The organism is Paenibacillus wuxiensis, assembly GCF_040195695.1.
Taxonomy (GTDB): domain Bacteria; phylum Bacillota; class Bacilli; order Paenibacillales; family Paenibacillaceae; genus Paenibacillus_B; species Paenibacillus_B suaedae.
In genome coordinates this window covers 230686-288356 of sequence record NZ_JBEFZI010000001.1, presented here as the reverse complement: position 1 = coordinate 288356, position 57671 = coordinate 230686, and the positions used below count along the sequence as shown (strand labels likewise).

At 47.0% G+C, this 57671-nt stretch carries 56 protein-coding genes (2 of these 56 only partly in view); 7 read left to right on the top strand and 49 right to left on the bottom strand.

Annotated features, from left to right (window positions below; translation table 11 throughout):
* The 21 genes from dxs to ABN764_RS01165 all read right to left on the bottom strand — a co-directional run.
* On the bottom strand, positions 1 to 289 hold the 5' portion of the coding sequence (dxs, locus tag ABN764_RS01265; protein ID WP_446670709.1) for a 1-deoxy-D-xylulose-5-phosphate synthase. 1613 nt of this gene lie to the left of the window's left edge; 289 of the gene's 1902 nt are visible here — the first part of the coding sequence; the start codon lies at positions 287 to 289; its stop codon lies off the left edge, out of view.
* Complete coding sequence (locus ABN764_RS01260) at positions 270 to 896, bottom strand: hypothetical protein (RefSeq protein ID WP_021252974.1); 627 nt, start codon at positions 894 to 896, stop codon at positions 270 to 272. The genes dxs and ABN764_RS01260 overlap by 20 nt, the downstream gene beginning before the upstream one ends.
* A 750-nt stretch (positions 897 to 1646) precedes the next feature.
* Positions 1647 to 2588 carry a polyprenyl synthetase family protein gene (locus tag ABN764_RS01255; protein ID WP_051249861.1) on the bottom strand — a complete coding sequence of 314 codons (942 nt, stop codon included), beginning with the start codon at positions 2586 to 2588 and terminating at the stop codon, positions 1647 to 1649.
* Positions 2554 to 2814 (bottom strand): exodeoxyribonuclease VII small subunit, encoded by a 261-nt coding sequence (xseB, locus tag ABN764_RS01250; protein WP_021252976.1) that lies wholly within the window; start codon positions 2812 to 2814, stop codon positions 2554 to 2556. Before xseB ends, ABN764_RS01255 begins: the two co-directional genes overlap by 35 nt.
* 5 nt (positions 2815 to 2819) lie before the next feature.
* Positions 2820 to 4175 (bottom strand): exodeoxyribonuclease VII large subunit, encoded by a 1356-nt coding sequence (gene xseA / locus ABN764_RS01245; protein ID WP_174808822.1) that lies wholly within the window; start codon positions 4173 to 4175, stop codon positions 2820 to 2822.
* A gap of 42 nt (positions 4176 to 4217) precedes the next feature.
* Positions 4218 to 5087 (bottom strand): bifunctional methylenetetrahydrofolate dehydrogenase/methenyltetrahydrofolate cyclohydrolase FolD, encoded by an 870-nt coding sequence (folD, locus tag ABN764_RS01240; RefSeq protein WP_021261775.1) that lies wholly within the window; start codon positions 5085 to 5087, stop codon positions 4218 to 4220.
* 53 nt (positions 5088 to 5140) lie between these two features.
* A complete protein-coding gene (gene nusB / locus ABN764_RS01235) occupies positions 5141 to 5617 on the bottom strand; it encodes a transcription antitermination factor NusB (protein ID WP_446670708.1) in 477 nt (158 codons plus the stop codon).
* Between the two features lie 230 nt (positions 5618 to 5847).
* Positions 5848 to 6078: a DUF2273 domain-containing protein gene (locus ABN764_RS01230; RefSeq protein ID WP_446670707.1), complete on the bottom strand. Its 231-nt coding sequence runs from the start codon at positions 6076 to 6078 to the stop codon at positions 5848 to 5850.
* A gap of 15 nt (positions 6079 to 6093) precedes the next feature.
* Positions 6094 to 6633: an alkaline shock response membrane anchor protein AmaP gene (gene amaP, locus ABN764_RS01225; RefSeq protein ID WP_021252981.1), complete on the bottom strand. Its 540-nt coding sequence runs from the start codon at positions 6631 to 6633 to the stop codon at positions 6094 to 6096.
* A gap of 67 nt (positions 6634 to 6700) precedes the next feature.
* Positions 6701 to 7111 carry an Asp23/Gls24 family envelope stress response protein gene (locus ABN764_RS01220; RefSeq protein ID WP_021252982.1) on the bottom strand — a complete coding sequence of 137 codons (411 nt, stop codon included), beginning with the start codon at positions 7109 to 7111 and terminating at the stop codon, positions 6701 to 6703.
* 106 nt (positions 7112 to 7217) lie between these two features.
* Positions 7218 to 8561 (bottom strand): acetyl-CoA carboxylase biotin carboxylase subunit, encoded by a 1344-nt coding sequence (gene accC / locus ABN764_RS01215; protein ID WP_446670706.1) that lies wholly within the window; start codon positions 8559 to 8561, stop codon positions 7218 to 7220.
* A 48-nt stretch (positions 8562 to 8609) separates the two neighbouring features.
* Complete coding sequence (gene accB / locus ABN764_RS01210) at positions 8610 to 9110, bottom strand: acetyl-CoA carboxylase biotin carboxyl carrier protein (protein WP_028533131.1); 501 nt, start codon at positions 9108 to 9110, stop codon at positions 8610 to 8612.
* 419 nt (positions 9111 to 9529) lie between these two features.
* A complete protein-coding gene (locus ABN764_RS01205; protein WP_021252985.1) occupies positions 9530 to 10282 on the bottom strand; it encodes a SpoIIIAH-like family protein in 753 nt (250 codons plus the stop codon).
* Between the two features lie 46 nt (positions 10283 to 10328).
* Positions 10329 to 10997, bottom strand: coding sequence for a stage III sporulation protein AG (gene spoIIIAG / locus ABN764_RS01200; RefSeq protein ID WP_021252986.1), 669 nt, complete (start codon positions 10995 to 10997; stop codon positions 10329 to 10331).
* Positions 10998 to 11127: 130 nt separating this feature from the next.
* Positions 11128 to 11943: a stage III sporulation protein AF gene (spoIIIAF, locus tag ABN764_RS01195; protein WP_446670705.1), complete on the bottom strand. Its 816-nt coding sequence runs from the start codon at positions 11941 to 11943 to the stop codon at positions 11128 to 11130.
* Between the two features lie 28 nt (positions 11944 to 11971).
* Positions 11972 to 13249 (bottom strand): stage III sporulation protein AE, encoded by a 1278-nt coding sequence (gene spoIIIAE / locus ABN764_RS01190; RefSeq protein ID WP_065293207.1) that lies wholly within the window; start codon positions 13247 to 13249, stop codon positions 11972 to 11974.
* 22 nt (positions 13250 to 13271) lie between these two features.
* Positions 13272 to 13661 carry a stage III sporulation protein AD gene (gene spoIIIAD, locus ABN764_RS01185; RefSeq protein ID WP_021252989.1) on the bottom strand — a complete coding sequence of 130 codons (390 nt, stop codon included), beginning with the start codon at positions 13659 to 13661 and terminating at the stop codon, positions 13272 to 13274.
* 32 nt (positions 13662 to 13693) lie between these two features.
* A complete protein-coding gene (gene spoIIIAC, locus ABN764_RS01180) occupies positions 13694 to 13897 on the bottom strand; it encodes a stage III sporulation protein AC (protein ID WP_005546700.1) in 204 nt (67 codons plus the stop codon).
* A gap of 11 nt (positions 13898 to 13908) precedes the next feature.
* The gene (gene spoIIIAB / locus ABN764_RS01175; protein ID WP_446670704.1) at positions 13909 to 14442 is read right to left on the bottom strand and encodes a stage III sporulation protein SpoIIIAB; all 534 of its coding nucleotides are present in this window, start codon (positions 14440 to 14442) and stop codon (positions 13909 to 13911) included.
* Positions 14426 to 15433, bottom strand: a complete 1008-nt coding sequence (spoIIIAA, locus tag ABN764_RS01170; protein ID WP_446670703.1) for a stage III sporulation protein AA — start codon at positions 15431 to 15433, stop codon at positions 14426 to 14428. The genes spoIIIAB and spoIIIAA overlap by 17 nt, the downstream gene beginning before the upstream one ends.
* 140 nt (positions 15434 to 15573) lie before the next feature.
* Entirely contained in the window at positions 15574 to 15843 is a 270-nt protein-coding gene (locus ABN764_RS01165; RefSeq protein WP_021252992.1) for a YqhV family protein, read from the bottom strand.
* 241 nt (positions 15844 to 16084) lie between these two features.
* On the opposite strand from ABN764_RS01165, the gene comA reads away from it, so the two are divergent.
* The 3 genes from comA to ABN764_RS01150 all read left to right on the top strand — a co-directional run bounded on the left by comA (position 16085) and on the right by ABN764_RS01150 (position 18274).
* Positions 16085 to 16906, top strand: coding sequence for a phosphosulfolactate synthase (gene comA / locus ABN764_RS01160; RefSeq protein ID WP_065294048.1), 822 nt, complete (start codon positions 16085 to 16087; stop codon positions 16904 to 16906).
* A gap of 48 nt (positions 16907 to 16954) precedes the next feature.
* Complete coding sequence (locus tag ABN764_RS01155; RefSeq protein ID WP_072727885.1) at positions 16955 to 17683, top strand: 2-phosphosulfolactate phosphatase; 729 nt, start codon at positions 16955 to 16957, stop codon at positions 17681 to 17683.
* Positions 17684 to 17812: 129 nt separating this feature from the next.
* Positions 17813 to 18274, top strand: coding sequence for a DUF441 domain-containing protein (locus ABN764_RS01150; RefSeq protein ID WP_021252995.1), 462 nt, complete (start codon positions 17813 to 17815; stop codon positions 18272 to 18274).
* A gap of 17 nt (positions 18275 to 18291) precedes the next feature.
* On the opposite strand, the gene ABN764_RS01145 is transcribed toward ABN764_RS01150, so the two are convergent.
* From ABN764_RS01145 to ABN764_RS01125, 5 genes are all read right to left on the bottom strand, one after another.
* Complete coding sequence (locus ABN764_RS01145) at positions 18292 to 19545, bottom strand: aspartate kinase (protein WP_021252996.1); 1254 nt, start codon at positions 19543 to 19545, stop codon at positions 18292 to 18294.
* A gap of 149 nt (positions 19546 to 19694) precedes the next feature.
* A complete protein-coding gene (gene efp / locus ABN764_RS01140; RefSeq protein ID WP_021252997.1) occupies positions 19695 to 20252 on the bottom strand; it encodes an elongation factor P in 558 nt (185 codons plus the stop codon).
* A gap of 101 nt (positions 20253 to 20353) precedes the next feature.
* Positions 20354 to 21430, bottom strand: a complete 1077-nt coding sequence (locus tag ABN764_RS01135) for a M24 family metallopeptidase (protein WP_446670702.1) — start codon at positions 21428 to 21430, stop codon at positions 20354 to 20356.
* A 33-nt stretch (positions 21431 to 21463) separates the two neighbouring features.
* Complete coding sequence (gene aroQ / locus ABN764_RS01130; protein ID WP_021261793.1) at positions 21464 to 21928, bottom strand: type II 3-dehydroquinate dehydratase; 465 nt, start codon at positions 21926 to 21928, stop codon at positions 21464 to 21466.
* A 116-nt stretch (positions 21929 to 22044) separates the two neighbouring features.
* Entirely contained in the window at positions 22045 to 22725 is a 681-nt protein-coding gene (locus tag ABN764_RS01125) for a YqhR family membrane protein (protein ID WP_174809442.1), read from the bottom strand.
* A gap of 255 nt (positions 22726 to 22980) precedes the next feature.
* On the opposite strand from ABN764_RS01125, the gene ABN764_RS01120 reads away from it, so the two are divergent.
* Both ABN764_RS01120 and ABN764_RS01115 read left to right on the top strand, forming a co-directional pair.
* A complete protein-coding gene (locus ABN764_RS01120) occupies positions 22981 to 23871 on the top strand; it encodes a DUF1385 domain-containing protein (protein ID WP_446670894.1) in 891 nt (296 codons plus the stop codon).
* 38 nt (positions 23872 to 23909) lie between these two features.
* Positions 23910 to 24218, top strand: a complete 309-nt coding sequence (locus ABN764_RS01115) for a hypothetical protein (RefSeq protein ID WP_028533133.1) — start codon at positions 23910 to 23912, stop codon at positions 24216 to 24218.
* A gap of 49 nt (positions 24219 to 24267) precedes the next feature.
* Here the strand turns inward: ABN764_RS01115 and ABN764_RS01110 are convergent, their stop codons facing one another.
* The 7 genes from ABN764_RS01110 to ABN764_RS01080 all read right to left on the bottom strand — a co-directional run bounded on the left by ABN764_RS01110 (position 24268) and on the right by ABN764_RS01080 (position 31233).
* On the bottom strand, positions 24268 to 25245 hold the full coding sequence (locus ABN764_RS01110) for a patatin-like phospholipase family protein (protein ID WP_174809441.1): 978 nt from the start codon (positions 25243 to 25245) through the stop codon (positions 24268 to 24270).
* Positions 25246 to 25349: 104 nt separating this feature from the next.
* A complete protein-coding gene (locus ABN764_RS01105) occupies positions 25350 to 26948 on the bottom strand; it encodes a family 10 glycosylhydrolase (RefSeq protein ID WP_446670701.1) in 1599 nt (532 codons plus the stop codon).
* A gap of 111 nt (positions 26949 to 27059) precedes the next feature.
* Complete coding sequence (gene mntR / locus ABN764_RS01100; RefSeq protein WP_021253005.1) at positions 27060 to 27485, bottom strand: transcriptional regulator MntR; 426 nt, start codon at positions 27483 to 27485, stop codon at positions 27060 to 27062.
* 311 nt (positions 27486 to 27796) lie between these two features.
* Positions 27797 to 28513: a cytochrome c biogenesis CcdA family protein gene (locus tag ABN764_RS01095; RefSeq protein ID WP_446670700.1), complete on the bottom strand. Its 717-nt coding sequence runs from the start codon at positions 28511 to 28513 to the stop codon at positions 27797 to 27799.
* 57 nt (positions 28514 to 28570) lie between these two features.
* Positions 28571 to 29377, bottom strand: coding sequence for a metal ABC transporter permease (locus tag ABN764_RS01090; protein ID WP_021253007.1), 807 nt, complete (start codon positions 29375 to 29377; stop codon positions 28571 to 28573).
* Between the two features lie 51 nt (positions 29378 to 29428).
* On the bottom strand, positions 29429 to 30172 hold the full coding sequence (locus ABN764_RS01085; protein ID WP_446670893.1) for a metal ABC transporter ATP-binding protein: 744 nt from the start codon (positions 30170 to 30172) through the stop codon (positions 29429 to 29431).
* Positions 30173 to 30249: 77 nt separating this feature from the next.
* Positions 30250 to 31233 (bottom strand): metal ABC transporter substrate-binding protein, encoded by a 984-nt coding sequence (locus ABN764_RS01080; protein ID WP_174810819.1) that lies wholly within the window; start codon positions 31231 to 31233, stop codon positions 30250 to 30252.
* 291 nt (positions 31234 to 31524) lie between these two features.
* On the opposite strand from ABN764_RS01080, the gene ABN764_RS01075 reads away from it, so the two are divergent.
* Positions 31525 to 32337, top strand: a complete 813-nt coding sequence (locus tag ABN764_RS01075; protein ID WP_021261803.1) for an undecaprenyl-diphosphate phosphatase — start codon at positions 31525 to 31527, stop codon at positions 32335 to 32337.
* Positions 32338 to 32451: 114 nt separating this feature from the next.
* On the opposite strand, the gene metG is transcribed toward ABN764_RS01075, so the two are convergent.
* The 15 genes from metG to adhE all read right to left on the bottom strand — a co-directional run bounded on the left by metG (position 32452) and on the right by adhE (position 55465).
* A complete protein-coding gene (gene metG / locus ABN764_RS01070; RefSeq protein ID WP_446670699.1) occupies positions 32452 to 34464 on the bottom strand; it encodes a methionine--tRNA ligase in 2013 nt (670 codons plus the stop codon).
* A 149-nt stretch (positions 34465 to 34613) separates the two neighbouring features.
* The gene (locus ABN764_RS01065) at positions 34614 to 34757 is read right to left on the bottom strand and encodes a hypothetical protein (RefSeq protein ID WP_156159919.1); all 144 of its coding nucleotides are present in this window, start codon (positions 34755 to 34757) and stop codon (positions 34614 to 34616) included.
* A gap of 177 nt (positions 34758 to 34934) precedes the next feature.
* Positions 34935 to 35147, bottom strand: coding sequence for a membrane protein insertion efficiency factor YidD (yidD, locus tag ABN764_RS01060; RefSeq protein ID WP_446670892.1), 213 nt, complete (start codon positions 35145 to 35147; stop codon positions 34935 to 34937).
* 95 nt (positions 35148 to 35242) lie between these two features.
* Entirely contained in the window at positions 35243 to 35707 is a 465-nt protein-coding gene (locus tag ABN764_RS01055) for a Fur family transcriptional regulator (RefSeq protein ID WP_072727877.1), read from the bottom strand.
* Positions 35708 to 35876: 169 nt separating this feature from the next.
* Positions 35877 to 37979, bottom strand: coding sequence for a stalk domain-containing protein (locus ABN764_RS01050; RefSeq protein ID WP_446670698.1), 2103 nt, complete (start codon positions 37977 to 37979; stop codon positions 35877 to 35879).
* A gap of 245 nt (positions 37980 to 38224) precedes the next feature.
* Complete coding sequence (gene nagZ / locus ABN764_RS01045; protein WP_446670697.1) at positions 38225 to 39865, bottom strand: beta-N-acetylhexosaminidase; 1641 nt, start codon at positions 39863 to 39865, stop codon at positions 38225 to 38227.
* Between the two features lie 58 nt (positions 39866 to 39923).
* Positions 39924 to 41525 (bottom strand): response regulator, encoded by a 1602-nt coding sequence (locus ABN764_RS01040; RefSeq protein ID WP_446670696.1) that lies wholly within the window; start codon positions 41523 to 41525, stop codon positions 39924 to 39926.
* Entirely contained in the window at positions 41522 to 43450 is a 1929-nt protein-coding gene (locus ABN764_RS01035) for a cache domain-containing sensor histidine kinase (RefSeq protein WP_268623274.1), read from the bottom strand. The genes ABN764_RS01040 and ABN764_RS01035 overlap by 4 nt, the downstream gene beginning before the upstream one ends.
* Before the next feature lie 90 nt (positions 43451 to 43540).
* Positions 43541 to 44368, bottom strand: coding sequence for a carbohydrate ABC transporter permease (locus tag ABN764_RS01030; protein WP_036590578.1), 828 nt, complete (start codon positions 44366 to 44368; stop codon positions 43541 to 43543).
* Between the two features lie 2 nt (positions 44369 to 44370).
* Positions 44371 to 45255 (bottom strand): carbohydrate ABC transporter permease, encoded by an 885-nt coding sequence (locus ABN764_RS01025; RefSeq protein WP_021253020.1) that lies wholly within the window; start codon positions 45253 to 45255, stop codon positions 44371 to 44373.
* Positions 45256 to 45383: 128 nt separating this feature from the next.
* The gene (locus ABN764_RS01020) at positions 45384 to 46745 is read right to left on the bottom strand and encodes an ABC transporter substrate-binding protein (protein ID WP_446670695.1); all 1362 of its coding nucleotides are present in this window, start codon (positions 46743 to 46745) and stop codon (positions 45384 to 45386) included.
* Positions 46746 to 47047: 302 nt separating this feature from the next.
* Complete coding sequence (locus ABN764_RS01015) at positions 47048 to 48685, bottom strand: DUF4855 domain-containing protein (protein WP_446670694.1); 1638 nt, start codon at positions 48683 to 48685, stop codon at positions 47048 to 47050.
* Positions 48686 to 49154: 469 nt separating this feature from the next.
* On the bottom strand, positions 49155 to 49886 hold the full coding sequence (gene pflA / locus ABN764_RS01010; RefSeq protein WP_065291933.1) for a pyruvate formate-lyase-activating protein: 732 nt from the start codon (positions 49884 to 49886) through the stop codon (positions 49155 to 49157).
* Positions 49887 to 50068: 182 nt separating this feature from the next.
* Positions 50069 to 52336, bottom strand: a complete 2268-nt coding sequence (gene pflB, locus ABN764_RS01005; RefSeq protein WP_326848277.1) for a formate C-acetyltransferase — start codon at positions 52334 to 52336, stop codon at positions 50069 to 50071.
* Between the two features lie 501 nt (positions 52337 to 52837).
* Positions 52838 to 55465: a bifunctional acetaldehyde-CoA/alcohol dehydrogenase gene (gene adhE / locus ABN764_RS01000; protein WP_446670693.1), complete on the bottom strand. Its 2628-nt coding sequence runs from the start codon at positions 55463 to 55465 to the stop codon at positions 52838 to 52840.
* Between the two features lie 412 nt (positions 55466 to 55877).
* Between adhE and ABN764_RS00995 the strand changes: the two genes are divergently transcribed.
* Positions 55878 to 56597, top strand: a complete 720-nt coding sequence (locus ABN764_RS00995) for a Crp/Fnr family transcriptional regulator (protein ID WP_021253026.1) — start codon at positions 55878 to 55880, stop codon at positions 56595 to 56597.
* Positions 56598 to 56755: 158 nt separating this feature from the next.
* Here ABN764_RS00995 and ABN764_RS00990 read toward each other — a convergent pair whose 3' ends face one another.
* A protein-coding gene (locus ABN764_RS00990; RefSeq protein WP_446670692.1) for an alpha-L-fucosidase crosses the window boundary here: on the bottom strand, positions 56756 to 57671 show its 3' portion. The gene runs 494 nt beyond the window's last position; 916 of the gene's 1410 nt are visible here — the last part of the coding sequence; its start codon lies off the right edge, out of view; it ends in the stop codon at positions 56756 to 56758.

The following is a 57671-nucleotide window of genomic DNA, read 5'->3' as shown; positions in this document are numbered from 1 at the left end:
ATAAACCTTTATATTGGCGCAATGTATCGAACTGATCCTTGCGTCCTGTTAATATTTTGTGAACGTAGGCTTGATGGCCAACGTCGTATAACATTTTGTCCTTCGGGCTGTCATAGTAATAATGCAGGGCAAGCGTTAGCTCAACAATCCCCAAGTTAGATGCTAGATGACCTCCGGTCACTGCCAGCTTTTCAATTAAGAATTGACGAATTTCGGCCGCTAGCGGCTCCAGTTGCTCCTTAGGCAACTGCTTCAAGTCGCTAGGTTGATTAATCTGTTCGAGCAGCACGGGATTTCCCTCGCTTTCGTTGTTTCGATTTGCTGCGTTTCACGGTGAAGAACGAAATATTGAACTTCGTCTCCAACACGTAGAAACACTTCCCAATTAGCAGGACGATCGGAGTGGCGTAATAAATAGCAAAGGATTTTCCGAGTGCCTTCCCGCCAACCGTCAATGCTGATACGAGTCCTGTGAAGACAACGCTCGTTACCGTCTTCATTACTGCGGAGTCAGCATCCATCGAATATAACAAGTTCGTAACGACAATTGCTGTAGCCGACCCACTGATTACTCCAGTCATATCGCCAATCACGTCATTACAGAAGTTGGAGAATCGGTCTGCGTTACGAACGATTGCGATCGCCTGCTTCGCGCCAGCAACCTTCTCAGAAGCCATGGCGTGAAAAGGTGTCTCCTTCGCTGCCGCTGCAGATAACCCCATCATATCAAAAAACACTCCGATGAGCACGAGTAGGAGCACGATCACCATCCCGATGCCCCAGCCTACTCCCTCCAGCATCGAAGTCGATACGACGGAAAAAATAGCTGCTAGAGCAAATGTGACGATGAAAATAAATACGCTCCACCGAACGGAATGTTTGAAAGAGAATTTCATTGTATGTGATGTTCCATCCTTTATGTGTTAGAACTGTCAAATCAGTTACGTAAAGTTAAGAGTGGCAACTTCTCAAGTAAACGCTGTGGCTTAGGTCCAGTAGGTTTTCCCAGATGCTCGCCTCCTCGTCGCCGAGCAGGCCGTTTCCAATTAAGAGCGCCTTGACGTTGTCGCCAATCGCCAGACTGAATTACCACTTAGTCCACACTATAATCCTTAAGAAGCTTCACGCCAGTGAACAGTCTAGGAGTTTTCCTCGGGCAGCCCTGAACCAACCCCTAGCCTCTTTTGCAAGCTAGATTTCATACGGCATACGATTCATGCGTACTTTGGCCGAAGTCCACCGAATCTACACATCCGCAATCCCCGCAGGCTCACTCAAGGCAGGCTACGCTACAAACAAGCCGGGTACGTACATCACGCTTCATAATAGAATGAAGAATTGCAATGTGCGACTCGTAATGTAGGTTCATACCCCAAGCCGTAATGCGACGCTCGAGGGCGTCATACCACGCACTTGGGCCTCCGCGGAAGCGGGGTCAACGCCCACATGCCATTGTGGATCGCCCCACAACCTTAACTCCCAGCATCAGCCCCCGACTGGGCGTCGAAAGCCAACACCAGGAACTTCATCGATGTGCCCTTTAGCGAATTTTTAGGCCCGCCTTCAGCGTTGGTAGGCCGACTAGAATACTGCACCACTCTACGCAAGGCCTATTATAACATAAATAGTGCCTAAATACTCGCCAATTAATGGTCTCGCTTCATCAAATAATCTGCCATGCCAACCAATAGCTCAGGTTTTTGGAACCCTGCATTCGCAATTGCAGCCTTCGCTTCCTCAGTCAAGCGTTCCACTTCCTGTCTCGATTCTTCAAGGCCGATGAAGTACGGATAGGTAACCTTCCCGCTCTTCTCATCGCTTCCCTTCGGCTTACCCAGCATGGCTTCATCTCCGATGACATCCAATATATCATCTTGAATTTGAAAGGCGAGCCCAAGCTTATAACCATAGGTCGTCAGCGCTTGCAGCTGCTGTTCCGATGCGCCACCAATCCGCCCGCCTGCGCGGAGGGAGCATACAATAAGATCACTTGTCTTATGCAGATGGATGTATTCCAGCTGATCCAACGTCGTAATCCCTTGCTCACCGAGCATGTCAGCAGCCTGCCCGCCGACCATCCCGTTCATCCCTGCATACTCTGCCAATTCCTCTACAATAGACAAGGATACCTCAGCTGCAACACCATGCTGGCGTGTGCTCTGCACAATACAGTGGAAAGCCTGCGTCAACAGACCGTCTCCAGCGAGAATTGCCATGGCCTCACCATAGATTTTATGATTGGTCGGCTTGCCGCGGCGTAGATCATCATTGTCCATTGCAGGCAGATCATCATGTACCAATGAGTACGTATGAATCATCTCGATGGCACATGCAACCGGCTCCGCTGCTCGTGTGTTGCCCCCTAAGCTATCACAGGCCATTAACACACATACTGGCCGCAGCCGCTTGCCGCCTGCCATTAACGAATAATGCATCGATTGTGTTAGCGGCTCAGGAGTATTGCGCTTGCTATCCAGCATCTTCGGCAGTATCGATTCAATCCGAGTTGCCTGCTGCTTCACATAATCGGCAAATACTCCGGCCGATTGATAATTAATCAATCGAATCACCCGTCTCCTCTGTTGCATACGGCTGGCGCTTCCATTCGCCGTTCTGCTCGGTTACCATCTCTATCTTGCGTTCAACTTGTTCCAGCTTCTCTGAACAAAGCTTAGAGAGCATCATTCCTTCTTGGAACAACTCAATTGATTGTTCAAGAGGAGCGTCTCCGCTTTCTAGTTTGGCAACGATCTCTTCCAACTTATCCATCGCCGCCTCGAAGCTTAATTGTTCAATAGTCTCTTTATTTTCCATGAGAGTTATTCACGCTCTCCTTTCATCGACCATACATGACAATCCAATTGGCCATCCGATAATTTCACCCGCACTACGTCTCCAAGCTGCACTTCTTCGATCGAGCGGATCAGCTTCGCCTCCTGCTCATCATACACAAGACTATACCCTCTTGACATAATCTTAAGTGGGCTAAGCGCGTCCAGCTGTCTAATCATCCCAGCTGCCTCCATCCGCTTTTGCTTCGTGATAGCAGCCATCGACTGAACGAGTTGATGCTGATTGCCATCCAAGCGCTTGCGTGCAGCACGCACTTGATGTACTGGCGTCTGTTCACGCAATCGACCACGCAGTTCCTTCCATCGCTGTGAAGATTGGCCTTGGATCAACTGCAACCGGTACGTTAACTGCTCCTGCAGGCGCGCAACCTTATCCGCATGCTTCATCATCAACTGTTCGGGCTTGCGGAACACGGCAGATTGCTGTGCCCGAAGCAACCGTTCCTGGTTCTGATTCAAGAGACGATTCATTGCCGATTGCAGCCTGCGATTTACATGTGTAAGATGCTGCCTGAGCTCTTCACGATTTGCTACCGCTAATTCGGCCGCTGCCGTAGGTGTAGGAGCTCGAAGATCGGCTACGAAGTCCGAAATCGTAAAGTCAGTCTCATGTCCAACCGCTGAGATGATCGGGATCGTCGATGCAGCGATTGCTCGCGCAACCACTTCTTCATTGAATGCCCATAGTTCTTCTAGCGATCCTCCGCCGCGGCCCACAATCAGCACGTCCACCTCGCCGCTGCGGTTCATCGCCTCGATCGCCTGAGCAATCGATCCTGCCGCTTGTGTTCCTTGTACTAATACGGGGTAGAGCAATACCGCAACACCGGGCTGACGGCGGCGCAGCGTAATGAGGATATCCCGTACAGCAGCACCTGTCGGCGAAGTAATGACGCCGATTGCAGCAGGATAACGCGGGATACTTCGCTTGCGTTCCTGCCCGAACAATCCCTCCGCGTTCAATCTCTCCTTCAACTGTTCGAAGGCCATGAACAGACTTCCAATTCCATCAGGCTGCATATGCATCGCATAGAACTGGTATTGACCATCCCGTTCATACACCGTAATATTGCCGCGAGCAATGACCTTCGTTCCTTCCTTCGGACGAAAAGCCAGCTTTTGATTGTGCGAAGCAAACATAATCGTACGTATACGGCTATCAGAATCCTTCAATGTGAAATACATATGCCCGCTTGAATGATGTGTGAAGTTCGATATCTCTCCACGAAGCCATACATCCTGAAGCCTTGGATCGCCTTCCATCTTCATGCGGATGTAGCGGTTCACTTCTTTAATTGATAATATTCGTGCATCGTCGGACACATTGTCTGCCCCCTTTCGTTCCCAATGACAGACAGCGCACAACTATTCGTTGTGCGCAATGTGATGTATTCGTTTGGCGGCCTTGAGTGTATTGAACATGAGCATTGTAATTGTCATTGGTCCTACACCGCCTGGTACAGGTGTAATCGGGCCGCAAATTTCCTTCACGTCCTCAAAGTCAACATCTCCAGCCAGCTTACCGTTCTCAAGGCGGTTCATGCCCACATCGATAATGACTGCACCTGGCTTAATATAAGAACGATCCACGAAGTTAGCGCGACCAATCGCAACAACCAAAATGTCTGCCTGTTTGGTAATCTCCTTCATATTGACAGTCCGAGAATGGCACATCGTAACTGTTGCATTCTCACGTTGAAGAAGGAGAGATATCGGTTTGCCTACAATGTTGCTTCGCCCAATAACAACAGCGTGCTTGCCAGCAACGTCAATCTGGTTGCGTTTCAGCATTTCCATAATGCCTGCTGGCGTACAAGGCAATAAAGAGTCATCCCCGATGACCATATTACCGACACTGACAGGATGGAATCCATCCACATCCTTCTCAACGGCAATTGCATCGATGACAGCCTTCTCATCAATATGCTTCGGCAGCGGAAGCTGCACAAGAATTCCGTGAATGGAAGGTTCTTCATTCAAGCGATGAACAAGGGCCAGAAGCTCTTCCTGAGACGTATTTGCCGGAAGACGATGTACTTCCGAATTGAAGCCCAGCTCCAAGCATGTCTTATGCTTGCTGTTCACATATACTTGCGAAGCAGCGTCTTCACCAACGAGAACGACAGCCAGCCCTGGCTGTATCCCCTTGTCCTTCAGCCCAGCGGTCTCCGCCGTAATCTCCTCACGAATTGTACGAGATAATGCCTTACCATCCAATAAAGTTGCTGTTATCATTCTCTGCGCCTCCATCCGAATACTCGACATTGTCATCCAAGCTGAACTTACTTCTATTCTTCTGTTGTTTCTTCCTTTGCAGCTTCCGTAGTAGAAGCTCCGTCCATATCACGCATCATCTGCCCTAGAACTCCATTGACGAATTTTCCGGACTCGTCCGTACCAAAGTGCTTCGCCAAATTGATGGCCTCATTGATCGCTACTTTAGGAGGGACATCATCGCGATATTTCATTTCGTACGTAGCCAGACGAAGGATCTGTCTATCCACTCTGGACAAACGCTCGACGTGCCACCCTTTCAAATAACGTGCCAGAAGCTCGTCGATCTCAACGTGATGCTCCCATGTAGCTCGTACCCATTCCAATACATGAGCATGCATGGCTTCCGCATGCTCATGCTTAACACCTATTTCATTGTCTTGTGCAGATTCTTGCACAATCATAGCAACAGCCTGATGTGGCGTTACCTCTGTCATTTCAAGCTGATACAAACTTTGAATAGCCATTTCTCTGGCGATGCGTCTTTTCATGATTTTTCCTCCTGCATGTAAAGCATCCGACATGTCGAATTCGTATTCCTTCAATTCACTAGCGCATGCACTCTACTGTTCATCAAGGCAATTGCCACCGTTACTACGATTTTAAGCACTTCGATGCATCTACTTACGATTTATTTGTGAAAAAAATCCTATGAAGCTCCCCGATTCCCTTCCGTCGGCCAGAACCGGCGGTCAAGCAGTCGTTCGGAGCGTCCATAGGACTACTTCAACCTTCTCCAACGTTCAGACATCCACATTCCAATTCGCTGAAACGGGAACAAGGGGCCTAATTTCAGATCCCGCTGTCTGCCGATTGCAAATCCGATGAATACAAGAAGTGCAAAAAATAGCATATCCCAAAAACCAACAATTAGATACAAGATGCCAAAAAAAATGCCCGCCGTGACGCCGAATAGACGTCCGCCGTGACTCTCCCATATTTCCTTCCACATCGGACAGCTCACCACCTATTCAACGCGCGCTTTAAAGGTTTGCGTCTGCACAATATTTGCGACGTATACCGAAACGTAAGAAACCGGTATTCCGGTAATTTCCTGCACATAATCGCGAACCTGGCGTTGAACATCCTCCGTCATGCTTGGTATCGCCGTCTCCCCGTCCACAACGGTGCGAATCGTGATATCGAGCCCTGATTCATTGGTGCGGATTCGTGCCTTTAAGTCCTTAACACCACGGACGCGCGACGCTGCCTTCAACGCCACGTTCTCGATCGTTTCTATCGATATCTTAATATCACCAATATCGGTGCGTTGATCAATCGATGACATTGACTTCCGCTCACGACGCATTGAAACGTAAACGAAGCGGATGCTAAGCAATAAAATAACGGCCGCAACCGCTATTACTGTTGTTTGCAGCCATAGAGGCTGAGTTGGATCAAGCCGTTCGGGAATGAAGCCTAATGCAGCTAAAATGGCTGCTACCGATAACGAACCAATGACCAAACTATACACAAACAACAACAGTCTGTCTACAATTCTGCTCACGCTTGACGACCCTCCTCATGGAATGGCAGTAAACCCCCTGCCACCAGGAGGGGGTTTACTGCCGTCATTATTTCACTCGCGTAGATACTTCCGTTTCTTCCGGTTTCTCTTGCGATTTAAAATGCACGTCATGCACATGCACGTTCACTTCAACAACATGAAGACCTGTCATCATCTCAATGGAGCGCTTTACGTTCTGCTGAATCTCATCAGCAATCACAGGAATGCGACGACCATATTCTACGATGATGTTCACATCTACTGCAGCTTCACGTTGTCCAACTTCAACCTTAACGCCTTTGGACAAGTTCTTACGGCCAAGTAATTCAGCAATACCGCCTGCAAAGCCACCGCTCATACCCGCTACACCTTCTACTTCAATAGTAGCTAGACCAGCGATCACTGCAATCACGTCAGGAGCAATCTGAATATTGCCAAGATCAGTACGCTCAAATTCCGGAATAATCGTCTGATTCATCCGTTACACACTCCTCATTATTTTTTGAAAAGAGGCAGTTCTTGTCCGTCATAATCATAACTATAGCATTTGTCTATTTTTATGACAAATTACTCATGATGACGTTCTAGACTTCATGCTCTTCCAGGAACTTAATATCGAAATCCCCTTGCTCGAACTTCGGATGCCGCAGCAACCGTTGATGGAACGGAATTGTTGTATGAATACCTTCTATCGCGAACTCCGCAAGTGCACGCTTCATACGTTCAATCGCTTGTTCGCGAGTAGGAGCCCACACGATCAGCTTCGCAATCATGGAATCATAGTGCGGAGAAATCACACAACCTGGATATGCTGCGCTATCCACACGTACACCCGCTCCTCCCGGAGGCAAATAGAATTGAATTTGCCCTGCGGAAGGCATAAAGTTGCGATCTGGGTCTTCTGCGTTAACACGACACTCAATCGCCCATCCATTAAGCTGAACATCCTCTTGTCGGAACGATAATGGATTGCCTTCCGCTACATGGATCATCTCTTGAATAAGGTCAATTCCAGTTATCATCTCGGTAACAGGATGTTCAACCTGAATACGAGTATTCATCTCCATGAAGTAGAAATTGCCGTCTGGACCGAACAGAAACTCCAAAGTACCTGCACCCGAGTAGTCAACAGCGAGTGCTGCGCGTACAGCTGCCTCGCCCATTTTCATACGAATATCTGGCGTCAGCACTGGACATGGAGCTTCCTCAACCAGCTTCTGACGTCTGCGCTGCACGGAGCAGTCACGTTCGCCTAGATAAGCTGCATTACCATGCTTGTCTGCGATAATTTGGATTTCAACATGCTTCATGCCCGTCAAATACTTCTCCAAATAAACGCCGGCATTACCGAAGGCTCTCTCTGCTTCCTGTTGTGCTGTCGTAATTTGCTTGACCAGCATCTCTTCATCATCCGCAATTCGGATCCCTTTGCCACCGCCGCCGGCAGTTGCCTTAATGATGACAGGATAACCGATATCGCGTGCGATCATAAGAGCTTCTTCGATATTCTCAACGAGACCGTCAGAACCAGGAATGACAGGAACTCCTGCATCCTTCATCGTCTGCTTCGCTACAGCCTTGTCTCCCATACGCTCAATCGCATTGGAAGAAGGACCAATGAATGTAATGCCGCATGACTCGCAAATATCAGCAAAGTCAGCATTCTCCGCCAAAAAACCATAGCCAGGATGTACTGCATCACATTCTGTCAATGTAGCAACACTCATTATATTCGTAAAGTTCAAGTAACTGTCCTTGGAAGATGTAGGGCCAATACAGTACGCTTCATCTGCAAGACGTACATGAAGTGAATCACGATCGGCTTCCGAGTAGACTGCAACCGTTGCAATTCCAAGTTCTCGGCAAGCACGAATGATACGAACAGCGATTTCACCACGGTTAGCAATTAGAATCTTCTGAAATTTCAATGTTTTAAACCTCCTTGGCTTTACATCTGTTCGGGATGATAGCATCCACTAATCCAGCTTCACCAAGAATAAAGGCTGGCCGAACTCAACCAACTGGCCATTTTCTACAAGAATCTCAACAATTTCGCCTTTGACTTCAGCTAAGAGCTCATTCATTAGCTTCATCGCTTCCAAAATACATACGACCGATTTCTCGTTAATTTTATCTCCCGTATTCACAAATGGAGGCGTGTCTGGTGAAGAAGCACGATAGAATGTACCTACCATCGGAGACACAATCTTATGCAATCCCGCCTGCTCCTTCGTGTCGGCAACAACATCTACTGCTGGCTGTGCAGGAGCTGTCTCAACTGCAGCTGCTGGTTGTGCAGGTACAGTTGGAACCGGGGTATATGTAGGCTGTGCAGGTGCTGGCTGAACACTAATGACTTCAGTCTTGCCGGGCTTGCGAATGGAAAGACGATAACCTTCGTTCTCGATTTCCAATTCCTGCACGGAAGTTTGGTCCAACAGCTTGATCAGTTCTTTGATTTCGCCAATCTTGAACAACATGTTTCACTCCTCGTGACAATTGATAAGTCTCTTATAGCAAGGTAGTTTCATACTGCAAATACATGTCCAAAAAGGGAGCGGTATTCCGCAACAGAGATCCGCAAGGACGCTCAGCGCATGCTGTCTATGCAGAATATAATACCGAATCTGTTCAGCAGTGCGCACAAGTAGCTGTTAAGCTGCATGCATAGCAGAGTGCCGTGTTGCCGCAGAAGAAATGACATATTCGATGCGACAATCCTTGTGATTTGAATGCTAGATTCCATGCTGAGAGACCTTCCGTTGCTTTCTCAAAAATAAGCTGTCTTTTTGAACAACCTTCAAAAAAGGACAATCTACAGACGTTAGTATTATAACATAATCGTTCCAAATGGAAAGAGCCCAGTTTGCAACTGGGCTAGATTCGAGTACATTCGCTATTCACTGACATATTCTACAACAATCTTATCTTGTGTCACATTCAAGTCCTTCATGACTTTATCTACTATTTCAACAGCATCTTTGGCTTCAAGCTTATTGCTCTGCACAAGCACTTGATATTTATCATTATCCTGTGTGATGACTGCACTCTGATACTGCTTCTGCAGCTCCGTTTCCAGGTTTGATAATTTCGTCTCATGCTCTTCCAGCTTGCCCATTTCGTCATGGACTGCAGCAGTCTTCTCACTGCTGGTTGAGTTCAGGTCACTCATGAGTTTCTCCATCTCTTGCTGATACTTCTCTGCACGCTGCATTTGCAGTTCTTCAATAGAGCTCCGCTTCATAACACCTTCTGCTTCAACTTTGTCCAGCATCGCCTTCTCTTGGTCTTCCTTCGCAGCAGCGCTAGTCTCATTTCCAGCATTCTTGGCTTCATCGTCCTTGCCAGTGCTTGTCGCAGAAGGATTGGTCCCGTCACTCTTGCTGCTGTTCTCCTTAGCTTCGGATGCAGCGTCTTTGCCATTGACGCTTGGATCAGCACCATGCCCTGTAGATACCTCAGTGACTTTGATTTCTGGCAATTGCCCAACTTCTGTTGCATCACCTTTCAATGTCTGTTCTGAACGTACATTGTCTACCGTTTGCTTCGCTGGAGCTGTTGTGTCCTCCGTGAACAAATAATATGCGGACAATACGACCATCAAGCTCAGCATAGACACTAACCATATCGTCTGTCTTTTCGTATTCATTCTTCATTACCTCCTAATGTTCATTCAGTTTCTCGTTCAAGCTTACCTATTGAGCAATCTTGCGTGGAACGACCGATATCCGATAAGCCGGTACATTCAAGCCTTTCTCGACAGCATCGACGACCATCTTCTTCACCGTCGCATTCTCTGCCCCTTTCGCAACGACTATGACTCCCCGCACCTTCGGCTTAATGCGCTTTGTCACGATTGGAGCTTGATTTCCCGAGGATTCCAGCGTCACGATTTGACCATCGCGCGTATATTGGGTAGTGTGCCGCTTGCCGCCGTTCGAATCTGTCTCTTCGGTCTGCTGCTGATTGTCCTTGAAGTTGCGCTGAACAATCAGTTCCTCTGTGGAGTCAATCGTGACAAGCACATCAACTTGTCCGACGCCGACAATTCCCTCCAGAATGCCTTTGACGCGTGCTTCAAATGACTGCTCAATGGACTCGAATACATTCGATGAAGCCTTATCAGATGAATTCTTGGTTTCCATCGAGTCAAAGGCCCCGACAGCCGGCGGCTCTTTGTCTGCGCTGCCTTTGCCCCCGAACCACCCTCCGCCGCTTCCCTGAGGCTGGAACGAGCCGAACAATATGAGCGCTGCGCCGACAAGACCGAGCAGGAGCAGCCAGCGGAACGAACGGACGCGCTTGGAACCGTTGCTGCCTTTTCCGATCCACGTTTCAATCTGCTGCAACCATTTCGCCAACATGATCTACTCCTTCGTTATCGAATGGACTTGTCTTACTTGTCCTATTTCACCTATATGCTACCGTATAGAAAATATGCTTGTTTTTTCATGATTTTCACCTGCTTGAGCGCATGACCAAAGGATGGCTGTCCTACAGCTTTGGTTCAGCTCGTTTCCACTCCACCTTGATTTGCTCCGCATTCACAATCCAAGAGGTCATCAGTGAGCGTATCGCTTGACTCGTAACCTTGCTGCGATACTGTTCGGCCTCTTCCCCCAGCTGTTCAGTGTATCCTGCTACTGGGATTTCCTTCGATCGCTGAGACTGCCCCGTCTCCTGGCCCTCTTGTCCAATCAAGCCTGATTGAATCTGTACTTGATGAACCGGCTTCACAGCCTCCACTGTGCCGTCAGTATTAACGAAATCTATAGAATCGGTTTCGCTCACAGCAGCCTGTCCGGCAGAAAGAGCAAGCTCTATCCGTTCAATGATTGGTTCCCCCTTCGCATTGCGGGTAAGCTTGACTTGCAACTGCTCCACTTGTACCTGTTCCTCCGAGATGTTCCTCTTCGTACCGTTGGCATTTTGAACACTGTGACGAAAGGCAAGCGCAAGCTGTTCCTTCATCTGACTGCCAATTTCCGCTTCTGCAAGCCGCAGCGCACTGCCTTCCTGCTCACGGGCTAGCAACTCTCCTTGTCTTCGGATTTCGTTTACGCTCGTTGACTGATTTCGCTCTGCGGTTAACGTGGATGACAACGTAGAGCTCCATTCGCTTGCTAATTGATCTGCCAGTCTTGCATCGAACAGCTTAAGGACAGGTGATAATAAGGTTAGTAAAATAATTAAGCTAAGCATTAGCTTGACGTATCGCTGCATCGAGCGATTGGGCAGAAGCAGATCAATGAACGTTGCCAGTAGAATTATCATGATGATCTCTTTCATCCATTGACTTAACCAGCTCATTTCGTTCACTCCATTTCATCCGCGCGGCCTAGCGCATCATAACCGTCACATTGCCTGCCGTAATGAGAATCGTAATTGCTAGAAAGAACATGAGACCGACCGCAGCTAGAGCCGCAAACACATAGATCATGCTCTTGCCGATCGTCTTCAGGCACCCAAGCACAGGGGAATCTCCTAACGGCTGCATAATGGCTGCCGAGGCGTTATAGATTAATGCAAGCGTCAATATTTTGATTGCCGGGAAGGCACATAAAAACAGCAAAATAATGACACCTGACAACCCAACCGCATTTTTTACGAGCAGCGATGCCGAAATGACGGTATCCGTTGCATCTGAGAATGCGCGTCCAATTACAGGAACGAAATTGCCGGTTATATACTTGGCTGTTCGAATAGATACCCCATCAGTGACTGAGCTCGTAGCGCCTTGCACGGAGATCACGCCCAGAAAGATCGTTAACAGAACACCTAGCAATCCCACACTGATGCTCCGCATCAAGTTCGCCAGTTGAGTCACCTTGTATTTGTCAGATATGGAACTGACAATATGCAGAATAGCTGAGAAGAATAGAAGCGGAAATACACCGACATAGATCAGTGTTCCGACCAAATGAACCATAAAGATGATGAGTGGATGCATGACTGTAACGGTCACAACATTCCCCATTGAAGCCAGCAGGGTTAGAAGCAAGGGCACCATCGCCATCATAAAGTTAATCATGCTTGATATTGCTTCCTTGGCGAAGCCGATTGCGATCTGGAAGCTGTTAATAGCCAGAATAATGATGACCATGTAAGAAATCGTGTAGGCAATTTTGCTGACTGTGTTGCGCTCGAAGGCGGTCTGCAGCGTTTCCAGCACCATGCTGAATACGACGAGTATGACAATCGTGACAATTAACTTGCCGTTCATAAACACTTCTTGCAGCATAAATTTCCCGATAGCCTTGAACACGTTGCTGACTGTCAGCTTCTCACCGCCAGGAAGCAGCAGATCAACAAAATCTGGCATGGCATCTCTAGGAAAGTAGCCCCCATACTTGACGAGCAGATCATTCCAGTACCGCTCCACTTCGCTCGTCTGTAATCGCTTCGTCTGCTGCTCGATCCATGCTTCTGTTGCGGCGGGTCTTGCGGGCGCTTCTTCTTGCAGCTGCTGCGGCTGTGTCACCTGCTTGTCTTCTATCGCAGGAGCAGCGAATGCCGTACCCACACTAGCGAACAACACGCACAGCAGCAACAGGAGCCACACCCGCTTCCTATAGACCATGTTCCAATGCCGTTCTTGCAATTGAATTCGGTTCATTCGCACTCCACCTTACCTCACGTTAAGCAGGAAGAAGCTTCATTACAGTCTCTATAATGACGCTTATGATCGGGATAGCCAGTACCATAATCAGCACCTTCCCGGCAAGTTCAATCTTAGATGCAATCCCATCCTGTCCTGCATCCCGAACAATTTGAGCGCCGAACTCCGCGATGTAGGCGATGCCAATCATTTTCAATATCGTCTTCAAATAAATGGGCTGAATTCCCGAGCGATCGGCCAAGTCCTCCAGCACTTGAATGACGACTTCGATCTTCCCAATCAAGAATAGAAAAATGGCGATTCCAGCAAAGGTTGAAATGATAAACGCAAACATCGGCTTCTGCTCTTTGACAACCAATACTAGAATGGTCGCCAAAAGTCCGAGTCCTACAACTTGAATGATTTCCATGAAATCACCTGACCTGTATACCTACCGTTATTTTATTGAAACAAGAAGATGGTTTTAATCTCTTGGAATAAGTGATCCAGCAAGCGAACGACCATGAACAAGACCACAACAAAGCCGATGACCGTCACCCAATGAGCCATATCTTCCTTTCCCATTTGCTTCAGCACGGTGTGAATCATCGCGATGATAATACCGATTCCGGCAATTTGAAAAATGGCGCTGACATCTACATTCATCATCTGGCACCTCAATACATCAAAATTACAACGAGCAAACCAGCTAGCACACCAAGACTGCGAGTCATTTTGCCATAGCGGCTATGATTTTCCCGAGCGCTCCACTCCTCTTGCTCCAGCTGCTTAATCGCAAGCTTGATATGCTTGCTCTGATCCTCTCGATCACTAATTCCAAGCGTAAACCCAAGTTCCTTAATAATTCGGAGGTCTTCCTTCGTTAGCGAGGTATTGCTGCCATATCGTTCCCACGCTTGCTCCCAAGCTTCCCTTGCCGTAAATGATTGTGCTGCGGAATGTTCCATTGCTTGTGATGCGCTGAGGAATATATCGCGCAGTACAGGGGGCATTTGCTGTGCAATATCGTGAAATGCTGCCGATAGCGGGGTGTGCCCGTATATTATTGCGGTTTCCAATCGAGCCAGTGCATGGTGCAGCAGCCGAAGCTGCTTCGGTCTCGCCGCATATGCAGCTGCTTGTACCCACCCTATCCCCGCCGTAGCCGCAACGAGAATTGCTGCTCCTAGCAATTTATACGTGGTACCCACCTCCTCCCTGCACATTCGCTACGATGCTGGGCTGAAGCGCTCGCAGCTTGCCGTCGTACACCTTCCGCTGCCACTGTCTAGCTGTCCTCCGCAGCGTAACAACCCGAGTAAATCCCCCTCCATCAAGCAAGGATGCCATTCCAGGACGTCGAATCACATCCTCTGCGTCCGATCCATGAACAGATGCGATCATCCTTACGCCAGCATGTATGGCCTCTCGCATCGCCTCGTAATCTTCTTCTCTCCCAAATTCATCCGCAACAAGCACATCGGGAGACATAGAACGAATAAACATCATTAATCCTTCTGCCTTCGGGCACCCATCTATAACATCTGTTCGATAGCCAAGATGGTAACTAGGCACTCCCTTCGTACAACCGGCAATTTCAGAACGCTCATCTACAATGCCTACCTTAAGCGCCTTCCAGAGCGCCTGAGGATGATTCCAGCAGCCAGAGGAGATAGCCCGAGCCATATCTCGCAGCAGGGTTGTCTTCCCATGCTGTGGAGGGGATACGACAAGTGTGCTATGGATTGTCCGATGCTTGAAATCAAGCAGTTGTGGAATAATGTCGTCGGCTATGCCCATTACTTCTCGGGCAATACGCAAGTTGAAGCCCGTTATATCCCGAAGATGGCTAACCCTTCCTTGCGTCAGCACAGTCCGACCCGCTAGTCCAATTCGATGTCCACCAGCTACCGTAATGAACCCACGCCGAAGCTCTTCCTCCATCGTATACAGCGAATGATTCGTTACATAGTCAAGCAATTGAAGGCTATCTTCGCGATTGGGACGATAGGCTGTATCAGGCTTATCAGTCAATGTGCCTTCCCTAGTCACAAAATAAAATTCCCCCGCTGCACTGACTTCTAGCGGGCGCTCTTGTCGGATTCTCACTTCTTCCAATTCACCTAAGATGCGTTCAGGCAAGTGCAGCAAGATAGAACGAAGCGCGGGAGGCAGCACCGCTGACCAGCTGTATACATTCATCTCTCCCATCCTCCTTGGGTCATCCTCATTATTTTAAGGGAAATAAGGTGCTACCTTGTGTATCCCATATGTATGACCCTTGTCCGGCAAATATGCACCTCGGTGGGACTAGTACCGATTGATCCCTATACCCCCGTCCACTACTTCTTCAAAATGCCGATAAGCAAGCATGTAACACCAGCAACAATCCAGGCAATCTTCGTCCAGTTCAACTTGTCTGCTATGCCTATCAGCCCAATTGTGGTCGTTGTAATAAGCACGAGCGGCCCTACAAGAGCGAGCAATGAATTAACGGCAAGCGCCTTCTCGGTATCATTTACTTTCAACATAATGAGGGCTACAGCAATCTCCAGAGATCCAGACAGAAAGCGCAGTCCCGCCATACTCGCTACGAACTTATCAATCGTCACCGTTCTCCCCTCCTGTACACAATCATGAATTGGAAACATCAAGCGATCCAAGTGAACGCAGCCTGTACAATACGCATATTGACACATTGTATGCAGGACAAGACTTGTTTAGAGCAGTAGATCGCGAGAATCTGGCAGATAGACGCTGCTCATACAGGCAACTAGGCACCTGTCAGGTGAGGTATGCATATATTGACTTCATAGTTTGACTATCTTCATGAGATGAGGGAGATTGTAAACCATGAGCTTCACTGACAACCAAGTTGGCTGTTGGCCGAGTCGATTAATTGATCCAAGCGGAATACGTACTGCGAAGCCGCGTACCACGGGAATGACGATGGTCATGGACAAAGGAATGGGAATGAGCGAATTTACGGATATGCTGGAGCTCGCTCACGAGCACATCGACGTCATTAAGCTGGGGTTTGGAACCTCTGCCGTTACGCCTCTTTCTCTGCTTAGCACCAAGCTGGAAGCCGCAGCACGACATGATGTTATTGTCATTCCTGGAGGTACGTTTTTAGAAATTGCTGTCGCGCAAGGCATGGTGGATGCTTTTTTTCATATGATGAGAGTGACTGGTTTTACGGGAGTTGAGGTGTCGGACGGCACAATCACATTAACCCGCAAGGAGCGGAATGCGCTCATCCGCCGCGCTAGCGAGGAAGGACTGCTTGTTTGTACAGAGTATGGCAAGAAGGATAATTCAACACCATTTGTTCTCTCCGATATCGTAGAGACCTTTACAGAAGATCTTGCTCACGGAGCCGAATGGATGACACTTGAGGGAAGAGAATCTGGTGTGGGGGTTGGCGTGTATGATTGCAGCGGCAGTTGTGATACCTCATTGGTCAATCGTATTGTCTCCGCAGTGCATACGCCTAGCCGACTGATGTGGGAAGCTCCACACAAGGAGCAGCAGGTTGAAATCTTGCGAACGGTTGGTTTGCAGGCGAATATCGGCAACGTATCCCCACATGACATTATTGCCTTCGAAGCACTCCGCAGAGGACTGCGTTCAGATACAATGAGCGCCATGGTTCAATCTCAATACATGATCTAATTGTTCGATACACGTAACCAGAAATATAAAAAAAGGGGGGGAACCAACATGCATATCGATGTCATTCTTAGCGTAAACGAGGCACGAGCAATAGATTTGACACATCGCACGGTGATTGTCATCGACGTACTTCGTGCAACAAGCACGATCATCACTGCCCTTCATTATGGCGCTTCCGGCGTCATTCCCGTTGAGACGGTATCCCAAGCCAAACAAATTGCCAAAGATGAGGATGTATTAGCTGGGGAACGCTACTGCAAAAAAATATCAGGATTCGACGCAGGGAACTCCCCTTATGAATACATGTCGAACAGCATAGAAGGCAAGCGAATCGTGCTAACAACTTCAAATGGTACGCGTGCCATCCAGAAAGCATTGAAAGCAGACTATATATTAGCTGGAGCAATCATTAATGCGCAAGCTACTGCACATGCTGCATGCAAACTGCGCAAGGATGTGGCATTGCTCTGTTCAGGCGCACAAGATGAATTCGCCTTCGAGGACGGCCTATGCGCCGGACTTATAATTGCGGAGCTACAACGCTGTATGGGTAATGCAAACGAACTAACCATGAATGATGTCGGATATACCGTTCACAGCTCCTATCAGTATTATGCGAATCGCATTCCAGAAGCGCTTCAACAATGTTCGGGCGGCAAGAAACTATGCAAGCTTGGCTTCGCAAAAGATGTAGAGTTCTGTGCAACGGTCAATACGTATTCACTCGTCCCCATTCTTACAGACAACCACACGATGAAGCCGTTTATATCATCATAAACGTCACAATTACGAGCAAGGCGCCAGACGGTCTATGTTCTAAAGCAGAGGGGCTTGTTCATACATTGAAAATGACTACAGCATATCAGCACGATGGTATGAACAACTCTCTCTTGAGGAGCATGATACATGAATGGTGAATTTGTACTCGTTACGCTCATACTCATAGGTCTCGTTAGCCGATCTCCAATTATTACGACTGCCGCATGTATTTTGCTAATCGTTAAGCTTGTCCATTTAGAGCGCTATCTTCCCACCATTGAACGTCGGGGATTGGAGTTCGGGTTATTATTTCTTACCATTGCCGTGCTTGTTCCCTTTGCGGCAGAGCGAATCACTACCCACGATCTATGGTCAGCCCTATCTTCCTGGCCGGGGATGATGGCACTTGCGGGCGGTGCTATTGCCACCTCTATGAATGGCAAGGGACTGGAGCTATTAAAAAACGATCCGCAAATGATTGTCGGCCTAGTGGCTGGGTCAATCATCGGGATCGTTCTACTGCGCGGCATTCCGGTAGGGCCATTAATGGCCGCCGGTATAACCGCACTATTATTGCAGATAAGCAGATGGATTATTGATAAGTTCTAAAATATGCAGTCCATCCATTATCTACGGTCTTGAGGACCGCCTACGAATGCTGTTTCCATTGTGTCCAAGCCATAGCCTGTATGAAGAGCTCGGATAATATCATGCAGGTTATCAGCTGCCACAACACAGGATACTTTAATTTCAGAGGTGCTCACCATTTTAATGCTGACTCCCGTCCGGGAGATGATGTCGAACATTTTAGCAGCAACACCCGGATGGCTAACCATACCAGCCCCTACGATCGAAATTTTCACCAAATCTCGCTCCGATGTAACTTCACGGTATGGAACCTCACCGCGAATGTTCTCAATAACAGATACTGCTCGCTCACAATCAGCAAGTGCTGTCGTGAAGGAGAAGTCTGCCTCACCGTTTAATACACCGCTCTGTACAATAATATCTACATCTATATGTTCATTTGCAAGCGCTCCGAATACCTTCGCCAATACTCCCGGCAAATCAGCGACGCCCAAAATGCTAATACGCGCTACATTCTTATCATATGCGATGCCACTAACGACTACACCCTGTTCCATTGTAGCTTCCTCCTTCACGATTGTCCCCTCATTGTAGTTAAAGCTGGATCGAACAACAAGACACACTGAATTGTGCTTGGCGTATTCTACTGCACGCGGGTGCAGTACGGCTGCCCCTAGGTGAGCCAGCTCCAGCATTTCGTCATAGGATATTTCCTTCAGCTTCCGGGCACAGTTTACGATTCGAGGATCTGTAGAGTATATGCCGTCAACATCCGTATAAATCTCACATACATCCGCCTGAATAGCAGCAGCCAGCGCAACGGCTGTCGTATCCGAGCCTCCACGGCCTAATGTTGTTATTTCTCCGACTTCCGACATCCCCTGGAATCCAGCCACAATTACAATCTGACCTTCCTGCAGTGCATTCTTCACCCGTTCAGACTGTATGTCGACAATACGTGCCCTGCCGTATGTACCGTCTGTTCGGAAACCAGCCTGCCATCCGGTCATAGACATCGCCTGGTGACCAAGCTGATGGATGGCCATGGATAACAGCGCTACCGAGATTTGCTCGCCTGTCGTGAGCAGCATATCCATTTCACGCGCAGGAGGATTCTCATTCAAGCTTTTCGATTGATCGATTAATTCGTCCGTCGTGTCTCCCATTGCTGATACAACAACAACACACTTGTGGCCTTCTTGTTTTTTTTCTACGATTCGTTTGGCAACCCGCTTCATTCTCTCAATATCTCCTACTGAGCTGCCTCCGAACTTCATGACGTATAGTGCCACACTGACTCACTCCCACCCTATGAACTAGAAATGCTTGCACTTTCTTTTAATAGCATATTATAGCACAATTTTACCAATGCGGTACGTTAAATTATAAAAGCCCCGAATGCACAGGGCACTCAGGGCTTATTAAAAATCTTATTCAATAATTAGGCACGAGAAATGTACTTGCCTTCGCGTGTATCGATAAGCAGTACATCGCCTTCGTTGATGAAGAGTGGCACTTGAACGTTCAAGCCAGTTTCCACTGTTGCGTTCTTCGTTGCACCTTGAGCCGTGTTGCCTTTAACTCCTGGCTCTGTCTCAACTACCTTAAGCTCAACGTTGTTCGGCATGTTGATACCAAGGATTTCACCTTTATAGCTTACGATGTTAACGATCATGTTGTCCTTCAAGAAGTTCAATTCCCATTCCAATTGGCTCTTGTCCAAGGAGAATTGGTCGTAGGACTCATTGTCCATGAATGTATACTCTTCACCACTGTTGTACAGGTATTGTACTTCGCGGTTATCGATTTGCGCACGGCCGATTGTTTCACCTGCACGGAACGTCTTCTCCGTAACGTTGCCGTTACGCAAGTTTTTCAATTTGGAGCGTACGAACGCAGCACCTTTACCTGGCTTAACGTGTTGGAAATCCAAGACTGTAAAGATATCTCCATCTACTTCTACCGTCAAACCTGTTTTAAAATCGTTTACTGAAATCACTCTAAATTCCCTCCTACATGCATGGCAACCCCGATTAACCGTAATGAAATACGTTCGATGCTCAGTGTATCGGTTAGATATCTACTGAACTGCGCCCGTCACTACATGTCTAATACGAGCAGTTGTTTCGTTGATTGTGTTATTATTTCAATCCCGTCTTCCGTAATCACAATATCGTCTTCGATACGTACACCGCCGAATCCTGGAATATAGATACCAGGCTCCACCGTAACGGTCATACCGGGAGTTAACACCGTATCGCTTCCGAATGCCAATCTTGGATTTTCATGAACTTCCATACCCAAGCCATGACCGGTGCTGTGTCCGAAATGGTCACCATATCCGTAACCCTTAATGATGTCACGAGTTAAGGCATCTGCCTCGCGTCCAGTCATCCCCGGACGAATATGTTGAATTGCATTCATCTGTGCTTCAAGAACAATGTTATAAATTTCATGATGCTTGTCAGTCGGCTTACCCAGTACTACCGTACGTGTAATGTCTGAGCAATACCCATTGTACAAAGCACCGAAGTCAAGCTTAATGAACTCGTTGCCTTGGATGATGCGATCACTTGCAACACCATGCGGCAATGCGGATCGTTCGCCAGATGCAACAATCGTATCGAAGGAGCTCGATGTTGCTCCATTCTTACGCATGAAGAATTCCATCTCAAGCGCAATATCCTTCTCGGATACGCCTGGCTTGAGGAAGTTCAGAATGTGGCTGAATGTACGATCCGCAAGCTGAGCAGCATCGCGCATAATCGCCAATTCTCCCTCATCCTTAATCATGCGAAGATCTTCGATCAGCCCAGATACAGGTACAAGTTCGATGCCTTCGAGCTGTCCTTGATATCCTGTATAAGTTGCGAATGCGACGTGATCCTGTTCGAACCCTAGACGACTAATATGCATATCAGACAGAAGCTGCTTCAGCGTATCTGTCATCTTCGCGCCGTGTTCAACAACGTCAAAATCAACAGCTTGCTGCGGCGCCTGTGTCATATAACGGAAATCCGTCAGCAGCACTGCGCGGTCTTGCGTAATCAGCACAAAGCCGGATGAACCTGTAAATCCTGTCATGTAACGACGGTTCACCGCACTTGTGATGAACATGGCTTCCAAGCCTTTCATCCCCATTGCTTCTCTTAAACGAGTCAAACGTGATTGGCTCATCTTCTCATCATCTCCCGACTTTGCATTGTTCCGTCACCCTTGAGATTGACCTTCTGCCCGTTGTGAGGACACATACTGATGCAGTGCAGACAATCCCAACTCATAGCTTAATGCTCCGAATCCCGCAATTTGTCCTACCACTACAGGAGCGGTTACAGACACATGCCGGAACTCTTCCCGCTTATGTATGTTGGACATATGAACTTCCACTGTCGGAATGCGAACTGCACTTAATGCATCTCGCAATGCATAGCTGTAATGCGTAAGTGCTCCCGGATTAATGACAATACCGTCGCATGTCCCATATGCCTCATGGATACGGTCTATGAGCGCTCCTTCATGATTGCTCTGGTAGCATTCCAGTGAAACGCCCCAAGATGCAGCCATCTCTGTAAGCCGTGCTTCAATCGCAGCCAACGATTCGCTCCCGTAGACACCAGGCTCGCGAATGCCGAGCATATTCAAGTTCGGTCCGTTCAATAACAAGTAACAAGCCATGATGATTCCACCTCTCAAGCGTACCGTCAACAGACGAATCCTCACGTATTTTAACATACGATGCAGAAAATGAGAAGCGTCAATACAGCAAACCCCGCATGACATCGCGCATTTAGCTACATGATCGGTTTAGGCTTGCGTCGCTCTGGGTATTCATGCGCCTCTTCCCCAGAATCACTTCTTGCTGCTGAATGAACAACTCCGTCGCTGGGTACACGGTCAGGCCCTCTATTTCCTGACTTCCCAGATCCCTGTCCTCCACCGCTGGCATAGCCCGATCCCCCCTTCATTTTGAGACGCTCTGCCTCATCGGGTTCACGCTCCTGTTCATTATTGAACTCCGTTGCTACCGTATAGCCGATGAATAATCCCCAGACAAGCATGATACAGGATTCTGTCCAAATCGTGTTCCATGTTGTCCTCCATACTGGATGCACGAGACCAAGCATAGGCCCGGGTGCAACATATAATAGAACCCACCATACTATCCCATATAGAATCCCAGGGTACGGACCAGGTACTTTCCGTAGGAAAAGTGTATATAGTATGGAAGCTGCGATTGAAAATAAAATGAATGCGCCCCATCCTACTAGCTGGCCTTGGATAGTGATCAAATATTTATGCGGGTAAAAAGGTTCCGCAATCATCCCAGGGATCACCGAAGTAAAGTGGAAAGTATAAGCGAGCCAACGTATCCCGCCCCATATCAGCCCGGCAAAAAAACCGATTTGCACAGAAAACGATAATGGGTCAGTAGGATTCTTCTTACGCTCCGCCCTTGCTTGCCTTTCATTCATTGCCATTCCTCCCAATTGTGATCATCTCAACGTGTATGTAGTATGCTCCAACCTAGGCGGATTACAATCATGGTGTGGAAAACGCCAGCAAAATTCGCTACAATAAAATTATTATTATTTCAAAATCGTGAAGTGCCTCTTACTTGAGGCACCTTCGGTACACACGCAAAGCGGAATGCATTCAAGATGGGGATGGTGAAGTAATTGTCAGATCAGAAATCCATTTACGGTGGACAGGCCGTAATTGAAGGCGTAATGTTCGGCGGCAAGCACGTCAATGTGACGGCTGTCCGTCGCAAAGATACATCCATTACGTTCTACGAAGTACCAAAGAAAGATAAAGCATGGGTTGCCAAGCTAAAAAGAATCCCGCTGCTCCGAGGGATTGTTGGCATATTCGATGCCAGTGCTAAAGGATATCAGCACTTAAACTACGCTGCAGAGAAATACGCAGAGGATGAAGAAGGAATTGAAGCTGCTGAGGCAGGCAAAGACTCCAAATGGAACCTTGCGATGATCGTCGGGGTAGCGGTAGTCGGAATTTTATCGCTTATCTTTAGTAAAATTATTTTCACAACCGTTCCAGTTGTCATTGAAGAACTCATTTTCGGGTCGGCCTTCAATAATATCGTGATCCATACTGTCGTTGAAGGCGTCATTAAAATTGCGTTCCTTCTCGGGTATTTGTGGCTAATTTCCAAGACTCCTATTGTCAAGCGTCTGTTCCAATATCATGGCGCTGAGCATAAGGTAATTACCGCATATGAAGCCGGCGTAGATCTAACGGTACAGAACGTACAGAAGTTCAGCACGCTGCATTATCGCTGCGGCAGTAGTTTTATTATTTTGTCCGTCATCGTTGGAGTCGTTATTTACTCCTTTATCCCATATGATAATTTATGGGAACGCATTTATCCAAGGCTCCTGTTGATTCCGGTCGTCATGGGCGTATCCTACGAGTTCCTGCGATTAACGAATGCCCTGCGGAATGTGCCTGTGCTTCGCTGGCTTGGGTATCCTGGACTGTGGCTGCAACTGCTCACAACGAAGGAACCTACAGATGATCAGGTGGAAGTGTCGATTGCTTCCTTCAATCGCATGTGTGAGCTTGATCGCGAATTACAGCCTAAACAGGCTGTATCCTAATTCTACATCAATACTATGACAAGAAGGGAATGATGACGATGGCTCGACTGCCGCGATGGTTTATGCTCCTCATGGCTGTGTTGGTTGGAATCGGAATCGTTAGCAGCTTCACTCGAGATCCTATATCCATTCTAATTCCCGTCGCCATCATTGCCGTTGTATTCCTCGTCTATCGATTTGGGCCGAAGAAGAGCGTCAAGGTGAAGGTCTCACCTCGTACAGAGGCGAAGCTGAAAGCAGCACGTGCGTCTCAAGCTAAGAAGCGCATACGACCTCGATCCCAAGCAAAACTTACGGTCATTGAGGGCAACAAGGCTAAGGATGAGAACAGACAACAGACTAAATAAAGAAAACAGCGCGTAGATGAGTTTCCTTCATCCAAGCGCTGTTTTTTGGTTATATCTTCGTCTTCCCGCAACAAAGCACCTTATACATCTTCTCATAAGCGTCCCTCGTCCACTGTTCGAAGAAGGCGTTACCCGCTTTCTCGCCTGACTCATATAATGCCATGCTCTGCTCAACGGTTAAATCAAAGTCAGTTGTTCCGATACCCAGTGTAGGGATCTTGATCGTACGGAAGCGGTTCTGCTTATCGATATAGCGCTGGTCATGTGCCGAGATCATGGTGGATACCATGGCCTGAAGCATCGTGATGAGACCCGTAATCTGATGGGGCTGGCCAGACTGCATTCCTACCATTTGAAAACCGATCGTTGGAATCAGACGACTTGTACGCGGGTCAATATCGTCATCGAACAGCCATAGCGGGAAGTTAGAGAGCATCCCACCATCCACGATATAAGAGAATTGATCAGCAAACTTCTTCGTTCGGCCATTCTTCACCTCAAATGGAGCTCGTAAAATCACCGGATCGAAGAAGTAAGGAATGCTTGTGCTCATCCGTATCGCCTTGCTTACGAGGAATGATGCTGGGTCTATCCCGTAGTTCGCAATATCGTCAGGGAGAACCATCAACCTCCCATTCGTAATGTCCGAGGCGATGATTCTTAGCTGTTCCTTCTTCAAATCCCCAAACGTGCGAATCCCTTTCTTCAACAGGCAATCATGCACCCATTTCTCCAGTGCTTCACCTGAATATAGCCCCTTTTTCCACAGCAGCCGCATGGCTGGCCCTATCCATTTAATCTGGAAAATTGGAGCACGCTGTAAGAAGGATGAGAAAGGCATTTCTAATATGAGCCGCTCCATCTCTTCAGCAGTATAGCCAGCGGCAAGAAATGAGGCTACAATCGAACCCGATGACGTGCCCGCGACACGGTTGAATGTCATACCGTGCTGTTCGGCTGAATGGACTGCACCAACTAACGATATCCCCTTGACTCCCCCGCCTTCGAATACCGCATTGATACGCACGGGATACCCCTCCTCGCACACATACTGCTTCTTCTTGTATGTATGCTCATGCAGGAGGGGATATGAATGTATGAAAGGTATAATTTCTGAATTATGGCTTTCTTCTATTTTTCCTCGTAATACTGTTGAAGTTTATCGGATACCTGCTTCGTATTTCTTACCAGATCAGCAGCGCTGAAGAATATACTGCCCGCTACCGCATCAATTCGCGAATTGAACTCCAATTGCTTAATAAGTACATCTGCACTGTTCCAGTCCGTTTCATTTGCATCTGCAAGCTTATAGGCAGCGTGTCCAATAAATAGGTCCACCCCAGTGCCTGCCGTTTCTTTGACCCACCAATTCACTAACGTGTCGTAGGACGCAGCCTTGTGGCCGATGTGCCAATACACTTGAGGTGCAATATAATCGATCCAATGATTCTTGATCCATGTTCTTGTATCTGCATACAGATTGTCATAGCTGCTAAGTCCCGCCTTCGTTGCTGATCCGGTTGGATCTGCGCTGGAGTTGCGCCATACTCCGAACGGACTTATACCAAATTGTACATTCGGCTTCGCCGACTTAATCTGCTTGTACAGGGATTCAACGAACTCATTCACATTATTTCTACGCCAATCTCCCTTGTTATTGAACACCTTGTTGTAGCGTTCATATGTATCATTATCCTTAAATGATTCCTTGTCTTCGCCATATGGATAGAAGTAATCGTCCAAATGCACGCCATCGATATCATAGTTATTGACAACTTCCATGATGGAATCAAGCACAAACTGACGAGCTTCTGGGACGCCTGGATTATAGATAAGCTTGTTCTGGTGCTTTACAACCCAGTCTGGATGCTCCTTCGCGGGATGACCATTAACCAGCTTGGATACATCTCCTTGTACACTTACACGGTAAGGGTTAAACCATGCATGGAACTGCATGCCGCGCTTATGTGTCTCTTCTACCATGAATTTCAATGGGTCATATCCTGGATCCTTGCCTTGCGTTCCTGTCAGCCATTCCGACCAAGGAAGCAGCTTCGAAGGATAGAAGGCATCTGAAGTTGGGCGCACCTGTACGAATACAGCGTTGATTCCTGCCTTTTGGAGCTTGTCCAGCATGCTTGTATACTGCTGCTTCTGACGTTCCGCATTGAAGCCTGACTTCTTCGGATCCTGCGGCCAATCAATATTGTAGACGGTCGATATCCACGTTCCTCTCATCGATTCCGCATGGATCGCTTCGCCATCTTCAGAGCCAGCTTCGCCACCTTCAGAGACAATTGTAATAATACGTTCTCGCTGATTCCAATCCACCTTCAATCCAACACTTTCACTGATGAAGCGAAGCGGAACCATCGTTCGTCCACCACGCATGGAGGCAGATACGTCGAGCTCCACATGTTGCCCATCCACTTCCGCATTGCTGTCGCCAATCGTCAAGCGTATGGTATGTCCATCCTTCCGGAACTCAACCTGGCGATTCGCCTGATCCCAACCTACAGTCGCACCAGTAGCTTCCCCTACTGCTCGGAATGGCAGCATCGTCACATTCTTGCCTGGCATCAAATAAGGAGCTACATCCGTTTGAAGCTGCTTATTGTTCATCAATATTCGAATGTCATTGCTGGCCGCATTCCCCATCTGCGGCATAAGTGTACTTAGCATAACAGCAGCAAATGTGCCGAGAAGTACTTTTTTCGCGTGATTCATCATTCTTTTTTCCATCTCCCTTGTCCATGTTGAACGAGAAAATGAGTCAATATCATTTCCCCTCAACTATTAGACGCAAAAAATAAAACATCTGTTTCGCAAAAAACAGATGTTTTACGATTCATTATCCAATTCACTGCGCAAATCACGAAGCGCTTGCAGGCGCTGAGGGTCTCTGCGGAAGTATTCAACAAGTGTTTCGATGCATGTAATCGAGTTCCAGCTTAGGTGATGCTCGATACCTTCTACGTCTGTATAAATATGCTCGTCGGCTACACCGATCAAGGTTAAGAAGTCTTCGAGCAGCTGATGGCGATCCACCAATCGCTTGCCGATCTTCTTCCCCTTGCTAGTCAGCACGAGCCCGCGATATTTCTCATAAATAAGATAATCGTCCTTATCGAGCTTCTGAATCATCTTCGTCACAGAAGAAGGATGCACTTCCAATCCTTCTGCGATATCGGATACGCGAGCATATCCTTTCTCGTCAATCAGTTTATAGATACGTTCCAAATAGTCTTCCATGCTTGGTGTAGGCATCAAGCGTCCCTCATTTCCTTCCACGTTACACGACTTGTCCAAAAGCGCTTCCTGCTTCAATATGTTCCTCATTTCACATCAATAAAGATTACTTTCCCTTAGCGGGAAATGAAGCATGCATATTCATATACGGAAATAATCGTGTATCTTTAAGTTTACATGGTTTCGAGATCAAGTTCAACCTTAGACCTGTTTTGCTCGACATTTACCATAGCTGCGATCTATAGAAATTCATAGAAAGACCGCTCCATCTATGAAATTAGACGGCAGCGGTCACGGTAGATATGATTTAATTATGTAGGTTCTGTCAGTTATGTCAGTCTTCTCATCCACTCTGGGGTAATCTGCTGCAGCCAAATATTCAGCTGACTCAAATGATCGGTGAACAAGAGTATCCCCATCACGATCATAATTGCCCCGCCTATCTTCATCATGACGCCCGAATATTTCGTAAGCCATCGAGTTGAGCCAATGAAGAAGGATAGAATAAAGAATGGCAAACCAAAACCAATACAATAGGCGGTAATCATTAACATTCCTGTGCTTGGCTCAGATGCACTTAATGAAATGATGGCAGTCAAAATTGGGCCAATGCAAGGCGACCAGCCTGCGGAGAAGCCCATCCCGAACAAAAAGGAGCCTAAGTATCCGCTCTTCTGTCCAAAATCCAGCTTCCGTTCCTTCATTAAGAGTTGAGGCTTGAATACACCGATGAGCACAAGCCCCATAATGAGAATGAAAATAGCCGAAATCTGACGAATCAAATCTCGATATTCAGCCAAGTAAGAACCGAGCAGAGTAGCGCCCAGACCAAGTGTATAGAACACAACACTGATCCCTAAAATGAAAAACAACGTGTGAGTCATTGTGCGCCATCTAACCTCGCGCTTATTCTGCTTATCCTTTAATTGACTCACCGACATCCCCGTAATGATCGAAATGTAAGATGGATATAACGGCAAACAGCATGGAGATATGAAGGATACAAATCCCGCCCAGAAAGCTATCCACACCGTAATATGACCCAACCGCTTCGCCTCCCCGTATTAGTCGATTGCCCTAGCAGGAAGAAGATGGGCGCTGTATTACACCCGAATTCCTCTTCTTGCTATCAATGTCAATATTAACACGGCAATGAGCAATAGGACAATCGTAGCCCCTGGTGCCAAATTCCAAATTCCTGCGGTCAGCAGCCCGCCAACGACAGCAGCTTCGGCTACAAGCACTGATACGATAACTGACTGCTTGAATCCCTTGGCTACAAACAGACTAATGGCTACTGGGATCGTTAATAAGGCCGAGACGAGAAGTGCGCCTACAATTTTGATGGCTGCACTAATTACGAGCGCGGTCAGCACCGTGACGGCAATATTAAGCATACGTACCGGAAGGCCATTTACCGCAGCTGCATCTTCATCAAAGGTAAGCAAGAACATTTCCTTGAAGAAGAGAAGCAGAAATACGACAACGATAAGGGTTACAACCCCAACTACGATCAAGTCAGTGCCATTCAGAGTATAAATACTTCCGAACAAATAATTGTTCACATTCGCGCTAAAGTTCATTCCTAGCGTAAAAAAGAGAGATGCGAGCGCAACACCGCCTGACATGATGACAGCAATGGAGAGCTCAGCGTACGTTTTGTAAGCTTTGCGAAGCTTCTCAATCGCAATCGCACCCACAAGCGCGAATACAAGCCCCATGGCCAGCGGATACACGCCGAGCAGAAACCCAAGTGCTACCCCAGCGATTGTCACATGCGCGAGGGTATCCCCTATCATGGACAACCGACGCAGCACAAGAAACATTCCCATAAGCGGGCCTATGGCGCCAATTAATAATCCCCCGATCAATGCGCGTATAAAAAAATCAGATTGTATGATGTCCAGCAATGACAACGTCCCCTTTAATTCAATTCCATGCTAAGCAAGGAGCAGTCTTCCTTAGAGTATACCGTGCGATAGATCCGGCTCTGAACATTGCACATTGTGCGAATGCCTCACATAGAAGTTCAGCTTGCCGCATGTCCCCTTCGGATCACAGCCAAGCCATGAATTCACAAGATCCATATCATGAGAAACCATAATGAAGGTCATATGGTGATGTTCATGTAAATGCTGCAGCAGGTTGAAGAAATCGTTTTGCGTTTCCGTATCGATCCCAACTGTAGGCTCATCCAATATGAGCAGTTCAGGCTTATTCACCATCGCTCGCGCTAGAAATACCCGCTGCTGCTGCCCCCCCGATAACTGCCCGATGCGCTTATCCGCCAAGTCCTCAACCCGCATCACACGCATCGCATCACGGCATTGATTGATTTCCTCCTGCTTCAGCCGTCGGAACATTCGCCGGCGATTGTACATGCCGGATTGTACGACCTCCATCACAGTCGCTGGAAATAATGGATTAAAGGAATTCTTCTGCGGCACATACCCAATCCGATCCCATTCCTTGAACCGATTGATCGGCGTTCCGAACAGCTTAATTTGCCCTGAGGTGGGCTTCAGCAAACCGACCATCAGTCGCAGGAGCGTCGTCTTGCCAGCGCCATTCGTGCCGATAACACCTACAAAATCCCGCTCATATACGGTGAAGTTGACATCGCGCAGAACCGTCTGTCCTTCATAGCTGAAGCCAACGTTCTCTATTGAAATTACCTGGTTATGGCAGGTGTCCGTCATATTCATCATTGTGCCCTCTCTCTTCCTTGCACGAACCGTCCAGCCGTGCAACTCTCGGTAACGGACATTGAGCCGTTCCTCATTTATTGTAGCGCGACAAGGAGATTTTGCAAATTGCGTTCCATGAGCGTTACGTAATTGTCCCCTTGATCTGCTTGCTGCTTCGTTAAGCCTTCAAGCGGGTTCAATACAAGTGTGCTCACACCCGCTTCACCAGCCAATGTATTCGCTAATTGATCCGATACAAGCTCCTCAAAGAATACGTACTTCAACCCCTTCTCCTTCACCAGCTTCGAGAGCTTCACCAAATCTTGCGCTCTTGGTTCAGCATCTGGCGTAATGCCCATAATTGCATGCTGCGTCAATCCATAATCCCGGCACAAGTATCCAAATGCATGATGGGATACCACTATCTCACGCTGTTTCAGCGAGCTTAGCTTCTCCGTATATAACTTATCTATGGATTCAATCTTCGACTTTAGCTGCTTATAATTTGCTTCATATTCACCCTTATGCGCACCATCGGCTTGAACGAGTGCATCCTTAACATTGCTTGCCATCGTCAAAGCGGATTTTGGACTCACCCACGTGTGCGGATCTGTGCTGCCATGTTCGTGTTCATGCGCATGTTCGGATGCATCGCCTTCTCCTTCGTGATGCTCGTGCTCGCTTCCATCTGCCTCAATGAGAGGAATGCCCTTGCTTACCTCAAGTGTCTTCACATTAGACGAGGAATCCAAGCCTTTCAAAAAATCGTCCAGCCATGTTTCGAAGCCTGCACCATTGACGAGCAACAGCTGGGCATTCGATGCATTATGCAGGTCACGGCTTTTTGGTGTCCAATCGTGTGGCTCAATCCCAGTTGGAATGAGATTGATGGTATTTACATGTTCGCCGCCAATTTGTTCTGTTAAAAATGCAATCGGATAAAAGCTCGTGACAACATTCAGTTTCCCTTCTACAATACCGGATTGAGAACCTTGTGTACATCCTGCCAACACCAATGCGAAGCAGCACAGGGTCAACAAGGAATGACGCAATCTTCTATATTTACTTCTCAGCTTCATATGAATAACTCCTTCTGCGCAAATTATGTAGTTACGCATGTTAATTTTCTGTAATTCGTAATGATTACTATTAAGATTATAAAAAGGCTTTTCTCCCTTGTCAATCCTAACTTTTCTGCCATTCCAATTTCCTGCTTGCATACTCATTGGAAGCAGATGTGACAAAATTGTAAGGCACTCTCTATCATGTTACTCTTTGACATCATTGATAGACGATACTAATATGATAGAGTGCCTATTCCTACGGTTAGGCTCAAAACCATATACAAAAGAAATTAAGGAGTGAATGATTTGGATTGGATCGAATGGCTGAAGTATGCCGTGCTTGGATTGGTGCAGGGTTTCACTGAACCAATACCGGTATCGTCAAGCGGGCATTTGGTTATTGCTGAGCGATTATTCGGATTACATATCGAAGGTCTCGGCTTTGAGGTGCTCGTCAACTTTGCCTCCTTGCTAGCTATTTTGCTCATTTATCGTAAAGATATCGTACGGCTTACCGTAAATACGTTCCGCTTCCTGTTCACACGCGCTCAGGATGCAAAAGACGACTTCATGTTCGTAATTTATTTAATTCTCGCTACGATTCCAGCAGGGATTATCGGAGTGGTGTTCAAGGATACGATTGCAGATGTGTTCAAAGGTGTTAAAATTATCGGAGCAACACTGCTCGTGACTGCACTAGCTCTCTGGCTGATACGCAACTTGCGCGGCCGCAAGGGAGACAAAGATCTGTCATTTGGCGAGACGTTCATCGTTGGTCTAGCGCAAGCGGTTGCGCTCATTCCCGGCATTAGCCGTTCCGGCTCAACAATCGTTGCTGCGATGGCATTGGGATGGAAGCAGGAAACTGCCCTTCGCTTCTCCTTCTTCTTGTACATTCCGGTCAGCCTTGGAAGCATGATTCTTGAAGGGAAGGATATGATCAAAGACCCGACACTGGGGCAAATGATGATTCCATACCTGCTTGCCTTCGTATGCTCCTTCGTTGCATCCTACTTCGCTCTGAAATGGTTCATGGGCATTATGGCACGCGGCAATCTAAAATGGTTCTCGCTCTATTGTGTATTTGCAGGACTGTTCGTCCTATTCTTCGTGAATTAATGACGTTCAACAAATAAAGGCCGGAATCGTTTAGATCCCGGCCTTTTTCTATGGCAATTCATACCCTAATCATCCACATATGCCTGCCACCTATTTATTTCGTTCAAACCTCTGTTACTTCACAATTGCACCATTCGGCATGCTGTCTGGAACTGTAGCAACCGTCAATTGACCGTCCTCCGAAGCAGCCAAAATCATACCTTGGGACAAGACACCCCGCAGCTTCACTGGCTTCAGATTCGCTACACAGATTACTTTGCGTCCGATAAGCTCTTCTGGCTTGTAATATTGAGCGATTCCTGATACAACCTGGCGCTGTTCATAGCCCATATCCAATTCCAATCGCAACAGCTTATCTGCTTTAGGAACAGGTTCACAATGTGTGACTTGTGCAACGCGCAGCTCTACCTTCGCAAAATCATCAATTGCGATTTCTTCTTTGGCATCCTCCGGCTTCACCGAACCTGTCTCAGCTGCAGCAGAACTGTTGTCTGCTTTAGCTTGGGCAGGCGCTTCTTCAGCTGCTGGCTCTGCCTTCTTACCTCCGTTCATTGCTTCAGCGATGATTTGCACCTCTTCTGCTACTTCCAGACGAGGGAAGATCGGGTCACCCTTCACGACCTTGGTTCCGTTCGGAATGGCTCCGAATGTGCGAACAGATTCCCAAGACGTAATCGTTCCCGCTTCAATACCAAGCTGAGCCCACACCTTCGCTGGGGCTTGGGTCAAGAACGGCTGCAGCAGAATGGAGGAAATACGCAGGCTCTCTGCCAAATGCGCCATAACAGAAGCCAATTCTGCACGCTTGGATTCATCCTTCGCAAGTGCCCAAGGCTGTGTCTCATCAATGTATTTGTTTGTACGACTAATGAACTGCCAGATGGCAGTCAGAGCTACGGAGAATTCCATATCTTCCATAGCTGCTTCCACTTTATCCACTGTCTGTGCAGCGAAGGCTGTAATTTCACCATCGAATGCCGTAACTTGGCCTGCATATGCAGGAATCTCGCCGTCGAAGTATTTCTCGATCATTGCAACGGTGCGGTTCAACAGGTTGCCAAGATCGTTCGCCAAATCAAAGTTAATGCGTTCTACGAAGCCTTCCGGCGTAAACGTACCATCTGATCCGAACGGCACCTCGCGCAGCAAGTAGTAACGAAGCGCGTCCAATCCGTAACGATCAATCAGCATAACAGGATCGACAACGTTGCCTTTGGACTTCGACATTTTGCCGTCCTTCATCAGCAGCCAGCCGTGTCCGAACACTTTCTTCGGAAGCGGAAGATCAAGCGCCATCAGCATAATCGGCCAGTAAATCGTATGGAAACGAATGATCTCTTTCCCGACCAAATGAACATCCGCTGGCCAGTACTTCTTGTACAATTCATCATTGTCCGATCCATATCCTAGAGCGGAAATGTAGTTGGACAGTGCATCGATCCATACATAAACAACATGCTTCGGATCGCCCTTCACCTTCACGCCCCAATCGAAGGACGTACGGGATACAGCAAGGTCTTCCAAGCCTGGCTTAATGAAGTTGTTAATCATTTCATTTTTACGGGATTCTGGCTGAATGAACTCTGGGTTCGCTTCATAGAATTCCAACAGTCGATCCGCATATTTGCTCATGCGGAAGAAGTAACTCTCTTCCTTAACCAGTTCCACAGAACGGCCGCAATCCGGGCAGTTGCCATTCTCGAGCTGGCGTTCTGTGAAGAACGATTCGCACGGTGTACAATACCAGCCTTCATACGTCCCCTTGTAAATGTCTCCTTGCTGAACCAAGCGGTCGAAAATCGTCTGAACCACATTCTTATGACGCTCTTCAGTTGTGCGAATAAAGTCATCATAAGTGATATCCAGCTTGTTCCACAGCTCCTTAATCCCACTGACAATGTTGTCAACGAACTGCTGTGGAGTTACCCCTGCGTCCTTCGCCTTGCGTTCGATCTTCTGACCATGCTCGTCTGTACCCGTCAAGTAGCGAACATCAAAACCGCGCAAACGCTTATAGCGTGCCATTGCGTCCCCTGCTACTGTTGTGTACGCATGACCGATATGCAGCTTGTCGCTTGGATAGTAGATCGGCGTTGTGATGTAAAATGTGTTGCGTTGTTGACTCATTGTTCGTTCATCCTCCTCAGCATATGCCTCTTCATGCAGCAAATCCGATGTTGTCTTTCTTACACTTCACTAGAGTTTCAATCAAAGCTTCGACAAAAGCTTCAATAAACAGAAAAAGCCCCCGCCCAATTTGGGACGAGAGCTGTATCTCACGTGGTACCACCCAATTTCCCACCTGCATACATATCGACAGGCGGCTTCATTGTGACCGGTATGTAGCCGATCAAGCATTCGTTAACGGGAATGATGCGCCAACAGCTTACGGTAGAGCCTGCTTCTCGCAGCTCAATCACTCGCTCACCATCAGTTCCTCCCGGACCATGTTCGGAAGAGCGTCCATACCGGTTCCCAGCAATACCGGCTCTCTGAAATGGCTTCTCTGCTTACTTATCCGTTCCTCGGAGATATCGATTTCCAATTATGTGCATCCAACAACTACCCTCAAATATAAATCAGGAACTGTCCCTCTGTCAAGGACGCTTCGGAGGAACCTTGTCTACGCCTCCAGGGTGGAATGGATGGCACTTGGCGATTCGCTTCATCGTCAGCCATGTGCCCTTCACAGGCCCATGGACTTCCAATGCTTCCATCGCATAAGTTGAACATGTCGGATAGAAGCGGCACGTAGGCGGTTTGAGCGGTGATATCCATTTGCGGTAGACTTGAACTGGTGCCTGTGCCATCCTTGTTCCTAGGCTCCGTTGAGCTTGACGTTGGTCATCTTCACGCTTAGGAATGTCCTCACTTGAGGAACTGCATCGCTTGCCTTCTTCCTCCGTCATATCCCAGTTCCACCTGTATTATGGTTAGGTACAGAAGTTGAATTATCCTTATCTGTACATGTAGAGCAGTATCCAAACACTTCGAATTTATGTTGAACGACCTGAAATTGATCAGGTACATCGGTCTGCGACATCGGGCAGAAATGGATCGGATACGTCTTCTCACACTGCAAACATATCATGTGATGGTGATGATGCCCATCTGCACAAGTTACGCGGAACTTGACTCCATCCTCGAACACTACCTGCTCAAGAACGCCTAGATCGAACATGATTCGCAAATTGCGGTATACCGTGTCGAAGCTCAAGCCGGAATAGCGCTTCCCCATAAATTCGTATACATCCTTAGGTGTTAAATATCCATTCGTGTCAGCGAACAGCTTCGCCAAGGTTCGACGCTGATCCGTAATTCTCATCCCTGAATCAGCCATTTTCTCTATAATTTGTTCTGTCTTCAGCATCGAAGTCCCTCCTCTATGATGTGGAACCCGTCACTACTATAATGCGCTATTACTAGCTGTAAAGTCAAACCCGAAGTATAGAAAAAGGACTGCCCCTATTCTATTGGAATAGGGACAGCCCCCTCTCAAAAAAATGATTCAATTTATAATAAAAGATCAGTGCTATGAACTAAGACTTCGCCTTCGGAAGTGGCATAAATGTGAAATTGACCGGCAAGCTGCTGCCTGCTGCAGGAGAGAATAAAATCTCAACCTTTTCTTCATAATCTCCTGTACGATAGACTACACTTGATTCATTCGAACCTTTTAGCAATCCCTGATTCGGCGTATTTACCGCCTTACCATTTACTAATATTGCACCCGTATATGATCCTGCGCGCGAATTGAAGGCAATAAGTGTGTTAGGCGCGACCTTGTTCAGGTGGATACGATACAATACCCCATAATTGCCCGCATTTAGACGATCTTCAAACGTCATCATGTCGGAGCCGGTAATGTACTTATCGCTACTGTTATCTGCGATTAACAGGCGTTCTTCCTTAGTGCCAACTGTTTCGTCCACCGTGAACACACGATCGGCATTTTCGAATGTACCACGAATATGCTTCCCGTCAATCGGCAACTGAGGCAAATTCGCGAATTCTTTTAACACATCCTTCTTTGCATCCAGTGCAACGATCGTATATTCAAGCGTACTATCTCCGTAGAAATCCGAATATAACGTAAACACATCTCTCGGTTTGAATGTTGGATTGCTCAATTCTGGTACTACAATTTTCGTTTCATTCGGCTTCAACTTTGTTTCCGTTGCTTTGCCATCCTCAAATGATTGGAAATAACGAACTGTCGCCTTCATCCCTGTATCTTGCGGACTGGGACTAGGCCCTGCAAAGCCTTGATGCTGTATAGTCAAGGTAGCCGGATCATCGGATACGTTCGTGACCAAAATGTAAAACTTCATATTATAATTGGTCGAATTCAAATGGTGTGCAAAAATCCGCGCTCCGCCTGCAACACGATCTTGATATAGGATCCCATCTTTCAATACTTCTTCTGGACTGTTCGCGCGGTACAATGCACGGCGTTCTTCGGTCACTTTTGGTTTGATTTCCTTATAACCAAGAATAGACCCAGCGTCTACTTGATATTTATCCCCTTGTGGTGTGAACAATTTATTAAAATCATCGAACGTGTACAGCACTTCATCCGTTACGGAGATCGTTTGGCTTACTTCAGCCGTAAGGCCGTACTTGTTCTTCACTTTGAGCGTAATTGTCTTCTCGCCCGGCTCGAAGAATGCCGGTTGCTTGTTCACCCACTCGCGTTTCAATTCCGTATCTTCTTCATCCGTACTCAAATCGTCATATTTAATCGGTTCACCCATTTTATATGTCGTTTTATCCGTACGGAAGCTTGCTACTGGCGGTGTATGCGGTCTTGTAACCGTAATTGTCTGGGAATACGGATCACTCCACTCCCCATCCTCATCACGTACGCGCAGTGTAATCGTATATGTGCCTGGCTCGTCATAGATTTCTTGATTCCCGTCCCAATCTACTTCAACAATCTGCCGGCCACGTGGATGCGTGGATTGATCTGTGAATGTAACACGAGTCTCTCCTGCAATAATGTCTTTCTGATCAACTTTAAACTTCGCAATTGGCTTAGCGCTAAGCTGAATGATGATGCGCTTCGACGCTTGTTCCCACTTATATGGAATTGCCATTGCATCCATCGCGGATGTAACTGGAACCATGAATACGCTATTTGAAATATAAGAAGCGCCCTTCATTTTTGTAGAGACACCGTTTACCCGATAGTCTGTACTTCCCATTTTGTAACGAAGTTCTTTGTCACCGTTCTTGATGATCGTTTCCTTCGTCTTGTTATCAAAGTCCAGCTTGAATCCAAAGCGATCTATCAGTGAACGAATTGCGATATAGGAAACGCCCTTCTTGACCGTAATCGGCTGTGGAGATGTGTATTCAATCCCATCCTGATAGATCTTATTGCTGTCTGCAATTAGGACAACAACATTCTTGTCATATTCCCCAGGTAGAACGGATTGAACACGTGCCTGCGAAACTTGCTTGTTGTCTTGCTGATTCTCTTCCTGATTGCTGCTGTCTTCCGCTGTGTTTGAAGACTTATCCGTTTCGACTGTACCACTTACCTCAGTATTCGTCGTCCCCTCTGCAGCGAACACAGGTACTACTGTGAGCAATTGCACTGCGGCTACACAGGCAACGAAAAGCTTTTTCCAAGATTTCATAGTAAATGTCCTACTCCTCATCCATCATTTATATTTCGAAATGTTAATACAATGTGTACGATTGAACATAGTTATAGACGCATTGCTGGGTAAAAAGTTTCTATTTTTTCATTCTTTTTTTAAGGAATATTAAATGAAAGTCAATTTTTTCATTTCATTTTCTGAAATCGTTGTGATTTACATTGTCTTCATATCCAGAAAAAAAGACCTGCACCGATCGATCGGTACAGGTCTCGAGATGAGTTCTATTGCTGTTTCGCGTAAGAAGCACTGTGCCCAAATGGGTATTGCTGCGAAATCGTAACCGGCAGTTTGCCCTTCGGCTCCTGTAAGCCGAGCAGTACATTTCCCAGCGCCTTCATCGCAGCAGGGCGGTTCTCATAGCAGCACAAGTACGTAGGTACATCAGGGAATTGATTCAGATCATATGGATTGCGAGTCGATGCAACAATGACGCGTGTATTGCTGCGTGCTAACAATGCATTCACCACATCAACCTGTCCTGGATGCAGCTTCGATACTGGATTGTAAGTCAGGATCACAATCTGACTATATCCTTCTGTGCTTGCCAAAATTTCTTCCACTTCAACGGAGTCTGGATCATTGTTAATCCGGAGCAGCTCCACATCGTTCATATGTGGTTGCAGTGCAGATGCCAACGTATATTCCTGCACGATCAGATCATCGACCTCTGAACGAGTCCGCACTTGCGGCCAGATTACAAGCGTCTTCGCGCTGCGGTCAAGCGGCAATGCGCCAGCTTCATCCTTAACAAGCGTGGTACTGTCCTCGAACATACGATCAACCAATGCCTTAGATTCAGGCGCACCGAAATAAGAAGCGAAATCCTCTGGAACTTCTGTCTCTTCGCCCATATGACGCTTATTCTTCAAGGTAATGATACGATCGATGGATTCGTCGATGCGCGATTCAGCGATGCGACCGGTACGAACAGCCTCGCACAGCGCTTGAATCGATGCAACTTGCTCTGCATACGTATGGCTGACGAGCAAAATATCAGCACCGGCTTCAACTGCGCGCACCGCACCTTCAGCCACACCAACTTCCTTCGAAATTGCATGCATTTCCAAGCAATCTGTTACGATCAACCCATCATAGCCCATGCGGTGGCGGAGCAGCTTCGTAAGCACATTATGGGACAATGTAGCTGGAATTGAATCCGGCTCAAATGCAGGGAAAATAACATGCGCCGTCATAATGCAATCAACACCCTCTTGAATTGCACGGGCAAATGGAGCAAGCTCAACTGCAACCAAACGTTCCTCATCATGCGGTACAGCAGCAAGGCCGTGATGAGAGTCGACAGCCGTGTCGCCATGTCCTGGGAAATGCTTCGCCGTTGCAGCCACATTTGCCTCTTGCAGGCCGCGAATTTGTGCAGTTCCAAGTTCAGCTACCAGATCAGGACGTTCACTGTATGAACGAACCCCGATTACAGGATTCTCCGAATTGTTGTTCACATCCAAGCTCGGTGCGAAGTTCATGTTAATGCCAAGACGGAGCATCTCTTCTCCGCAAATACGTGCAGCCTCATAAGCATGCTCAGCACTGCGCGTGGCTCCAATTGTCATATTGCCTGGGATCAGCGTAATATCCTCCCAGTCGATCCGTGCCACCATACCGCCTTCTTGGTCAATACTAATGAAGAGCGGAATATTCGTCTGTTCACCGGAAATCTCTTGCAAATGATGAGATAACGCACTTACTTGCTCTTTGTTAACTACGTTGCGCTTGAAATAAATAATGCCTCCAACGTGGTGCTCCTTAATCAAGGAACGGATATTATCGTTTACCTCTGTCGTTGCGAATCCACACATCACCATTTGGCCAATTTTTTGCTCAAGCGTCAGTTGAAGTTTACTCATCTCACTCATCCCATCCTCTTCATATCGTGAATTCTTGATGTGATTCATTTAAGCGTTATCATTTTCCCGTCTGAACGGCATCCTCGCGATATTCCGTCGGCTTCTTGCCTGTGTACTTCTGGAATACCTTGGAGAAGTACCGTCTTTCTGAATATCCAACAAGCGCACCAATCTGTGTAATGCTCTTGTCTGTTGTGCGGAGCAATGACATCGCCAGCTCCATTCGCTGACGCGTCACGTATTCAACAAACGTTTCCCCGAAATGATTCTTAAACAACAAACTGAAATAACTGCAGCTGATTCCTAAGTAATCAGCCATTTCCTCAACGCCGATATCTGAGCCTAAATTGCGGTGAATATAGTCTTTGGCTGATATCATCAGGAGCTCGCTCGACTTCTTGTTCATCGCGTGTTCCTTCGTATGATCGACTAACTCCATAATCGCACACATTAAGTCCTTGACGCCCATCATATGCTGAAGCTTATTCCACACAGCCTCTTCTTCTTGCGGTGTAACTAGTTCCCACTCTCTCATCTCACGAATCAAGTGAATGATGACATAATGAAGGAACGTCTCCGCACGAACGATGGACTGCTCCGACATATACATCAGGCTGGATTGCAGCGCATGCATTCCGTCATCGACCTTAGAGCGATCATTCTGCTTCATCCCCGCCACGATATCTTCGACTAGCTGCCACTGCGAGACAGAGGCCGCCTGTCTTGCTACTGAGCCTTCATCGACAGATACGAGCTGTTCATCATCGGTATGCAAAATAAGAGTACGCTGCAGGCGTTTGTACGTATGTGCCAAGCTCATGATAGGGATCGGCCCATTATCCCATGCAAGGCTTACGGTCATCTTCACATGTCCTCGAACCGCCTGCTGAATTTCCTGTGCCCAGCGTGCCATATCGACCGAAGTAACCTCATGCTGGTCGCGATAGCATTGAAGAAGTACGCACCACTCCCCTTCACGCATTTGCAATACGGCATATTTATTCCAATCATCCACAATGGCATCCTGCAGCACGTTGCGAACTGCGAAATTCCACAGCTTGCGCTCATTGTCACTCCAAGAGGCGCTTTGCTGTGCATAGCCATCCAAGTCAACGAGCAGCAGCGAGTAAGCCAGCTTGTCAATCGGCTGCTCTTCATCGACCATAAAGGCCGCAAGTGCGCCAGTGGAGAATCCCATAAGAACATCGAACATCATTTTCTCGTAAGCGAGACTAATCATGCGCCCCCAGCGCCTTTCCGACAGCTTCTTCTCCAGTTGACGGCTGCGTACAAGATCAGCAAGCTTCTTCACGGTCAATTCAAGCTCATCGTAGTTAATCGGCTTCAGTACATAATCTCGAACACCATGCTGCATTGCGATGCGAGCATACTCGAATTCCTGATAGCCGGTCAGCATCATAACCTCGGCTTCACAACCCATTTTACGAATTTCCCGCAGAAAGTCCATACCGTCCATAACGGGCATACGAATATCGCACAAAATGATGTCTGGCTCGTGCTGCCGTACCATTTCCAGCCCTTCCACACCATTGCGAGCTGAACCTACCAATTCAACATTCAGCTCATCCCACGGGATAACCAACTTCAAGTTGTTCAAAATCGGTACCTCATCATCAATGAGCAATGCCTTCACACTCATAACGTATCACCCTGTTCGTATTTCGGTATCACACACTGAATCATCGTTCCCATCTGTGAAGCGGAACAGATGAACAATCCATAACCAGGACCATATCGAATGCGCAAGCGATCTGCTACACTACGAACTCCGAGTCCCCTACGTTCCGTATTGTACGACTCTTCTTCCTGCGGCAGAACCGATTTTTGCTCATCGGAGAGCATATATTGGAACTTTCTTAATTGTTCATTCGACATGCCCATCCCATTATCCTCTACCCGAATGAGAATGCGATCTTCATCCTCAAATGCGGTAATGCGGATCCATCCTGTGTGCTCAATTCCATCAAATCCGTGTTGGATTGAGTTCTCGACAAGAGGCTGCAGGGTCAGCTTCATCACCTTGCAGTGCATGATGTGCTCCGGCACGTCAATTTCGAAGTTGAACAGCTCCTCGAATCGGAACTTTTGAATTTCAAGATAGCTCTTCAAATATTCAAGTTCTTCGCGAAGCGTAATTTCCTCTTTATCCTGAATGCTAATGCGTAAAATATTGCCTAGGCGATAAACCATCTGACTAACCTTGCGCCCTTCATTTTGAATAGCCAGCACATTGATCGATTCAAGTGTATTAAATAAAAAGTGCGGCTTAATTTGAGCTTCCAGCACTCTCATTTCCGCCTTATTCTTCTGCTGCTGCTCATTCTTCACTTGATCAATAAGGCCGGACACCCGCTCCATGAGACTATTGAAACCATGCGAGAGCATCCTAAGTTCATCTCTACCCTCTTCATCAACACGGGCGTTCAGATCTCCATCCTCCACTCTGCGCATAAATCGAACGATGCGCGTAATGTTGCGCGTTATTCGGTTCGTAAACAACAGGTTGAACAGCAGCGCTCCAAGGATGCAGAGGAATAGGATAGTAGACACCCATTTCAGAAATACGACCATCTCCTTCGAGAGAGAGCTCCAGTCGCGCACGGAAATCAAATACCAGCCGTAATCACTCATGGGGTGGTACGTGATCACACTTTCACGTTCCCCGAATTTGTCCTTGTAGCTTACATATGTATTTTCGAACTTGATCGGCTTCGAAGCATAATCAGCGATCATATGGCCAGCGAGCTGCTTCGAGTTGTCGTATAGAATCTGTCCATCACGATTGACGATATAGAACTTCGTATTCTCCATCTGATCAGCCGTATAAAACTTGTTAAAGAACGTGTCGAGATCCCAGTTCTTAATCTGGATGATCGATATTCCAATTGGCCTCATCGTCGATAGATCCTTCACAACTCGAATCTGGGTAAAGACCTGCTCGGAGCCCGTCAGTTCTGGAAATTCATTTGGCCCGACCCATAACGGAACCCCGTTCAAGTCCATGACTTTCTTAAACACAGGATGCTTTTTGAATTCATGAAAAGGCATTTCCTTGAAGTTGTCTTTGGAGAATATTGGGATAATCCCTTCTCTTTGTGCATATGGGCTGAAATTGTACAAAAAGGCATAACTAATCGCAGGATGGTTGAACAGCAGCTTGCGGAAATTTTGCTGGCGTTCGTTCATCCGGATATAGTCCGTGCCTTTTAGCGTATCATCAACTTGCTTCCCGACTGGCCGCCCCTGTTCATCCACGAAGTACAGCTTTCCATTATCGTCATATCTGACGACGCTTGAGCTTACCATATCGTGTTCGTAAGGATTAGGCGATACCAACGCCTTCTGGAAGACGTTATTCGCAATGCCTGTGTCGGATACTTTATTGATTTCATCGAATATGTAGCCGATGCTGTGGCTCATGGCCCGCATCGAGAATTGCGCTTGCTCACTATATTTCTTCTCTAGCAAATTAAATGTAATCACAAATGTAATCGTTCCAAGTAAAAGCAAAGGGATAATGATAAGCAAAATAAATCCACTAAACATCTTAAATCGTAAATTCATTGTGCACATTACCCCTTTACTCTCTCTCTAGTCATCTATGAATATATTAACACGTAAGAGCTTACATTTCATGCAGAAACTATGAAAAGATTAGCCCTTAACCCCGCCTGCTGTGAGACCCTCAATAATTTTCTCTTGCAGGATTGCGTAGATGACCATAACAGGTACGACACTGTATACGATACCAGCCGCCATCTGCGCGTAGTTCGTGTTATACGTATCACGGAAGCCGACCATACCGACCGGAAGTGTACGCAAGTTGTCTGTTGAGATAAAGAAGTTTGCGAGCAAGAATTCATTCCAGTTGCCGAGGAAGTTGACAATGAATACGGTCACGAGCGCTGGTACCGTCAACGGCAAGATGACTTTGAAGAAAATGCCTGGTGCCTTCAAGCCGTCAATTACAGCTGCTTCCTCAATCTCAGACGGGAGACTTCGCATAAATGCCGCCAAGATAATTATTGTAAATGGTATTGCCCCTGCCGTGTAAGGAACATATAGGGCCCAGTGCTTATCGAGCATGTTCAAGTTCTTCAAGATGCCGTAAATCGGAAGCAGCAATGCATTGCCCGGAATGAGCAAGCCTAGCAAAATGAACTGGAACACTGCTGCACTCATCTTCTTATAGCGCATACGTGTAATCGCAAAGGACGCAAGAGACGCGATGAGAATCGTAGACACGGATGCTGCAAGTGAAATATACAAGCTATTTACGAAATATGTGCTAATTTTGGCATTGACCCAAGCTTTCACATAGTTATCCCAAGCAAATTCTGTCGGCAAACCGAATGGATTCGCTGCAATGGCTCCGTTGTCTGTCTTCACCGATGAGAACAAGACGAACAGGAATGGGAATAGAATAACCGCCAAATACAACAGTAGGAAAATATGAGGTGTACCCTTTTTCAGCTGTTTCATCATTAGTATTCAATCCTTTCCGTTCTACGCGCAATAAGTACTTGGTAAAGCACAGTAACGATGAGCGTGAACACGAAGATAAGGACTGCAATGCTGTTCCCATAGCCATATTTGAAACTTGTAATCGAGTGCTTGATCATATAAGTTGCCATAACATCGGTTGCCCCTGCCGGGCCGCCCTTGGTCATAACGATGACGATATCTGCCGCCTTCATTGCACCTGCAATCGATAGCATAATAACCACGGAGATGATCGGCATAATAAGCGGAATCGTAATGCGCATTGCACGTTGAACGCCAGTTGCGCCATCAATCATCGCTGCTTCGTCAAGATCTTTCGGAATCGCTAGAATTGCAGCCAACACCATAACAATGTAGAAACCGGTCCACTGCCAAGCGTTCGTAATCAAGATCGAAATCATTGCCGTTTTCTTGTCTGCCAGCCACATAAGCGGATCGATACCGAACAAACCTAGCAGCTTGTTAAGAAGCCCTGTGTCCGGATCGTAAATGAAGCCCCACAAAATACCGATGACGGCCGTGGACATAACAGACGGCATGAATACTGCTGTCTTGTACAATCCTTTCAAACGCTTGACATTGGAGATGAGCAGTGAGAAGAAAATGATTAACGGGACTTGGACTAACAAGGAGAACAAAATAAAGTATCCATTGTTCTTCACTGATTCCCAAAAGTCTGGCTTACTCATCACATTGAGATAGTTGTCAAAGCCAATAAATGTAACGTCCTTCGATATTCCGTTCCAACTCGTAAAGCTGTAGTAAATCGCATTGATTACCGGGTATATAAAGAATGCGATGAACAAAACGAGCGTAGGAAGCAAAAATAACACATATGTTAAGGGGTTTCTTAATGCTTTGTTCATATGATTTCCCTCCGTCCGTCCCACATCGTAATCATACTGGTTGACTGCTGCTCAGGATGATAAATGAGCACCACCCCCCGATACGGACAGGTGGTGCTCCTTGTGGTCAAGCTTGCTTTTTATTTATCTTATTTCGATGCTGCGTTCGCTTCTTCTTGTACTTTTTGTACGGCATCCAGAGCCGCTTGCGGTTCAGCTTCGCCGCTAATCATTTTTTGGAGCTGTTGACCGAGTGCAGTATTCACATCCGCTTGAACGAGTGCATCAAATGCAGGCCATGTGAATTTCACGTCTTTCATTTGAGCCATAATCGCTTGCAGCAAGTCGTTGCCTTGGGAAGCTTCATCCAGCTTTGCTTGGTCAACCTTCATTGCAGGGATAACGCCATCTTCCTTCAAGCCACGTACTTGCATGTCTTCGTTATACAAGTTCTTGATGAACGCTTTTACCGCTTCCATCTTGCGTGGATCTTCAGCAATCTTGGAAGAGAATGCATATCCGTTGTTGGAGTCAAACATTACGCTGTAGCCGTCGCCTTCTTTAGCTGGAGGCATCAGGAAGAAACCAGCTTTGTTATGCAATTTACCGGATTGTGTTGCATCAGCGAATACGGAGGATGCCCAAGATCCATCAAACATCATAACTGCTTCGCCATTCACCAACTGAGTACGTTGTGTTGCATAGTCAAGACCAAGCTCGCCTTTTTTGAAGTAGCCTTTCTTGATCCAATCTGAGTGCTTCGCAAATGCTTCTACCATTTTCGGATCGTTCCACTTCGTTGTTCCTTTCGCAAATCCGGAAGTAATATCCGCACCGCCGAAGTAGGACCACAACGTGTTTGTTGTCATCAATGGCACCCAAGCATCCTTGGAACCAATGGCGAATGGAATTTTGCCGTCAGCCTTTACTTTATCAGCGATTGCTTCAAGCTCAGCCAATGTTTTTGGAATTTGAATTCCTTTTTCAGCGAAATAGTCTTTGTTATAGAAGTAACCTTCAATTGAAGCACCGATTGGCAAACCGTAGATCTTGTCTTCTACTGTCCATTGTGCAAGAGATTGGAACTTGTCCTTCAATCCAAGCTCATCCAGAATCGGAGCTACATCAAGTATAAGTCCATTCTCCGCGTACAATTTCACGTCTGGGTTACCGAAGGCATCAAAGATATCTGGAGGAGATCCGCTTCCCATTTCTGCACGAAGCTTCTCTTTGCGGTTAACCTCAGAGTCAACGCCGTCAAGCTTAATTGTTAGACCTGGAACTTCGGATTCTGTCTTCTTTACAACATCTTGCAAGATAGCGAAGCGGTTTTTCTTCGAATCGCCTAGCTGCGTATGACGAAGAGTAAGCTCAAATGGTTCAACCTTTTTATCTTCACCAGCTTGGTTCGCTGGCTTCTCAGAACCACCCTCTGACTTTGATCCGCATCCTGTAAGCGCTGTCGTTGCGATGAACAGAAGCGTCAGAATCATTACCAATCCTTTTTTCATGTAAGGACCCTCCCGTATGTTTTTGTCTGCTGGTAAGATCTTGATGTTGTTTGGTACGCTTTTATTATAATTCGACAATGTCCTTCCTGTAAGGACGACATTTTAACTATTGGGGGATAAAATCCTCTAACGAATGAGGGATAAAATAAAACAGCGGTCAAAACCTCGATTTGAGGATTTGACCGCCAATTTATGAAACACCTAGCATATTTGCTTGTCTAGTAACTTCCCAATTCAGCTCACGCAATACAATTTTTGTAGAGCAGGGAATGAATATGAGCTATTGCATTTGCATCCTCTATTTAATTCCCTCTTGTGAAATTGTACAGCCTATCATACAGTTCACGTATGCTCGGATTCGTGCTGCTCGCTGCATCGCGCAGAACCGGCCCGCTTCCTTTATAATACGCAGTAAAGCCTTTCCCTGCGAATCCATATTGATAGCCTGCGTTCATATATTCATTGAATCGGCTCCGGAACGTATTATCCGTTAGCATACGATTGTCGAACTCGACTTCAACACCCATGCCATATCGTTTGGCCGTTTGAATCCCATCTACAAGACGATCAATTGATAAATTTTCAAAAAAGTAGTTCGGCTGGTACGTCGCTGCATCGAAGCCTGCGTCCTTCCATATAAAACTCTTATAGGTCAAGGAATGAGGGATCCAGAACGATTTCAGCCCTCTTGCATGAACATCCGAGTTCATCATCCGCAGGAAGTCTGGAGCTGACTTGGACCAGCTAACTTCTTCATCCACCCAGTACATGCCAACCAGCTCAAGGTTGGAGTAGTTGTTCGCATTCCAGCGGTTTTGTACCTCTTGCAACCACCATCTGACTGCCTTCTGGCGTGTCGCCAAAGCTTTCTCTATGCCTACGCTGGCTTCACTAAAGTTCTCCGTAATTCCGTCGCCGTCAATATCTCCGAAGTTCGTCGTGTTCTCTCCCGGATTTGGCAGCATCATGACAACCTTTGTTTTGTGATTCGGCTGTCCAAGCTGCAGCCCTACTTCCTTCGTGGCTTCATTCAGCTGCTTCAAGTCGCCTTGAGCGCCAAATGTTTTATCCAGGTACCATTGCCAATCCGTCAGGAGTGAATCCTTCCCGAAATCACGACCCGCCGGAGATTGGAGACCCAGCATCAACACACCATCAAAGAACCAATCCTGAACCTGTCCGGCTTGATTCACGTAACCAATTTCCGGAATCAGGCTGTCTTTTGTCCACGCCGGAACGTCAGGATAATACCCATTGTAGACAAGTGATAAATTACGGATGCCAGCAGTGTCGACGCCTGGGTACTGGAATTCGAACGGCTTCATATTCACAACAACTGCCCCGTCAGCCTTGCCGTCTGTTCCCATAATTTCAATCTCATCTATAAATGTCCATGCCCGTGGATGCATCGAGAACACAACCTTCACGTAGCGTGCATAGGCCATCGTAGCCCCTTGTCCTCCGCCTGCAACCCCATCCTTACTGCCATCCCATACATAGGTTTGATCAATCGGAGGGCCATTCGTCCAGCCACGTTCCGTTGCTTTGTGTCCGACAATTCCCCAATTCACACTATCATCTGACACATAGATAGATACGCTCAACGGGAACAAAATCGCAGAACCTGGCCAATCTTGAAGGAAATGCGCCCTAACACTTGCTATCGATTTCCGTTGACCAAAGTCAAACGTGACTTCCCGCGCCTTCTTCTTAATGTGCCCGACCCACGCTGGATCCGTCACATTCGCAGCGCCCTTAATGCCATTGGTTAGCTTGTTGCCCGGATCTGGATAATTCGATTCCGGCGCTTCCGACCATGTGTATGTAGAACTCGGTGCAAGATTGCGGAGTTGTGGTGCCGCTTGGGCATTCGGCATGTTCGGAATAATTGACAATATCAGCATCATGCTAAGGACAAGTGCTGTCATCTTTTTCTTCATAATCAATATCCCTCCTATATACGTTCATTTTCGAAGAATACGGCCCGGATCATCTAATGATTAAGCTGCAATCATACCTCCTCTATTCATAAATTCATCCAAGAAAGTTGATCCCTCATGATGCCTGATGCCCTTTCTATGTTGAACCAGTAGCTAACAGCATCTCTTCACCTACTAGTCATGAGGACAATAGAATGCATTTCAACAGCATATATGTTTGGCGATAAAATATTTTATATGATAGCGCTTCCATTATGGATTAGGGAAATTTCCTTTTTTTCATCCTTACAGCGCATTATAGTTTTTTCCTTCCATTTTAGAAATAGTTCTTTTCGATCATTTTACACACAATACTATTGAATGCACGTTCTAAGTGAACACTCTTTCAACAATTGCAACAAAAAAAGAGATGACCTCTTCCCTGCTAGGCAAGTCATCTCTCTTCCTATATAAATAGATATGAAATACACTATACGCTCGTCTGCCCACGGCCCTTCTCAATAAGCGCATAAGCACGCTCCACCTCTTCTGCAGTCGGGGAAGGAATCCCTTCAAGCGGATACTTCTCACCTAGCTGTTCCCACTTGTATACGCCCATTTGATGGTACGGCAGGATTTCGAATTTCTCAACACCTTGCAGTGTACCGATAAAACGGCCCAGTTCAAGCAAGTCCTCTTCATTGTCGTTAATCGTCGGTACGAATACGTGTCGAATCCACATTTTCTTGCCATGCTCAGATAACCAACGCGCCGTATCCAGCGTACGTGCATTCGGCACACCTGTAAGTGCAATATGCTTCTCATTGTTAATATGCTTAATATCCAGCAGTACTAGATCCGTAACATTCATCAATTCTTCGAGCTTCGCTACTTCGTTGAAACCGTTCGAATCCAGGGTTGTATGCAGATCCCAGCGCTGCTTCACTTCACGGAATAGCTCTCTAACGAATGCAGCTTGCAGCGTTGGCTCCCCGCCCGATACGGTCAAACCGCCGCCAGAGCTGCGGTAATAAGGCAAGTAAGGTTCAATTTCAGCAAGTACTTCCTCAAGTGTCATTTCTTTGCCGTCACCTAAGCTCCATGTATCACGGTTATGGCAATATTGGCATTTGAGCGCGCACCCCTGCATGAATAAAATAAATCGTATGCCAGGTCCATCAACAGTACCGAATGTTTCTAACGAGTGAATACGTCCGATCATCTCTATCACTTTCCTCTCCAGCCCATTACAACCTGCTTACATGACAAGAGGGGCGCTCCCTCCCTGCCATTGACCGAAAGGTACTAGGCATGTGGTGTAGTTGCGCCCCTTTACTTATCAAATATCGAATATATCCTTTACATTGCTCAACTTACTTCGATTTCTACCGTACAGAAGGTTCTTTACATCGAACCATGGAATGTGCGGTTGATTACATCCATTTGCTGCTCGCGAGTCAGTTTGATGAAGTTAACTGCATAACCCGATACGCGAATTGTCAATTGTGGGTAGTTCTCTGGATGTTCCATCGCGTCCATCAGCTGTTCACGGTCGAACACGTTAACGTTCAGATGGTGCGCATTGCTGCCGAAGTATCCATCCATCATCGATACGAGGTTGGATTTGCGAACATCAAGTTCTTTACCAAGCGCCTTAGGTACGATAGAGAATGTATTCGAGATTCCATCCAAACTATGCTCATATGGAAGCTTCGCTACCGAGCTAAGCGATGCGAGTGCACCCTTCTTATCACGGCCATGCATTGGGTTCGCACCTGGAGCGAACGGTTCGCCAGCTTTACGTCCGTCAGGAGTCGTACCTGTCTTCTTACCGTACACAACGTTCGACGTAATCGTCAGTACCGATTGTGTTGGCAATGCATTACGATAAGCTTTATGCTTGCGAATCATGTTCATGAACGATTCAACCAGTTCAACAGCGATGCTGTCTACGCGATCATCGTTGTTACCGTAGCATGGATATTCGCCTTCGATTTGGAAGTCAACGGCAATGCCTTCTTCGTTACGAATCGGTGTTACCTTAGCATATTTGATTGCACTCAAGGAGTCAGCTGCTACCGACAGGCCGGCAATACCGCAAGCCATTGTGCGCAAGATTTCTTTATCATGCAGCGCCATCTCAATGCGCTCGTAGCAATATTTATCATGCATGAAGTGAATAACATTCAGTGTGTTCATGTACAGCTTCGCGAGCCATTCCATCATCTGCTTGAAGCGTTTCACGACTTCGTCGTAGTCCAATACGTCGCTTGTGATTGGAGGAAGCTCAGGTCCTACTTGCAAGCCAAGCTTCTCATCTTTACCGCCGTTGATTGCGTACAGCAAGCATTTTGCCAAGTTGGCGCGAGCACCGAAGAACTGCATTTGCTTACCGATGCGCATTGCAGATACACAACACGCGATACCGTAGTCGTCGCCGTAGATTGGACGCATCAGGTCGTCATTTTCATATTGAATGGAGCTTGTTTCAATCGATACTTTCGCACAATACTTCTTGAACGCTTCAGGAAGCTTTGTCGACCACAATACAGTCAAGTTAGGCTCTGGAGCAGGTCCCAAGTTGTACAAGGAATGCAAGAAGCGGAAGCTGTTCTTCGTTACACGTGTTGTACCGTCAGAAGCCATACCACCGATCGATTCTGTTACCCAAGTTGGGTCACCGCTGAACAGGTCGTTGTAAGCAGGTGTGCGCAAGAATTTAACGATACGCAATTTCATAATGAAATGGTCAACCAATTCTTGAGCTTCTTGCTCTGTCAAAGTACCTTCTTGAATATCGCGTTCCACATACACATCGAGGAACGAGGATACACGACCAAGGGACATTGCTGCACCGTTCTGTTCTTTGATGGCTGCCAAGTAACCGAAGTATACCCATTGGAACGCCTCTTGTGCGTTGACAGCTGGTTTCGAAATGTCCATACCGTGCATTGCAGCCATTTCTTTCAATTCAGCGAGTGCGCGAATTTGTTCTGAAATTTCTTCACGGTCACGGATAGTAACTTCATCCATTGCATCCAGCTCAAGATTATTCAGATCGTTTTTCTTTTGTTTAATCAAGAAGTCTATACCGTACAGCGCTACACGGCGGTAGTCACCGATGATGCGGCCGCGGCCGTAAGCATCTGGCAAGCCTGTGATAATACCAGCTTTACGCGCCATGCGCATGTCGGATGTATAAGCATCGAATACGCCTTGGTTGTGTGTTTTGCGAATGTCTGTGAAAATTTTGATAACATCTTCCGGCATTTCGAAGCCGTATGCTTTACAAGCATCGATCATCATCTTAATACCGCCAAATGGTTGAATGGAGCGGCGGAACGGAGCATCCGTTTGTACACCTACTACTTTCTCTTTTTCTTTATCTAAATATCCCGGTTTGTGCGATACGATCGTTGAAGGCGTGTTAACATCAACATCCCATACACCACCGCGTTCACGTTCTTCTTTGGAGAGCTGGCTCACGATATCCCATAGATCCTTCGTGTTTTGCGTTGGACCTGCCAAGAATGCTTCATCGCCCAAGTAAGGCTTGATGTGTCCGTCCAAGAAGTTCGGGACATCCACGTGAGTTTGCCATTTGCCTGCTTTGAATCCACGCCAAGGATTCATTTCATTTGTTTCTGTCATGTTCTTTTCCATCACCGACATCGTAATCCCTCCATACATGTTTGTTTTTCTGTATGTGTTGTAATCGAATTGAAAGCACACACCCAGCAAGATGTTCTCGTTCCCATTTCACATTGCTTGTGATGATTTTCACGAAAAAGGCTGCAAGGCGGTTATCTTATCTTTCGCATTCGTTCGATAGCTGCCTTTTCGTAATGCCGAGTGAGGCTATGCAGCAAGTTTTTTAGAGGCGAATTCTGAACTTTTTTCGTTCCTCCCTTGCTACGCCTTCATTGTACCTCTTTTCACACTTTCAATTATGTGATATTTATCACAATATAAGCTAGGCAAATGATTTTTTTCACATAATATGATTCAAAATGTTGTAATCTCCACTGCTTCCCTGCTTTTTGCAGGTGCTTAGCACTTGATTAGCACTCGTTTACCGCATTATAAGCAATGGTTCAGAAGTTGATTATACAACAAAGACAGCGGGGAAGATCTTCCCCGCTGCCCACTGCCCTGCTATCGTATCATTCTAATTTATTCAAATCGTCCATAGAATGCGTTCCGATATACATCAGCCAACTCTGTTACGAGTGGAAGCTTCGGATTCGCTGTTGTACATTGGTCTTCAAAGGCGCGGTCTGCCAAGTAATCAACATTGGATTCGAAGTCCTTGGCATCGAAGCCAATTGCTTGGAACGATTCTGGAATACCCAGTTCGCGGTTCAATTCCCGAATTGCGTTGATCAGGCTGTTCACGCCCTCTTCCGTGGTGCGGCATGGAAGACCGAGGATGCGTGCAATTTCCGCGTAGCGCTCATCTGCTACGAAGTGGTCATATTTCGGGAACGAAGCGTACTTCGTTGGTTTCTTCGCATTGTAACGAATGACATGCGGCATGAGAATCGCATTCGTGCGACCATGTGCAGTATGGTATTGCGCTCCCCATTTATGCGCCAAGCTGTGGTTGATGCCTAGGAACGCATTCGCGAATGCCATACCAGCAAGTGTCGATGCGTTGTGCATTTTCTCGCGAGCTTTCGGACATGCTTCATGATGAGATTTCACCAAGTTCTCGAACACGAGCTGAATGGCCTTTATTGCCAGACCATCAGTATAGTCGCTTGCCATTACCGATACATACGCTTCAATCGCGTGCGTCAAAACGTCCATTCCCGTATCAGCAACTGCCGTCTTCGGCAAGCTGTACACGAACTCTGGGTCAATAATCGCTACGTCCGGCGTCAGCTCATAATCAGCTAGCGGATATTTTGTATTGCCTTTTTCCTTATCCGTAATAACCGCGAACGAGGTTACTTCCGAACCAGTACCCGAAGTCGTTGGAATTGCGACGAACTTCGCCTTCTGGCCAAGACGTGGATACTTGAATGTACGCTTGCGGATGTCTAAGAACTTCTGCTTCAGGTTATCGAATTCAGCATCTGGATGTTCGTAGAACAGCCACATGCCCTTCGCTGCATCCATCGGCGAGCCGCCGCCCAAGGCGATAATGCAGTCTGGCTCGAAGCTGAGCATCATTTCTGTACCACGTTCCACTGTCTTCGTCGAAGGATCTGGCTCGACATCCGAGAACACTTCAATGACGACTGGGTTGCGGCGTTGACGCAAATAGTATTCCAGCTTCTCCACGTAGCCCAGCTTCACCATCATTGGGTCGGTAACAATCATGACACGGCTAATATCCGGCATCTTCGCCAAGTACTGTGTTGCACCCTTCTCGAAGTAAATCTTATTTGGCACCTTGAACCATTGCATATTCACTGTACGCTTCGCCACCCGTTTAATATTCAGCAAATTGACCGCTGTTACGTTCGAAGAAGTTGAGTTGCGGCCATACGATCCGCAGCCAAGTGTCAACGAAGGAATATTGGTGTTGTACAAGTCTCCAATCGCGCCATGAGTAGAAGGAGAGTTGACCAGAATGCGGCCTGTTTGCAGACGGTCGGCGAACTTACGAATTACCTCGTCATCATTCGAGTGGATGACCGAAGAGTGACCCATGCCGCCAAAGGCCACGATTTCAGCCGCGCGGTCAACGCCTTCTTCTGCGGTCTTCACCTTGTAGCAAGCAAGCACGGGGCTCAGCTTCTCTGCAGACAGTGGAAACTTCGGCCCCACACCATCCAGCTCAGCTACAAGTATCTTCGTTGTATCTGGTACTTGAAGTCCGGCCATCTCAGCAATCTTCTTCGCAGATTGGCCCACGATGTTCGGATTCACCGCACAGGTGTCTGTCTTCATTGCCATCGCTTGGAGCTTGCCGGTCTCATCCTTGTTCAAGAAGTAGCAGCCCTGAGCGGTCATCATTTTCTTCGTTTGCGCGTAAATCGGCTCTTCAATGATGACGGCTTGCTCGGATGCGCAGATCATGCCATTATCGAACGTCTTGGACAGAATCAAATCCGTTACCGCTTGATTCAGATCTGCCGTCTTCTCGATGAAGCATGGCACGTTGCCTGGGCCAACGCCTAGGGCAGGCTTGCCGCAGCTATAAGCGGAGCGAACCATACCAGCACCGCCTGTCGCCAGGATTAGCGCCACATCAGGGTGGTTCATCAAGCCGTTAGTCGCATCCATCGACGGATACTCAATCCATTGGATACAATGCTCAGGAGCACCATATTTCACAGCTGCCTCATGCAGGATGCGAGCTGCTTCCGCACTGCATTTCTGAGCGGATGGATGGAAGCCGAAAATAATCGGGTTGCGTGTCTTTATCGCGATGAGCGCTTTGAACATGGTTGTTGAAGTTGGGTTCGTTACCGGCGTAATCCCCATGACAATTCCAACCGGTTCCGCAATCTTCATATAAGCACCCTGCGGATTGTCCTCGATGACACCTACCGTTTTGTCATACTTGATATAGTTGTGGATATATTCAGTTGCGAAAATGTTTTTCGTAATTTTATCTTCATACACACCGCGGCCCGTTTCTTCAACAGCCATCTTGGCAAGCATCATATGCTTATCCAAGCCAGCGAGTGCCATTTGCTGTACGACCTTGTCTATCTGCTCTTGGTTCATGTCCATAAATGCTTCCTGCGCCTTATTCGCGCGGTCAATCAGTTGCTGAATGTGCTTCGTAACATCGACTTGCTCCGTTTTTTTCTCTACAGTTGGTTTCGTTTCTTGTTTTGTCGCCATTCTCTCCGCCTCCATTCATGGATACCTTGCAATGAACCTAAGAAAGGGTTTCTCTATACGGTGTGTCTGCTGTTCTGTTACGGTCCTTTTCTGAGGTTCGTGTTGGTTACAATTGTTTGTGAATCATTTCACACTTTCATTGTATCCATCTTTCGCGTGTTAGTATGTGATTAATTTCACAACACTGATTGATTTTGCTTATTTTTTTATTTCTCCCCGATTTTATTTGATTGGCGTGATATTAATCACTCGATTTAACCAAACTGTAAATAATTTTAATCGTAAATAAATTGACAACTGCGTGCGGAACATCCATGATAGTAATACGTATTCATATAGTGAAACTTGTCACATGGAATTCTTTGGGTCAAAATTACTAAAATTTGAAATATGTAAATTGGAGGGGAACAGAGTGACTAACATCACCGACAAATTTGGAGAGCCCTGCAATACCTCTTGTTTCTCAGAACAGAATGTAGAACGATTAATCAATATCGGTAAAGAACGTACCTATCCTGACAGCTCTCATCTCTTCTGGGAAGGAGATCTATCTGATAAGCTGTTCCTCCTGAAGAGCGGACGTGTAAAAATCACAAAGTCTACAGATGAAGGCAAAGAGCTAATTCTGTACATGTATCAAGCTGGGGATTTAGTCGGCCAAGTTGATCCATTCCATAGTACAAAGCACACTTTCACAGCGGAAGTCCTTGAAGAAGCTGAGGTATTGCTTATTGAGCAGAAGGATATTGAGATTCTCATATGCCAGCACTGCGACTTCTCGATTGATTTCATGAAGTGGATGGGGATCCATCACCGCCTGACTCAGACCAAGTTCCGCGATCTAATGATGTATGGTAAACCAGGCGCGCTATGCTCCACTCTCATCAGATTGTCCAATACTTACGGTGAAGAATTAGAAGACGGCGGTCTCCTGATCAACAAAAAAATTACACATACCGATCTATCGAATATGATCGGCGCTACTCGTGAGAGCGTCAATCGTATGTTAAGCGATCTTCGCAAACGCGATGTTATTGAATATGAGAATGGTATGATTGTCATTCGCGAATTAGAACACCTGCGGGAAGTATGTCATTGTGAAATGTGCCCGAATGAAATTTGCCGCATCTAATACAAAACGCCCTCATGCAAGCTTATGGCATGAGGGCCTTACTTCTTTTTACCTCTACAGATAGGGTACTGCTAACGGTTTCCCGATATGAATAAGAACATGTCCATTCCATTCTACTCCCTACCCATTGTACTTTCCTCACTGATCTTCTAATGCACTTAATTGGCTGTTAGACGGAACACATGTGCAATTGGTGCCTTATCCCCTACTTCATGTGCGGGCAGCTTTACATGCAATCCTGCTTCGTCAGAGTGGAATTGAAGCTTCTCATCCGCCCCTACCAAATGAATAGCCGTTACCTTGTCTGTATACGGAAGAATGATGTTATCGTTAACATTAGTATCTTCAGAAGGATATAAATACGTACAATATACCGTATCGTCCTTACGTGTAAAGGCGCAGCGCTGTGTAAAGTAAGGAGCGCAGATGCGCGTTCCATAGACAGCTTCCCCATAGGTGCCCATCCACGCGCCAAGCTCCTTGATGCGAGCAATCGCCCCTTCAGGAATCCGGCCATCCGGCTGTGGCCCAACATTTAGAGCCAGATTTCCTCCCTTGGCGACTACCTCCATCAGAATATGAACAAGCTGCCGGGTTGTCTTGTACTTGTCCTCAAAACGGAAGGAGAAGGATGTTCCCATTGTAATGCAGCTTTCCCATGGTACATTCATCGCATCACTTGGAATCGTCTGTTCCGGCGTAATAATGTTCTCATATGGCCCTCCAACCGTACGGTCGGCAGATAGCAGCCATGGCTGCTTCTCTCTAGCTTTCTCCACGACTTCTCCGAGACGGATATCCTGAGATACACGGCTCTCCTTGCATACCCAGCCAGCATCCAACCACAATACATCGATACGTCCGTAGTCTGTTAACAGCTCCATGATCTGTTCATGAGTAAACTGAACGAACTGCTCCCACAATTCAGGATACTCCTGCGGATTATAGGACGGGCCCCGCCACGTTGGGTTGCTTCGCTCCATCCCTGGTGCCCAATAGGTAGGTGTATGCCAGTCTGCCTTAGAGAAATAGGCTGCAATCGCCAATCCTCTGTCACGGAAAGCATCAAAAAGA

Excerpts from the sequence above, each read along its gene's own strand:
- ABN764_RS01260 (WP_021252974.1), bottom strand. The coding sequence starts at position 896 with ATGAAATTCTCTTTCAAACATTCCGTTCGGTGGAGCGTATTTATTTTC.
- ABN764_RS01255 (WP_051249861.1), bottom strand. The coding sequence starts at position 2,588 with ATGCAACAGAGGAGACGGGTGATTCGATTGATTAATTATCAATCGGCC.
- xseB (WP_021252976.1), bottom strand. The coding sequence starts at position 2,814 with ATGGAAAATAAAGAGACTATTGAACAATTAAGCTTCGAGGCGGCGATG.
- folD (WP_021261775.1), bottom strand. The coding sequence starts at position 5,087 with ATGATAACAGCAACTTTATTGGATGGTAAGGCATTATCTCGTACAATT.
- nusB (WP_446670708.1), bottom strand. The coding sequence starts at position 5,617 with ATGAAAAGACGCATCGCCAGAGAAATGGCTATTCAAAGTTTGTATCAG.
- ABN764_RS01230 (WP_446670707.1), bottom strand. The coding sequence starts at position 6,078 with ATGTGGAAGGAAATATGGGAGAGTCACGGCGGACGTCTATTCGGCGTC.
- ABN764_RS01220 (WP_021252982.1), bottom strand. The coding sequence starts at position 7,111 with ATGAATCAGACGATTATTCCGGAATTTGAGCGTACTGATCTTGGCAAT.
- ABN764_RS01205 (WP_021252985.1), bottom strand. The coding sequence starts at position 10,282 with ATGAATACGAAAAGACAGACGATATGGTTAGTGTCTATGCTGAGCTTG.
- spoIIIAG (WP_021252986.1), bottom strand. The coding sequence starts at position 10,997 with ATGTTGGCGAAATGGTTGCAGCAGATTGAAACGTGGATCGGAAAAGGC.
- spoIIIAF (WP_446670705.1), bottom strand. The coding sequence starts at position 11,943 with ATGAGCTGGTTAAGTCAATGGATGAAAGAGATCATCATGATAATTCTA.
- spoIIIAE (WP_065293207.1), bottom strand. The coding sequence starts at position 13,249 with ATGAACCGAATTCAATTGCAAGAACGGCATTGGAACATGGTCTATAGG.
- spoIIIAD (WP_021252989.1), bottom strand. The coding sequence starts at position 13,661 with ATGGAAATCATTCAAGTTGTAGGACTCGGACTTTTGGCGACCATTCTA.
- spoIIIAC (WP_005546700.1), bottom strand. The coding sequence starts at position 13,897 with ATGAATGTAGATGTCAGCGCCATTTTTCAAATTGCCGGAATCGGTATT.
- spoIIIAA (WP_446670703.1), bottom strand. The coding sequence starts at position 15,433 with ATGAATGTATACAGCTGGTCAGCGGTGCTGCCTCCCGCGCTTCGTTCT.
- comA (WP_065294048.1), top strand. The coding sequence starts at position 16,085 with ATGAGCTTCACTGACAACCAAGTTGGCTGTTGGCCGAGTCGATTAATT.
- ABN764_RS01155 (WP_072727885.1), top strand. The coding sequence starts at position 16,955 with ATGCATATCGATGTCATTCTTAGCGTAAACGAGGCACGAGCAATAGAT.
- ABN764_RS01150 (WP_021252995.1), top strand. The coding sequence starts at position 17,813 with ATGAATGGTGAATTTGTACTCGTTACGCTCATACTCATAGGTCTCGTT.
- ABN764_RS01135 (WP_446670702.1), bottom strand. The coding sequence starts at position 21,430 with ATGAGCCAATCACGTTTGACTCGTTTAAGAGAAGCAATGGGGATGAAA.
- aroQ (WP_021261793.1), bottom strand. The coding sequence starts at position 21,928 with ATGGCTTGTTACTTGTTATTGAACGGACCGAACTTGAATATGCTCGGC.
- ABN764_RS01125 (WP_174809442.1), bottom strand. The coding sequence starts at position 22,725 with ATGAATGAAAGGCAAGCAAGGGCGGAGCGTAAGAAGAATCCTACTGAC.
- ABN764_RS01120 (WP_446670894.1), top strand. The coding sequence starts at position 22,981 with ATGTTCGGCGGCAAGCACGTCAATGTGACGGCTGTCCGTCGCAAAGAT.
- ABN764_RS01115 (WP_028533133.1), top strand. The coding sequence starts at position 23,910 with ATGGCTCGACTGCCGCGATGGTTTATGCTCCTCATGGCTGTGTTGGTT.
- ABN764_RS01105 (WP_446670701.1), bottom strand. The coding sequence starts at position 26,948 with ATGATGAATCACGCGAAAAAAGTACTTCTCGGCACATTTGCTGCTGTT.
- mntR (WP_021253005.1), bottom strand. The coding sequence starts at position 27,485 with ATGCCTACACCAAGCATGGAAGACTATTTGGAACGTATCTATAAACTG.
- ABN764_RS01085 (WP_446670893.1), bottom strand. The coding sequence starts at position 30,172 with ATGAATATGACGGACACCTGCCATAACCAGGTAATTTCAATAGAGAAC.
- ABN764_RS01080 (WP_174810819.1), bottom strand. The coding sequence starts at position 31,233 with ATGAAGCTGAGAAGTAAATATAGAAGATTGCGTCATTCCTTGTTGACC.
- metG (WP_446670699.1), bottom strand. The coding sequence starts at position 34,464 with ATGAGTCAACAACGCAACACATTTTACATCACAACGCCGATCTACTAT.
- yidD (WP_446670892.1), bottom strand. The coding sequence starts at position 35,147 with ATGGCACAGGCACCAGTTCAAGTCTACCGCAAATGGATATCACCGCTC.
- ABN764_RS01055 (WP_072727877.1), bottom strand. The coding sequence starts at position 35,707 with ATGCTGAAGACAGAACAAATTATAGAGAAAATGGCTGATTCAGGGATG.
- ABN764_RS01050 (WP_446670698.1), bottom strand. The coding sequence starts at position 37,979 with ATGAAATCTTGGAAAAAGCTTTTCGTTGCCTGTGTAGCCGCAGTGCAA.
- nagZ (WP_446670697.1), bottom strand. The coding sequence starts at position 39,865 with ATGAGTAAACTTCAACTGACGCTTGAGCAAAAAATTGGCCAAATGGTG.
- ABN764_RS01040 (WP_446670696.1), bottom strand. The coding sequence starts at position 41,525 with ATGAGTGTGAAGGCATTGCTCATTGATGATGAGGTACCGATTTTGAAC.
- ABN764_RS01035 (WP_268623274.1), bottom strand. The coding sequence starts at position 43,450 with ATGAATTTACGATTTAAGATGTTTAGTGGATTTATTTTGCTTATCATT.
- ABN764_RS01030 (WP_036590578.1), bottom strand. The coding sequence starts at position 44,368 with ATGAAACAGCTGAAAAAGGGTACACCTCATATTTTCCTACTGTTGTAT.
- ABN764_RS01025 (WP_021253020.1), bottom strand. The coding sequence starts at position 45,255 with ATGAACAAAGCATTAAGAAACCCCTTAACATATGTGTTATTTTTGCTT.
- ABN764_RS01020 (WP_446670695.1), bottom strand. The coding sequence starts at position 46,745 with ATGAAAAAAGGATTGGTAATGATTCTGACGCTTCTGTTCATCGCAACG.
- ABN764_RS01015 (WP_446670694.1), bottom strand. The coding sequence starts at position 48,685 with ATGAAGAAAAAGATGACAGCACTTGTCCTTAGCATGATGCTGATATTG.
- pflA (WP_065291933.1), bottom strand. The coding sequence starts at position 49,886 with ATGATCGGACGTATTCACTCGTTAGAAACATTCGGTACTGTTGATGGA.
- pflB (WP_326848277.1), bottom strand. The coding sequence starts at position 52,336 with ATGTCGGTGATGGAAAAGAACATGACAGAAACAAATGAAATGAATCCT.
- adhE (WP_446670693.1), bottom strand. The coding sequence starts at position 55,465 with ATGGCGACAAAACAAGAAACGAAACCAACTGTAGAGAAAAAAACGGAG.